Here is a 55,633-nt window from a genome sequence, read left to right as displayed (position 1 = left end):
CTTTGCGTGCATGCGCTCGTAGAGCGGATACGGGTCCTGGACGTATTGGTCGTCGAAGAGCGCGATGCCCAGAGCACCATCCCGGCCGGCCATGACTCCACGCTGATGGCCCGACCCGTCCGCGTCAATCGAAGGCGCGGAAGTCGAGATGGGGTGTCGCCGCCGTCGCGTATCGGCGTCTCACCGGCCATCGGCCACCAGCGCCATCGGTGAGAAGTTCGATGGGTTTCGTCTCAACTCTGAGAAACTGAGTTCCAGACGACACAGGGAGCGCACAGGTGGTTCGAGACGATTGGGTCGTCGGCGGAGATCGCCGGGCGGCAGCCGCGGAGCGCATCTACACCGCTGCGGTCGACCTGGTGCTTCGAGAGGGGCTGGACGCCTTGGACGTCGACGTGCTGGCCGAGCGCGTGCACTGCTCGAGGGCCACGATCTACCGATACGCCGGCGGCAAGGCGCAGATCCGCGATGCCGTGCTGGTCCGCGTCGCCGCCGCCGTCACCGATACCGTTCGTCGCGAGGTCGACGGACTCGATGGCAACGAGCGGGTCATCGGCGCCATCGCCGCTGCACTGCGACAGATCAGGTCGGATCCGGTCCGTCGACTGGTCTCGGATGCACGCACGACACCCCGGCTGAGCGACCTACGCGACTCGTCGGTCCTCGGCGCCCTTGCCGCAGAACTCACCGGGATCACCGACGACGACCCCATGGCTGCGGCGTGGATCGTCCACCTGGTGATGTCGTTGACCTACCTGCCGCTGGGTGATGAACGGACCGAGGCCGACATGCTGCGTCGATTCGTCCTCCCCGCGTTCGACCGATGACCGGCGCCGGGGTCGTCGACCATGCCACCGATCGGGAGGGGGACTTCACTCACACGTTGAAGCGGAACTCCACCACGTCGCGTCGCAACCGAAGCGCCCGGCGCGAGCGGACACGGTTCCTATCTCACGACGCCCACGATGAGAACGATGCTGGCTGCGATCATCGCGGGCGCAAGCGACACCAGGAGGAAGTTGACTAGTCGCTCCTTGATGGGAGATGCCACGTGGTCCCCCGCCGCGGCCGGCGCGAACTTTTGCCCGGCACCCCAGATCGCTGCGAGTTGCGTGGCCAACCAGTTTGCATACGTTCCGTACGCCAGAAGCGCCACTGTCACGATCTGCCAAACGTGTGGCAGAACGAGATGTGGCCACAGCAGGCCGACCACGATGAGAAACGGGCCGTTCGTCATGCCTTGCAGGTGACTGGCCAGTCCCATGCGTGGATTCTTGAGGGCCGGGATCACCACACCCGTCACGAGACCGAGGACGAAGAGTACTAGCCCCAGCGCGAAGAGGAGCGTCTGCATGGTCGGATGCTACGAGAGCGCGCCGCGACCTGCATCAACCCTTGCTTGTAGACGTTGATCCGAAGCGGAACTCCACCACGTCCCCGTCGGCCATGACGTAGTCCTTGCCCTCCATGCGCACCTTGCCCGCCGACTTGGCCGCCGCCATCGAACCCGCCGCGACCAGATCGTCGAAGGACACGATCTCGGCCTTGATGAAGCCCTTCTCGAAGTCGGTGTGGATGACGCCGGCCGCCTTGGGCGCGGTGTCCCCGCGGTGGATGGTCCAGGCCCGCGCCTCCTTGGGCCCGGCGGTCAGGTAGGTCTGCAGGTTTAGCGTGTGAAAACCCGCCCGCGCCAACGCATCCAAGCCCTTCTCGGTCTGGCCGATCGACTCGAGCAGCTCGGCGGCCGACTCGTCGTCCAGCTCCTGCAGCTCGGCCTCGATCTTGGCGTCGAGGAACACCGCGTCGGCGGGCGCGACCAGCTGGCGCAGCTCGGCCTTGCGCGCCGCGTCGGTCAGCACCGACTCGTCGGCGTTGAACACGTAGAGGAACGGCTTGGTGGTCATCAGGTTCAGCTCGCGCAGCAGCGAGACGTCCGCGCCGGCCGCGAACAGCGTGGTGCCGCCGTCGAGCGTGGCCTGCGCCGCCACCGCGGCCTCGTGGACCGGCTTGCGGTCCTTGTTGTTGCGCGCCTCCTTCTCCAGGCGCGGCACCGCCTTCTCCAGCGTCTGCATGTCGGCCAGGATCAGTTCGGTCTCGATGACCTCGATGTCGGACTTCGGGTCGACCCTTCCGTCGACGTGCACGACGTCGTCGTCGGCGAACACCCGGACCACCTGACAGATCGCGTCGCACTCGCGGATGTTGGCCAGGAACTTGTTGCCAAGGCCCGCCCCCTCCGACGCACCCTTGACGATCCCGGCGATGTCCACGAACGTCACCGGCGCCGGCACGGTCTTCTCCGAGCCGAAGATCTCGGCGAGCTTGTCGAGCCGCGGATCCGGCAGCGCGACCACGCCCTCGTTCGGCTCGATGGTCGCGAACGGGTAGTTGGCGGCGAGCACGTCATTGCGCGTCAACGCGTTGAACAACGTTGACTTGCCGACGTTGGGTAGTCCGACGATTCCGAGGTTGAGGCCCACGGATTGGACAGTCTAGGCGGCTGCCGGGCCCGACCCACCGGCACGCCAACGCGCGCTGTCAGCGCTGCACCCACCATTGCCGGTACGGTCGACGTGTGTCAGGACTGCGCGGACGGTCGGCGGTGGCCGCCGACCAACGATCGGCGCTGCCTCGCGTCCCCGGAATCCCCTGGTGGGCGGCTTCGATCGTGGCCATCACGCTCACCGCCATCGGCGTGGCCTTCGACGCGGGCAGCGGCAACGACGCACTCGGCGCGGTCTTCGCGGTGTGCTACGTCCTCGGCTGCCTCGGCGCCGTGCTCGCGGTGCGCCAATCCGGCTTGTTCACCGCGGTGATCCAGCCTCCGCTCATCCTCTTCGTCGCCGTCCCCTTCGCCTACTTCGTGTTCCACGGCAGCACCATCACCGGCATCAAGGACACCCTGATCAACTACGGGTATCCCCTGATCGAGCGCTTCCCGCTGATGTTCTTCACCTCGGCGACGGTGCTGGCGATCGGATTGGTCCGCTGGTACCTCGCCACGCTGACCGGACGCGCGATCCCGCGGGACGGCGCCGCGGACGCCTCCGACGAGTCGGGCGCCACCGACGAGGACGGGGCCGCACCGGCCGCCACCAGGGGGCGACGCAGCAGCCGCAGCTCGATCGCCCGCGCGGCGCGGGCGGCCGCCGCGGCGACGGCAGCAGCCGTCGCATCCTCCGATCCCGGGGACGACGACCCAGCGCCCCGGCCGCCCCGTCGGAGCACTCGCCCCGCCGCCGGTTCTTCGCGGGCGGCCGGCGCGGCACCGGGCACCGGCTCCCGGCGTTCGTCGCGGCACTCCCGGCCACCGGAGACCGAGATCATCGAACCCGTGGTGGACCGGCCGCGCCGGCGCAGCACGCCACCCGTCGACCCGACCGCCGAACCGCGGCGCCGCCCGCGCAGCGGCGAACCCCGCGACCGTGACCGGCCCGAGCGGACCTCACGCGAACCCCGCGACCGTGACCGGCCGGACCGGGCCTCACGCGAGCGCCGCGAACCGCGGGACCGACGTCCCCTGCCCCCGCTGGACCGCCGCAGCTCCGCGGACCGGCCGGAGCGGGATCGCTACGAACGCCCACAGCGCCGCGACCGCTCCGAGGCCTACGAGCGCACCGAACGCCCGGAACGGGTCGATCGCCCGGAACGGCCGAGGCGGCCCCGCGCTGCGGACTACGAGCCCTACGAACCGCCCGCGACGCGGGTCAACGGATCCGGCGGCACCCACCACCCGATCTCACGAGTGCGCTACCGGGGGACCGACGACGGGGAGTCCCGCACCGAGCACCGCACCCGGCCACGCCAACCGCGGCATTCCGCGCCGGACTCCTGGGACGCCTGAGGACTGAGGCGTCCGGTTACTCGGACGGGGCGCCGCGCTTTGGGCGGATGGCCCGAGGCAGCGCGAACACCAGCGTCTCGTTGGCCGTCGTCACGGGCTGAACTGTCCCGTAGCCGTACTCGGCCAGACGATCCAGCACACCGCGCACCAACACCTCGGGCACCGACGCGCCGGAGGTCACGCCGACGGTCGTCACCCCGTCGAGCCACCCGGGATCGATGTCCTCGGCGTAGTCGACCAGGTAGGACGCATCCGCCCCGGCGCCGAGGGCGACCTCGACCAACCGCACCGAGTTCGACGAGTTACGCGAACCGACGACGATCACCAGCTCGCACTCCGGTGCCATCACCTTGACCGCGACCTGGCGGTTCTGGGTGGCGTAGCAGATGTCGTCGCTCGGCGGATCCTGCAGCTTGGGGAAGCGCTCGCGCAGCCGCTGCACGGTCTCCATGGTCTCGTCGACGCTCAGCGTGGTCTGCGAAAGCCAGATGACCTTGTTCTCGTCGCGCACGGTGACCTTGTCGACCGAATCGGGACCGTCGACCAGTTGCACGTGGTCGGGCGCCTCACCGGCGGTGCCGACGACCTCTTCATGGCCCTCGTGCCCGACGAGGAGGATGTCGTAGTCGTCCCGGGCGAAGCGCTTGGCCTCGTTGTGCACCTTGGTCACCAGCGGGCAGGTGGCGTCGATCGTGGTCAGGTTCCGCTCGGCGGCCTCGACGTGCACCGTCGGCGCCACCCCGTGCGCGGAGAACACCACGATGGAACCCTCGGGCACCTCGCTGGTCTCCTCGACGAAGACCGCCCCGGCCTTGGCCAGCGTCTCCACCACGTGAACGTTGTGCACGATCTCGTGGCGCACGTAGACCGGAGCCCCGTGCTTCTCCAGCGCCCGCTCGACGGTCTCGACGGCGCGGTCGACGCCCGCGCAGTACCCCCGCGGCTCGGCCAGCAACACCCGCTTGCCTTCGAACGGCGCGGCGACCGACAGGGTCGCGCCGGGCATACCCATGTTGATCGTCTGCGACATGACTCCAAGGGTACTTACCGACGGGCACGAACGACCAGCCGTACTCTGGCACGCATGGCTACTGCCCCCTATGGAGTCCGTCTGCTGGTCGGCGCCGCCGTCACCGCGCTGGAGGAAACCCGCAGACTGCCGCAGACCATCGTGATGTATCCGATGACCGTCGCCAGCCAGCTCGCGCAACTGGTGATGAAGGTGCAGCAGGACGTCGCCGACCTGGTGATCAGGGGTGACGAGACGCTGGATTCGCTGTTCCCGCCCAAGGACGAGCAGCCCGAGTGGGCGACGTTCGACGAGGACTTCGAGAGCGCCGACGCCGTCGATTCCGACGACGTGGTCGACGAGGTCCCCCGCAACGGCGAGCGCCTCACCGAGGGCCGGTTCGCGCTGTACAGCACCGGGGAGCCCGAGACCCGCGACGAGAAGCCCACGCCGGCATCGCCGTCGGCGGCCGCGCCGGCGATCGTCGAAGAGCTCGGCTACGAGTCGCTGACGCTGGCCCAGCTGAGGGCCCGGCTGCCGCAGTTGAAGGTGGCCGACCTCGAGGCGCTGCTGGCCTACGAGGAGACCACCAGGGCGCGCGCCCCGTTCCAGACGCTGCTGGCCAACAGGATCACCCGCGCGACCGCGAAATGACCTACTCCGTCGCCGCTGGGCTCGACCGGCTGTGACCGAGCCCGCCCAGGGCAAGTCGCCCGACAACCCGTGGCCGGTCCGCTCCGTCGCGATGATGGTCAAGGACTGGATCGACCGGCTCGGCACGGTGTGGGTAGAGGGCCAGATCGCCCAGCTCAACGTCCGGCCCAACTCCAGCACCGCCTACATCACGCTGCGGGATCCCGCCGCGGACATGTCGCTTCAGATCACCTGCCCGCGGGACCTGGTGTACAACGCGCCGGTCAAGCTGACCGAGGGCACCCAGGTGATCATGCACGGCCGGCCGACCTTCTTCGTCGGCCGAGGGTCGTTCTCCCTGCGCGTCAACCAGATTCGCGCCGTCGGCATCGGCGAGCTGCTGGCCCGCATCGACCGGCTGCGCAAACTCCTCGATGCCGAGGGATTGTTCGATCCGCGACTGAAGCGTCCGATTCCATTCCTGCCCAACACCATCGGCCTGATCACCGGCCGCGCCTCGGCCGCCGAGCGCGACGTCCTGTCGGTGGCCGAGGCCCGCTGGCCGGCCGTTCGATTCGCCGTTCGCAACACCGTCGTCCAGGGTCCGAGCGCAGTCGCCCAGATCGTGACGGCCCTGCGGGAGCTCGACGACGAACCGCACGTCGACGTCATCGTGCTGGCCCGCGGCGGCGGAAGCGTCGAAGACCTGCTGCCGTTCTCCGACGAGACGCTGTGCCGGGAGATCGCCAAGTGCACGACGCCCGTCGTCAGCGCGATCGGCCACGAGCCCGACAACCCGCTGTGCGATCTGGTCGCCGATCTGCGGGCGGCCACCCCCACCGACGCGGCCAAGCGGGTGGTGCCCGACGCCGTCGCCGAGCAGGCGCTGGTGACCGAGCTGCGCGAGCGCTGCGCCCGCGCGCTGCGCAACTGGGTGCACCGCGAACAGCACACCCTGAGCCATCTGCGCACCCGGCCCGTGCTGGCCCAACCGCTGGCGGGGCTCACCGCTCGGGCCGAGGAGATCGATCGGGCAAGGGCGACGGCGCGACGCGACGTCACGCGGCTAGTCGACGCCGAGACCAGGAGCATCGGGCACCTGTCGGCCCGCCTTGCCACCCTGGGCCCCGCCGCCACCCTGGCACGCGGGTACGCCGTGGTCCAGATCGCGTCGGGAGCCGGCACGGTGTTGCGGTCGACGGCCGACGCGCCTGCGGGAACCCGACTGCGGATCCGCGTCACCGACGGCGCCATCATGACGACGAGCGAGGGGATCGATGAAGCCCACTAGTCAAATGGGATACGAAGAATCCCGCGACGAACTCATCGAGGTGGTACGCCGGCTCGAGCAGGGCGGGCTCGACTTGGAGGCTTCGCTAATGCTCTGGGAAAGGGGCGAAGAGCTGGCCAAACGGTGCGAAGAGCACCTGGCCGGCGCCCGCCAGCGGGTCGAGCAGGCACTCGCCTCCCGGGACGACGACGACGCCTGAGGCTGCCCCCGCCGTGCCGCCGGGGATTCGAAACTGGAACACGTTTCAGTTACGCTCGCGTCATGGGCGACTCGACACTGCGTACCGACCTCGGCCGCGTGCTGGTGACCGGCGGCTCCGGATTCGTCGGCACCAACCTCGTCACCGAGCTCCTCGACCGCGGCCACGCGGTGCGCTCGTTCGACCGGGCGCCGTCCCCACTGGCTGCGCGTGACGGACTCGAGACCGTGGTCGGGGACATCACCGACCCGGCCGACGTCGCCGCGGTCGTCGCCGGCATCGACACCGTGATCCACACCGCGGCCGTCATCGACCTGATGGGTGGCGGGTCGGCCCCCGCCCGCGAGCGCAGCTTCGCTGTCAACGTCGGCGGCACCGAGAACCTGGTGCACGCCGCGCAGGCTGCCGGCGTCGAGCGGTTCGTCTACACCGCGTCCAACAGCGTCGTGATGGGTGGCCAGCGGATTGCCGGCGGTGACGAGACGCTGCCCTACACCACCCGGTTCGCCGACCTCTACACCGAGACCAAGGTGATCGCCGAGAAGTTCGTGCTGTCCCAGAACGGCGTGGAGGGCATGCTCACCTGCAGCATCCGGCCCAGCGGCATCTGGGGTCGCGGCGACCAGACCATGTTCCGCAAGCTGTTCCAGAGCGTGCTGGCCGGACACGTCAAGGTCCTGGTCGGCGGCAAGGACGTCAGACTCGACAACTCCTACGTGCACAACCTCATTCACGGTTTCATCCTCGCCGGCGAGCACTTGGTGCCGGGCGGTTCGGCACCAGGTCAGGCGTACTTCGTCAACGATAGCGAGCCGATCAACATGTTCGAGTTCTCCCGGCCGGTCATCGAGGCGTGTGGCCACACCTGGCCCAGGCTCCGGGTGTCGGGCCGCCTGGTGCACGCGGTGATGTCGGCGTGGCAGTGGCTGCACTTCCGGCTCGGCATCCCCGAGCCGCCGCTGGAACCCCTTGCGGTGGAACGGGTCTACCTCGACAACTACTTCTCCACCGCAAAGGCCGAGCGCGACCTCGGCTATCGGCCGCTGTTCACCACCGCCCAGGCCATGGCCGACTGTTTGCCCTACTACACCGCGCTGTACGCCACGATGAAGGACGCTTCCTCGCCGGTCCCCGCCCCGGCCTGAACGATTGGCGTATTTTGCGATGAGAGTCGCGCGACGGGCCTAGCGTCGAACCCGCACGGTTCCACGCTACGAGGGAGGCCCCCATGCCCGACGGCACACCAAACATCCTCGTCATCTGGGGCGATGACATCGGCATCAGCAATCTGAGCTGTTACAGCGACGGACTGATGGGCTACCGCACCCCGAATGTCGACCGCATCGCCACCGAGGGCATGCGGTTCACCGACTCCTACGGTGAGCAGAGCTGTACCGCGGGCCGGTCGTCCTTCATCACCGGGCAGAGCGTGTACCGCACCGGACTGAGCAAGGTCGGCATGCCTGGAGTCGACATGGGCCTGTCCGCCGACGACCCGACGATCGCCGAACTCCTCAAGCCGCTCGGATACGCCACCGGACAGTTCGGCAAGAATCACCTCGGCGACCTGAACAAGCATCTGCCGACCGCACACGGATTCGACGAGTTCTTCGGCAATCTCTACCACCTCAACGCCGAGGAGGAGCCAGAGAACCCCGACTACCCGACCGAGGACGAGGCACCGCTGCTACGCAGACGGCTACTCCCCCGCGGCGTCATCCACTCCTGGGCCACCACCGACGTCTCCGACGAGGTCGACGAGCGGTTCGGGCCGGTGGGCCGGCAACGCATCGAGGACACCGGGCCGCTGACCAGCAAGCGGATGGAGACGATCGACGACGAGACCACCGGGGCCTGCGTCGACTTCATCAGGCGCCAGGTGGAATCGAACACCCCGTTCTTCGTGTGGATGAACATGACGCACATGCACTTTCGCACCCACACCAAGCCCGAGAGCATCGGACAGGCTGGGCGATGGCAGTCGCCGTATCACGACACCATGATCGACCACGACCGCAACGTCGGTCAGCTGCTGGACTGCCTCGACCAGCTCGGCATCACCGAGGACACCGTCGTCGTGTACTCCACGGACAACGGCCCGCACGCCAACAGCTGGCCCGACGGGGCCACCACCCCGTTCCGCAGCGAGAAGAACACCGGCTGGGAGGGTGCGTTCCGGGTGCCGGAGATGGTCCGCTGGCCGGGCCGCATCCCAGCCGGGGTGGTATCCAACGAGATCGTCCAGCACCATGATTGGCTGCCCACGCTGCTTGCCGCAGCCGGTGAGCCGGACATCGTCGCCAAGCTCCGACGGGGCCACACGATCGGCGAGAAGACCTACCGCGTGCACGTCGACGGTTACGACCTGCTGCCGTACCTCACCGGTGCGGTCGATGAGTGCCCGCGCCGCGGGCTGATCTACTTCTCCGACGACTGCGACGTGCTCGGCATCAGATTCGACAATTGGAAGGTCGTGTTCCTCGAGCAGCGCTGCCAGGGGACGCTGCAGATCTGGTTCGAACCCTTCACCGAACTGCGGGCACCGAAGATCTTCAACCTGCGCACCGATCCCTTCGAACGGGCAGACGTCACGTCGAACACCTACTGGGACTGGGTCCTGGAACGGGTCTTCATCGTGCTCTACGCCAACGCCCTCGTCCTGCAGTTCCTCGAGACGTTCAAGGAGTTCCCACCCCGCGCCGAACCCGCGTCGTTCACGATCACCGCGGCGGTCGAGAAGATGAAGAAGGCCCTCGAATCGGCGGCCGGTTGAACCCGGCCGACCTCGCCTCCTGGCGCGACGGTCCCGTGAAGTCGGCGATCGTAGACTTCGTCGCCCGTGTGAAGAGCGATGTGCCGCAGGAGGAACGGGTGGCGGTCTTCGACAACGACGGCACCCTCTGGTGCGAGAAGCCGGCGTACGTCCAGCTGGACTTCCTGGTCCGCCGGTTGGCCGAACGAGCCGCCGCCGATCCGTCCCTGACGAAGGGACAGCCGTATCTGGCGGCGGCGACCGGTGACCTCGCCTGGTTCGGCAATGCCGTCACCAAGCACTACCAAGGCGACGACGCCGACCTGAGAGTACTTGCGGCCGCGGTGCTCTCGGCGAACACGGCGATCACCACCGAAGAGCACGCGGCGCGCGTGCAGTCGTTCTTCGCCGACGCCCGCCACCCCACCCTGGACCGGCCCTACACCGCCTGCGGGTACGCGCCGATGGTGGAGTTGCTGCGCTACCTCGAATCAGCGGGCTTCACCAACTACGTCGTCTCCGGCGGTGGTCGTGACTTCATGCGTCCGGTGACCGCCGCGATGTACGGCATCCCGCCGGAACGGGTGATCGGTAGCTCGGTGGGGTTGACCTTCTCCGACGGCGACCTCAAGACGACGGCGCAGCCGGAGTTCCTCAACGACGGTCCCGTCAAGCCGGTCCGCATCTGGGGACGCACGGGTCGCCGACCGATCTTCGCGGCAGGCAACTCCAACGGCGACATCGAAATGCTGGAGTACACCCGCGGTCTGCAGCTGCTGGTCCACCACGACGATGCCGACCGCGAATTCGCCTACGCTGCGGGAGCGGAACGGGCCCTCGCCCTCGCCGCCGGCCGCGGCTGGACCGTCGCCAGCATGCAGGACGATTGGACCCGGATCTTTGGCTGAGGACACCGTTCAGGTAGCGCTCGACGTCGCGAACGGCCCCGGTTCGTGACCGCCGACGCCACCTCGACGACGATGGACCTCGTCTGGATCCCGCCGCAGACGGCCACGCTGGGATCCGACGCGCACTACCCGGAGGAGGGACCGCGGCGGGAGGTCACCGTCGACGGCTTCTGGATGCAGCGCCATCAGGTCACCAACGCCGAGTTCGGCGCCTTCGTCGAGGACACCGGCTACGTGACCGTCGCCGAGATGCCACCGAACCCGGACGACTACCCCGGTGCGCCGCCGGAGAACCTGCAACCGGGTTCACTGGTCTTTCACCGCACCCCCGGCCCGGTCGACCTGCGACACCTCAGCCAGTGGTGGACCTGGACTCCGGGCGCTTGCTGGAACCACCCACGCGGACCGCGTTCGTCGCTGCGCGGGCGCGAACGGCACCCCGTGGTGCACGTCGCCTTCGCCGACGCGATGGCCTACGCCGACTGGGCCGGGCTGACGCTGCCGACCGAGGCGCAATGGGAGGTCGCCGCCCGCGGCGGCCTCGCCGGCATGACCTACACCTGGGGTGACGATCCCGAAGGACCCGGCCAGCGATTGGCCAACTACTGGCACGGTGAATTTCCGTACCTACCCGACACCGGGTACGGCACCACCGCACCGGTGGGCAGCTTCCCGGCCAACGGGTATGGGCTGCACGACATGGCCGGCAACGTCTGGGAGTGGACGACGGACTGGTGGTCCGAGGATCGTTCCGTCGAATCCTGCTGTGCGGCAGACACATACGACCCACATCAGCCCCAGTTCGGGATCGGCCGCAGGGTCGTCAAGGGTGGATCGTTCCTGTGTGCGGACGCCTACTGCCTGCGCTACCGTCCCGCCGCGCGGCGCCCGCAGATGGTCGACACCGGAATGAGCCACGTCGGTTTCCGCTGCATCAGCGATCCCAACGCTGGTGCATCGTCGACGGCTGGGCGATGATGCCTGCAACACGTTCCAGTTTCGACGAAGGAGTTGGATGACCGACGCCGTGCTCGTGACGGGCGCCTTCGGGCTGGTGGGGTCCTCCACCGTCAAGCGGCTCGCCGCCGACGGCCGCCGGGTGGTGGCCACCGACCTCGACACGCCGGGCAACCGCCGCGCCGCCGAGACGCTGCCCACCGGCGTCGACGTGCGCTACGCCGACCTCACCGATCCCGCTGCTACCGTCGAGTTGGTCGGCGCCGTCGAACCGGCCGCCATCGTCCACCTCGCCGCGATCATCCCCCCGTTCATCTACACCAGCAAGGCCCTGGCCGAGAAGGTCAACGTCGGTGCGACGGGACACCTGCTGGCCGCTGCCGAGGGGCAACCCCGGCCGCCGCGGTTCGTCCAGGCGTCCAGCATCGCGGTGTACGGCTCGCGCAACCCTCACACCCACTCCGACGTGCTCACCGCCGACACCCCGCTGCACCCCGCCGACGTCTACGGCGCCCACAAGGTGGCGGCCGAGCAGCTGGTGCGGGCGTCGACGCTGGAGTGGGTGATCCTGCGCCTCGGCGGCGTGCTGACCGTCGACCCGACCGCCTACATGAAGCTCGACAACCTCTACTTCGAGGGGTTGCTGCCCGTGGACGGCCGCATCCAGACCGTCGACGTGCGCGACGTCGCGCGGGCCTTCGCGGCCGCGACCACCGCCGACGTGGTGGGCCAGACCCTGCTCGTCGCAGGCGACGACACCCACCGGTTGATCCAGGGTGACGTCGCCCCCGCCATGGCGGCCGCGATGGGCCTCGTCGGAGGCTTGCCGGCCGGGCTCAAGGGTGACCCCAACGACGATGACGCCTGGTTCGCCACCGACTGGATGGACACCGCGACGGCGCAGAGAGTTCTTCGCCACCAACGGCATTCGTGGCCAGAGATGCTGATCGAGACCGCCAACAAGGCCGGCGCGAGGCGCCACTTACTGCGCGTGCTGGCGCCACTGACCAAGGCGATCTTCACCCGCCGCGCGGCCTACCACGGGCGCCCCGAGCCGTACGCCGACCCGTGGGGTGCGATCGCCGCCAAGTGGGGCGATCCCCGACCCGAGAGCACGTCGGCATGAGCACCGCGATCGTCGTCGGCGGCGCCTCGGGCATCGGCTGGGCGTCGGCCAGGGCGCTCGCCGACGCCGGCTACCGGGTGGTCATCGGCGACGTCAACCTCGAAGGCGCCAGGAACCGGGCCGCCGAACTCGGCGACCCGCACCGCGGCGAGTTCGTCGACGTCGCCGACGAGGACTCCGTCGCAACGCTATTCGCCGGGGCCGGGCCGGTGCAGGCCGTGGTGAGTTGCGCGGGCTTCTCCACCATCGGGCTCATCGTCGACCTGGCCGTCGACCAGTTCCGCTCGGTACTCGACGTGTGCCTGACCGGTGCCTTCGTCGTCGCCAAGTACGCGGGTCGCCACCTCGTCGACGGCGGGTCGCTGGTCTCCATCTCGTCACTCAACGCCCGCCAGCCCGCCGTCGGGATGAGCGCCTACTGCTCGGCCAAGGCGGGCCTGTCGATGCTGACGCAGGTGGCCGCGCTGGAGCTGGCCCCGCGCGGCATCCGGGTCAACGCCGTCGCACCGGGCTTCGTGCACACCCCGCTCACCGAGGCCGCGGCGCTGGTGCCCGGCGTCGTCGAGGAGTACGTCGAGAACACCCCGCTGGGCCGCGCCGGCACACCCGAGGACGTCGCGGAGGCCGTGCTCTACCTCACCAAGGCGGCGTGGCTCACCGGCGAGGTGCTCGACCTCAACGGCGGCGCCCACCTGAAGCGCTACCCCGACATCATCGGCCACGTGGCGAAACTGGCTCAGCCCTAGGCGCGATCGCAATGCTGGGCAGTTCCTGACAGGATCACTGCGTGCCCATGCCGACGGAGTTCACCACCTCGCAGAAGCGGGCCCTGGCCATCGCCACCGTGCTCGCGCTCGCCTTCGGCGCCTACTTCCTGCGCGGCTACTTCATCTTGATCGTGGTGGCGGTCGTGTCCGCCTATCTATTCAATCCGCTGTTCGACTGGTTCCAGAAGCGGTTCGGCAAGGGCGTCTCGGTCACCCTGACGCTGTTGAGCGCGCTGGGGGCGGTGATCGTCCCGCTCGGATTGCTGGTGCTGCTGGCGACCGCGCAGATCTCGGCGATGGTCCGCAGCATCTCGGCGTGGGTGTCGCGCACCGATCTGAACTCCCTCGGCGACAAGACTCTCGAGCTGATCAACGCAACGCTCGACAAGGTGCCATTCCTGCACGACGTCGACGTCACCCAGGACATGCTGCGCGAGCGGATGGCCACCCTCGGGCAGCACGCAGGCGAATGGGGCCTGGGGCTCTTGCAGGGCGCGGCCGGCGGGCTGGCCGGCGGGCTGACGGCCGCGGTGCTGTTCATCTACGTGTTCATCTCGCTGCTGAGCAACCGTGAACGGGTCCAGCTGCTGATCCACGAGCTCAACCCGCTCGGCGACGAGGTCACCGACCTCTACCTGGAGAAGATGGGCGCCATGGTGCGCGGCACCGTCTTCGGCCAGTTCGTCATCGCCCTGGCCCAGGGCGTGGCCGGGGCGGTGTCGATCTACCTCGCCGGCTTCCACCAGGGCTTCTTCATCTTCGCCATCCTGCTCACGGTGCTGTCGGTCATCCCGCTCGGTGGCGGCGTCGTCAGCATCCCGTTCGGCATCGGAATGATCCTGTTCGGCAACGTCTTCGGTGGCATCTTCGTCATCGCCTGGCACCTGATCGTCGTCACCAACATCGACAACGTGCTCCGCCCGATCCTGGTCCCCCGCGCTGCGCGACTGGATTCCGCGCTGATGCTGCTGGCCGTGTTCGCGGGCATCACCATGTTCGGCTTCCTCGGCATCGTCATCGGCCCCGTGCTGATGATCGTCATCGTCACCACGGTCGGGGTGTACCTCTGGGTGTTCAAGGGGCTGCCGCTGGACGACCCCGACGAGCAGCCCAAGCAGCAAGGGCGCATCGGCGCACTGGTGGCCAAGGTGCGCGCGGACCGGCGCGCGGCCAAGCCCGAACGGCCGCAGGCAGCGTCGAAGGCCGGTTAGAACAGCCGCTCGGTGAGGAACGCGACGACCCGCTTGCGGGCCTCGTAGGACGGGTTGCCGTCGACCTCGCGCACCTGATCGGTGAGCACCGAGTGCGCCATCCGCCCGATCCCGTCGGGATTGCCCTTCGACGAATCGATCTCGATGACCTCGAAGGCATCGCCGAGCCGGGCCTTCAGCGTCTGGAAGCGCTCACCGGGGGCCATCGCGTCCTCGCTGAACCGCAACCCCATGGCGCACAGGCCCTCCTGCGCCGCGCGGCGCTCGATGACCTTCAGCTCACCCTCGGAGAGCCCGGGATCGCGGCGGTGCTTGGCGGTCAGCGGCAGCGGCACCGACGGCTGGCTCAGCACCGGTGCGAGCACGCTGTCGTCGACTGCCGCGGCGAGGGCGAACCCACCGGTGAAGCACTGCCCGATCACGCCGACGCCCTTGCCTGGCGTGGCGGCGTTCAGGTCGCGCGCCAGCGCGCGCAGGTACTTGGCGACGGGGCGGTCGGCGTTGGTCGTCAGTGCCGCGAACTCCTTGGTGACGCAGCCCTTCAGCAGGATGGGAACCGTCGCAGGGCGGATCGCCGGCGCCCCCGGCGTGCCGAACAGTGACGGCGCCGCCACGGTGAAGCCGTTGTCCACCAGGTGATTTCCCAGCGCCAGCACACCCGGGTGCAGGCCGGGCATCTCGGGGATCAGAACGACCCCCGGCCCCTCCCCCTTGCGATAGACGTCGTGGGTGAAGCCCGCCGCGGTGAACGGTGCTGCGGTCCAGCCCGTCAGATCGGCTTCCGGTGCGGACATGGACGCTCCTAGCTGACGGGCAGCGGCGGCTGCGACTGGGTGGCCGCCGCCAGAATACGGTACTCGTCGGTACCCGCGGGTCCCGTCACCGCGATCTGGGCGGGACCCGTTGGGCCGGGCAGCCGGGTGGTCCACACCGGGCGCACGTCCTCCCCCGCCTCGTAGACGATCCACTGCACGCCGTCGACACTCTGCGTGCCCGTCGGAACCAGGTTCGGGTCGATCCACCGGATGAGGCTCGACTCGTCGGCGTCGCTTTGGGTCAGGCTGACGAACATTCCCGTCGGCGCGAGGAAGCCGGTGCGGGAGATCACCGCACGCGCCGGCCGGCCGGCGGCATCGGTGCGCCCGCCGTCGATGCTGGCCCGGGATCCCGAGTTGGGATGCCAGCCCTCGGGCAACCGCGGCATGCGGATCGGGATCTTGAGCGTCTGCGCGTCGGCGTTCATCGCCGCAGGCAGGTCGTAGTTCGGGATGGGCCCCTGACCTGGGCCGTTGGGTGCAAACGAGCACATCCCCAGCACGCCGGCCAGCACGATGCACACCACCACCAGCGGCGCCATCGACCAGAACATGTCCCGGCCGTCCTGCAACAGCCGGTTCTTCTGCGGCTTGGGCGCCGGAGCCGGCTGCGGTGTGGTCACCTGGCCAGTATCCCAGCTCCCAAACCCGGAACCACTAATGGGAGAATCTGCAGCCATGACGTCCTCGCGCCGGGAAGCCCCAGATCGCAACCTCGCCCTCGAGTTGGTACGGGTCACCGAGGCCGGGGCGATGGCCGCCGGCCGCTGGGTGGGCCGCGGCGACAAGGAGGGTGGCGACGGCGCCGCCGTCGACGCCATGCGCGAACTCGTCAACTCGGTGTCCATGCGCGGCATCGTCGTGATCGGCGAGGGCGAGAAGGACAACGCCCCGATGCTCTACAACGGCGAAGAGGTCGGCAACGGCGACGGCCCGGACTGCGACTTCGCCGTCGACCCGGTCGACGGCACCACGCTGATGAGCAAGGGCATGCCGAACGCCATCTCCGTGCTGGCGGTCGCCGAACGCGGTGCGATGTTCGACCCGTCGGCAGTGTTCTACATGAACAAGATCGCCGTCGGCCCCGACGCCGTCGACGTCATCGACATCACCGCGCCCATCGGCGAGAACATCCGCCGCGTCGCCAAGGTCCGCAAGTCGACCGTCGCCGACATCACGGTATGCGTGCTGGACCGGCCCCGGCACGCCAAGCTGATCGAGGAGGTCCGCGAGGCGGGCGCGCGCATCCGGCTCATCTCCGACGGCGACGTCGCCGGCGCGATCTCGGCGTGCCGCCCCGAATCCGGCACCGACATCCTCGCCGGCATCGGCGGCACGCCCGAGGGCATCATCACCGCCGCGGCCATCCGCTGCATGGGCGGCGCGATCCAGGCCGTCCTCGCCCCGACCGACGACGCCGAACGCCAGAAGGCCATCGACGCGGGCCACGACCTGGACCGCGTGCTGCACACCGAGGATCTGGTGTCAGGCGAGAACGTCTTCTTCTCGGCCACCGGTGTCACCGACGGCGACCTGCTCAAGGGCGTGCGCTACTTCGGCGGCGGGTGCACCACGCAGTCGATCGTGATGCGGTCGAAGTCCGGCACGGTCCGCATGATCGAGGCCTACCACCGGCTCTCCAAGCTCAACGAGTACTCGGCGGTCGACTTCACCGGTGACGTCAGCGCCGCCTACCCACTGCCGTAAGACCCTCCTCCTTCCCACACACCAGAGAGACGAACAGGGAGCACAATGGCCGACAGCGTTGTCGAGAACGACACCGAATACCGCATCGAGCACGACACCATGGGCGAGGTCCGGGTGCCCAAGAGTGCCCTGTGGCGTGCTCAGACGCAGCGCGCGGTGGAGAACTTCCCGATCTCGTTCCGGCCGCTGGAGCGCACCCAGATCCGAGCGCTCGGCCTGCTCAAGGGTGCCTGCGCGCAGGTCAACAAGGACCTGGGCCTGCTCGCACCGGAGAAGGCCGACGCCATCATCGCCGCCGCCGGCGAGATCGCCGACGGCCTGCACGACGACCAGTTCCCGATCGACGTCTTCCAGACCGGCTCGGGCACCAGCTCGAACATGAACGCCAACGAGGTGATCGCGAGCATCGCCGCCGCCAACGGCGTCACCGTGCACCCCAACGACGACGTGAACATGTCGCAGAGCTCCAACGACACCTTCCCGACCGCCACCCACATCGCCGCCACCGAAGCCGCTGTGCGGCACCTCATTCCGGCGCTGGAGATCCTGCACGAGTCGCTTGGCAACAAGGCCAGGCAGTGGCGCAGCGTCGTCAAGTCCGGTCGCACCCACCTGATGGATGCGGTGCCGGTGACCCTCGGCCAGGAGTTCGGCGGCTATGCCCGTCAGATCGAGGCGGGCATCGAGCGGGTCAAGGCGACACTCCCCCGGCTCGGCGAGCTGGCGATCGGCGGCACGGCCGTCGGCACCGGACTCAACGCCCCGGACGGATTCGGCGCCAAGGTGGTCGAGGTCCTCGTCGACCAGACCGGGATCGCCGAATTGCGCACCGCAGCAGACTCGTTCGAGGCGCAGGCGGCGCGCGACGGCCTCGTCGAGGCGTCCGGCGCGCTGAAGACCATCGCCGCGTCGCTGACCAAGATCGCCAACGACGTGCGGTGGATGGGCTCCGGCCCGCTGACCGGCCTGGGCGAACTGCAGCTCCCCGACCTGCAGCCGGGCAGCTCGATCATGCCGGGCAAGGTCAATCCCGTTCTGCCGGAAGCAGTTACGCAGGTCGCCGCCCAGGTGATCGGCAACGACGCCGCCGTCACGGTCGGCGGGCTGTCCGGCGCCTTCGAGCTCAACGTCTACATCCCGATGATGGCGCGCAACGTGCTGGAGTCCTTCACGCTGCTGTCCAACGTGTCGAAGCTGTTCGCCGAGCGGTGCATCGACGGCCTGGTCGCCAACGAGGCGCACCTGCGTGAGATGGCCGAGTCCTCGCCGTCGATCGTCACCCCGCTGAACTCGGCGATCGGCTACGAGGAGGCCGCCAAGGTCGCCAAGGAAGCCCTCAAGGAGCGCAAGACGATTCGGCAGACCGTCATCGACCGCGGCCTGATCGGCGAGAAGCTGTCCGAGGAGGAGCTCGACAAGCGCCTCGACGTGCTGAAGATGGCCAAGGTCAAGGACGGCGACTAACCCCCTTCCCCACGAACAGACGTAGACGGCCCTTGAATCCCCGGATCGAGGGCCGTCTACGTCTGCTCGGCGGGGGTGGCGCGCAATGCCTTGATGCCGGGCCACGTCGCCGCGCTGTGCACCACCAGGCTCAGCGTCACGGTCACGGCGACCACCTGGACGATCAGCGTCTGCTGTTCGATCTGACCGCGCTCGACGACCAGCAGCCCCAGCACCAGCGTGCCGATGCCCCGTGGCCCGAACCATCCGACGAACATGCGGCTGCGGACCGGTAGGTCGCTGCGGATCAGGGCCAGGTTCACCGCCACCAGGCGGACCGCGAACACGGCCAGCACCGCGAACAGCACCACCTGCCAGCTCGCCTTGCTCCAGCCGTCGATCACCGCATAACCGCCGAACATCGCGAACACGACGAGTTCCAGGAGTTGACCCGCCGCATCCGACACCGCCGTGTCGGGCCGGTAGCCGGCCCGCTTGGCCATGAACGCGAACGCCAGACCGCCGGCGAACGCGGCGACGAAACCACTGCCGTGCAGGCCTTCACCCACCTGGAAGCACGCGATCGCGACGGCGAGCGTGGCCAGCTGCCCCCACGTCCCACTCATCCACTCGCGCTGACGCGACCACCCGATCAGCAGCCCGCCGAGCGCGCCGATCGCCAGCCCCACGCCCACCGACACCACCTCGGTGCGCAGCAGGAACATCGTCCAGCGCATCGAATCCGGATCGGTGCGCTCGGAGGCCAGGGCCAGCGCCGCGAGCAGGGCCGCCAGCGCGAAGCCGTCGTAGAAGCCACTCTCGGCGGACAGTGCGTGGCGAACGTCCTCCGGAATGCGCCGGTCCTCGAGCAGCGCGTCGATCAGCGCCACCTCCGTCGGGGCGACGATCGCCGCCAGGCAGACCGCCTCCCACACCGGCATCACGGGAAACAGCAGCAGCGCGGTCAACGTGCCGAGCCCCAAGGCCAGCGGGATGCCGATCACCAACAGCCGGAACGTGATTCCGCGGCGCCGGACCACTGCAACGAAGTCGAGTTCGGCGGCCTGGTTGAACAGAATGACGGTCAGCGCCAGCTGCGCGACGACGATGAAGCTGGTGGCGTCGGTGCCCACGTCGACCACGTCTAGGAGGTAGGGCCCCAGCACGATCCCGAACACGACGAACACCAGGGCCGGCGCCACGTACCAGCGCCGGATCAGCCCCGACACCACGGCATAGCAGAGCACCAGGACGGTCAGGACCAACGCGGTGCTGGAGTGCATGACGCCGTCAAGCGCCGTTGTTGACGCCGCCGGAGTTCGCCCCCGGAATGTCGGTGATCGGAATGTTCGGCATGGGCGCCGGCGATGGCGTGTTGGGCAGCGACGGAATCTCCGCGGGCGGGATGTCGGTCAGTTGGTTGGCGGGCGGGCCGTTGTCGCGGCTGCCGTAGCTGGAGCCCGGCGCCCGCGGCCCGAGCATCTGCGTGACCGTCACCATGTGATAGCCGTTGGCCTTGAGGACCGGGATGAACTGTTCGACCAGGTCGACCGTCGACGAATAGGTGTCGTGGAACAGCACCACCGAGTTCGGCTTGATCTGCGTCATCAGCATGTAGCGAGTGGCGGCGGTGTTGGCGTCGTTGGCCCAGTCGAACGGGATGACGTCCCAGTTGATGTCGGCCAGCCCCTGCTTGCCGGCCTCGGCGAGCACCTGGTCGTTGATCAGCCCGCCGGCCGTGCGCACCAGCTTGGGACGCTGGCCCGTCGCCGCCTCGATGGCGTCACTGGCCTTGCTGAACTGGGCGGGGACGTCCTCCGGCGGAATGGTCGTCATGTTGGGGTGTTCCCAGGTGTGCTGCCCCAGTTCCATGCCCGCCTCGACGACGTGCCTTGCCCCTTCGGGATTGGCCGCCACCTTGTTGCCGATTTCGAAGAAGGTCGCCTTGGCGTCGTTGTCCTGCAGGATCTTCAGCAACCGGTCGGTGTAAGGGCTCGGGCCGTCGTCGAACGTCAGCGCGATGCACTTGTACTCGGCGCAGTTCACTTCGTCGGCCTTGGCAACGTGGCCCGTCAGGCTGCCGATCACGACCACGGCGACGCCGACGCACACGCCGATCACCACACGCCAGTAAGTCCACGAGGACGTCTCGGGCCGCTTTCGCACGATGGCAGCCTACCGACCGAGCCTGACTCTGCGTTCACGGCGACGACGTTGGAGTGCCGCGCGCCGTGAACGCAGAGTCGAGGCCGTCACGGCAGGGCGCCGGGGCTGAACTCCTCGAGCATCTCGGTGACCAGCGCGGCGATCGGCGATCTTTCACTGCGCAACAGCGTGATGTGGGCGAACAGCGGATGCCCCTTGAGCTTCTCGATGACCGCGGCCACGCCGTCGTGCCGCCCGACCCGCAGGTTGTCGCGCTGGGCGACGTCGTGGGTCAGCACCACGCGCGACCCGGCGCCCAGCCGGGAGAGCACCGTCAGCAGGACGTTGCGCTCCAGCGACTGCGCCTCGTCGACGATCACGAACGAGTCGTGCAGCGAACGGCCGCGGATGTGGGTCAGCGGCAGCACCTCGAGCATGCCGCGAGCGTGCACCTCCTCGAGCACCGCCGGGCTGGCGAGTCCCTCGAGGGTGTCGAAGACGGCCTGCGCCCAGGGCCCCATCTTCTCGCTCTCGCTGCCGGGCAGATAGCCGAGATCCTGGCCGCCGACCGCATACAGCGGCCGGAAGACGACGACCTTGCGCTGCGTGCGGCGCTCCAGCACGGCTTCCAGACCCGCGCACAGGGCGAGGGCGGACTTGCCGGTGCCGGCCTTGCCGCCGAGCGAGACGATGCCGACGGACTCGTCGAGCAGCAGATCGAGGGCGACGCGCTGTTCGGCTGACCTTCCCCGGAGGCCGAACACTTCGCGATCACCGCGGACCAGCTGCACCCGCTTCTCGGCGTTCACCCGGCCCAGCGCCGACGACGTCCCGCTGAGCAGGCGAACGCCGGTGTGGCAGGGCAGGTTCCGCGCCTCCTCGAGGTCGACCTCGCCGTCGTTGAACAGCGTGTCGATGTCCTCGGCCGAGACGTCGACCTCGTCCATGCCGGTCCAGCCGGAGGTGACGACGTCCTGCGCGTGGTACTCGTCGGCGGCAAGGCCGACGGCGCCGGCCTTGACCCGCAGCGGGATGTCCTTGCTGACGAGCGTGACGTGCTTGCCCTCGGCGGCGAGGTTGGCCGCCACGGTCAGGATGCGCGCGTCGTTGCTGTCGTTGCGAAAGCCCGATGGCAGGACGTTCGGATCGCTGTGGTTGAGCTCGACCTGGAGCGTGCCGCCCTGCGTCCCAATGGGAATGGGCTGATCGAGGCGTCCGTGTTCGAGTCGCAGGTCGTCGAGCATCCGGAGCGCCTGGCGGGCGAACCACCCCAACTCGTGGTGATGCCTCTTGGCCTCCAATTCACTGATGACGACGAGTGGAACCACCACTTCGTGCTCGGCGAACCGGGTGCAGGCCCACGGGTCGGACAGCAGTACGGAGGTGTCGAGCACGTAGGTCCTCTTGGAAGACCCGTCCATGTCAGTCACGCGGCGCTCCTAGGCCCGTGCGGCACCGCACGAACTCCCTCGGTGGATACCGCGGTACCAGGACCGGGGCCGGTCCCCTCTTCGTCGAAACGACGGGTACCGCCCGGATAGCAGAGCATGTCGGCCATCGAAAACGACGCTACCCCCGCGGCGAGGAATGCGCCGGGCAGGCGCGCCGGGATCGGCTCGTGACCAATCGGTTAACTCACCGGCCGGCTACTTGGCGACGAATTCCGCCAGCTCGGGGGCGTCTGCGACACCCCAGTCGGCGATGCGGTCGGAGATGACCGCGCGCAGGGCGGCGTCGTCGAAGATGCCTGCCTCGGCAACCACTCGCACCTTGTCCTGGTAGGCGTCGATGTCGGCGCCGATGGCCTCGAAGGCGGCGGCCCTCGAGGCGATCGCGGCGATGGTCTCGTCGCGCTTGGTCGTCAGGCAGTGGGCGACGAGGTTGGCGAAGAACTCCTCGTGGCGCTCCTCGTCCTTGGCGATCCGGCCGACCATCCGCTGCAGCACCGGCTCGCCGATCTGCGCCTCGAGGTTGCGGCTGAACACGGCGTGGGCGCGCTCGAGCAGCGCCATGAACACCAGCGTCTCGATCTGGCTGTACGAGTCGGCGCGGTAGCCCTTCATCACGTGGGCGACGCGGACGTCCTCGTTTGCGCTGGGATCGATCTCCCGGGTGACGACGAGGTAGTTGCGCAACGCGACGGCGTGCAGGTGCTCCTCGGCGGTCCAGCGGCCCAGCCAGCGGCCCCACTTCTCGTCGAGGATGAAGTGCTCGACGAGCTCGCGGTGGTAGCCGGCGAGGTTGTCCTTGGTGATGAGCAGGATCTCCAGCGCGTCGGTGACCGGCTTGGGCAGGGTCACCGAGGACTCGTCCCAGTCCTTGCCGCCGAGGAAGGCGAAGTTCTCGCCCTGGTCGAACGGCACGTAATCGTGCGCGTACCAGAGTTCCTCGGTCGCGATGTGGCGCGACAGGTTTTCCTTGACGACGGGTTCGAGTTCCAGCGTCAGCGCGTTGGCTACGGGCTTCTGTGCCATGAAACTAACTGTAACCCCTGGACACAGATTCTTGGAAATCGGGGCGGCGTGTCTTGCACCCGGTCCGTTACAGGGTCAGCCCCGGGTACAGCGGGTTGGCCGTGAGCAGCTCGGCGGCCGCGGCGTGCACCCGGTCGGCGGTGCCGTCGGCCAGCGTGTACTTGGCCTTCGACGATCCATCGGGCTGGGTGTTGCTCAGGACGTCCACCACCAGCTCGGCGACCCGGTCGAAGTCGGCCGGACCGAACCCGCGGCTGGTCAGCGCCGGCGTGCCGAAGCGGATGCCGCTGGTGTACCAGGCGCCGTTGGGGTCGGCGGGGATCGAGTTGCGGTTGGTGACGACGCCGGAGTCCAGCAGCGCCGACTCGGCTTGTCGCCCGGTCAGCCCGAACGACGTCACGTCGAGCAGCACGATGTGGTTGTCCGTGCCGCCGGTGACCAGGCGCGCGCCACGACGGAGGAAGCCCTCGGCCAGCGCCTTGGCGTTGTCGGCGATGCGCTGCGCGTACTCCCGGAACGACGGCTGCCTGGCCTCGGCGAGCGCAACGGCCTTGGCGGCCATGACGTGCGACAGCGGGCCGCCGAGCACCATCGGGCAGCCCTTGTCGACCGCACCGGAGTACTCCTCGGTGGCCAGCACCAGACCGCCGCGCGGGCCACGCAGCGACTTGTGCGTCGTGGTCGTGGTGACGTGGGCGTGGGGCACCGGGTCCTCGTCGCCGGTGAACACCTTGCCCGCGACCAGCCCGGCGAAGTGCGCCATGTCCACCATGAAGGTGGCACCCACCTCGTCGGCGATCTCGCGCATCTTGGCGAAGTTGACCCGGCGCGGGTAGGCCGAGTAGCCGGCCACCAGGATCAGCGGCTTGAACTCGCGCGCGGCCGCCGCGATGGCGGCGTAGTCCAGCAGGCCGGTCTCCGGGTCGGTGCCGTAGCTGCGCTGGTGGAACATCTTGCCGGAGATGTTGGGCCGGAAGCCGTGGGTGAGGTGGCCACCGGTGTCCAGCGACATGCCCATCAGGCGCTGGTTGCCCATCTTGGCGCGCAGCGTCTCCCAGTCGGCCTCGGACAGGTCGTTGACGTTCTTGGCGCCGAGCTCGGCCAGCCCGGGGGTCTCGATCCGGGTCTGCAGGATGGCCCAGTAGGCGACCAGGTTGGCGTCGATGCCGGAGTGCGGCTGCGCGTAGGCGTAGGGCGCACCGAACAGCTCGCGGGCGTGCTCGGCGGCCAGCGACTCGACGGTGTCGACGTTCTGGCATGCGGCGTAGAAGCGGTGCCCGATGGTGCCCTCGGCGTACTTGTCGGAGAACCAGGTGCCCATGGTCAGCAGCACCGCCGGGGAGGCGTAGTTCTCACTGGCGATCAGCTTGAGCGAATCACGCTGATCGGCAAGCTCTTTGCGGGTGGCATCGGCGATGCGCGGCTCGACGGACTCGATGACCTTCAACGCCGCGACATACGCGGCGCTCGCGGTCTCGGCGTACTCGGCGCCCAACGCGGGAACGGGGCTTGTCACGGGCTCAGCGGTCATGGTGTCCAGCCTAAACCGCCGGGCCAGCCGGCTCGAAACGCCGCTCCCCGATCCCTCACGCAGCTCGCAACGCCGACGGGATCAACGGCTCGTCGAGCAGTCGGCGGAACCGGTCGGTCAGGGGCACCTCGGCGGGGCGGGCATCGAGCCAGGCCCGCAGCAGCCGGTACCCCTCGACGTAGGTGCTGGTGTAGGCCCGCCACAGCGGGGAGGACAGGAAGCGCAACGACTGCCGCGCCCGCGTGTCGCTGGTGAGCTGCCACTTCTGCAGGAAGGCCACCACGTCGTCGACGTCGCGGTGTTCGTCGTGCAGCATCAGCGCGGCGTCCTGGCGGACGTCGGCCAGCTCGGCCGCGGCCTGGGACACGGCCACCGCGCGGTCGCCGTCGAAGCGCAGGCCGAGGTCGGCGTAGATCTCCGCCGCCCAGGCGCCCCACCCGCCCTTGACCCCCGTCGCTTCGCTCGCCCCGTCGCCCACGGCCGCGTACAGCGCCAGGTCCGCCAATCCCTCTGCCATCAGGCACTGCGGGGTGTTGACCAGGAAGATGGTCTGCTCGGCGTGGCCGTCGCGGGCCACCAGGCCGGCCTCCTTGCGGCAGTGCTCGGTGTGGTGACCGGGGTAGGACTCGTGGGCGACCAGCCGGGGCAGATTCGACATCTGCTGCTTGAGGTCGGCATTGACCGCGACGGTCGACCGGTAGTCGCCCTCGTAGTAGTTGAACCCCGACCACGGTTTGTCGGTGACCACCTCGTAGACGATGGTCTCCGACTCCGGCAGCGGGAAGTCCACGCGCACCCGGTCGCGCAGCGCGCTGGAGAACGCGTGAATGCAGTCCTCGAGCCGCTCCGGCGGGATCTCCTCGCCGGCACGGTAGGCCTGCATTCGGTCGGCGAGCGGGCCGGTACCACCGAGCGCCTCGTCGAGCTTGCGATGCGCCTCGAGATACCGCTCGGGATCACCCTTGACGATGTCGACGTCGAAATAGTCGCGCACCTCCTCGACGAACCCGACGTCCTCTCCGGCGAACTTGCGTCCCGCGCAAGCCAGCGCCCTCAGGTGCGCGGCCAGGTAGTCCGCCCGCTGCGGTTCGAGCCCGTCGGCGCCGGGCAGCTCGGCCAGCAAGTGCTGCGCCCGACGGGCCAGGTCCGCTGGATCGGGAGGCGGTTCCGCGGCGACCGCGGCCCGCAGCGCGGGGTCACCGGTGAACGCGTCGACGTAGCCCTCTTCGATTCGGTCGAACCTCAGACCGAGGAGCAAGTACTCGCGGATGACGGTGGTGGCGTCCATGCCCTCAACCGTAGGTGCAAGACTGTCCGTGGCGAGCGAAGCGACGGGGAAGTGTGGAGGCCATGGCGCGGACGAGCGAGCCGAGTCCATACGTCGAGTTCGACCGGAGTCAATGGCGCTCGCTGCGCATGTCGACTCCATTGAAGCTGACCGAGAGTGAAGTTCTCGGCCTTCGCGGTCTCGGCGAACAACTGGACCTGCTGGAAGTCGAAGAGGTCTACCTCCCGTTGGCCCGGCTGATCCACCTACAGGTCGCCGCGCGGCAGCGGCTGTTCGCCACCACCGCCGAGTTCCTCGGCGAGCCGCACCAGAACCCCGACCGTCCGGTGCCCTTCGTCATCGGGGTGGCGGGCAGTGTCGCCGTCGGCAAGTCCACCACCGCCCGCGTGCTGCAGGCGCTGCTGGCGCGCTGGGAGCACCACCCGCGCGTCGACCTCGTCACCACCGACGGCTTCCTCTATCCGAATGCCGAGCTCCTGCGACGAAACCTGATGCACCGCAAGGGCTTTCCCGAGAGCTACGACCGCCGCGGGTTGATGCGATTCGTCACGGCGGTCAAGTCGGGATCCGATCAGGTCAGCGCACCGGTCTACTCGCATCTGCTCTACGACATCGTCCCCGGCGAGAAGCTGGAGATCAAGCATCCGGACATCCTCATCCTCGAGGGTCTCAACGTGCTGCAGACCGGCCCCGCGCTGATGGTGTCGGACCTGTTCGACTTCTCGGTCTACGTCGACGCCCGCATCGAGGACATCGAGAACTGGTACGTTTCGCGGTTCCTGGCGATGCGCGCCGGCGCGTTCGCCGACCCGCAGTCGCACTTTCACCACTACTCGACGCTGACCGACGAACAGGCCGAGTTCGCGGCCCGCGACATTTGGAACTCGATCAACCGCCCCAACCTGATCGAGAACATCCTGCCGACCCGGCCTCGCGCAACCCTGGTGTTGCGCAAGGACGCCGACCACGCCATCAACCGACTGCGCCTGCGCAAGCTCTGAGCGGCTCAGAGGCGGCGCAGCCCCAGGTACTGCAGGTCGGCCATCACCAGCGTGTAGACGCCGCTGCCGAGGGTGAGTACGACGCCGAAGGTCGTCAACGGCCACACCCCGGCGAGCACGACAGCAACGGCGCCGACGGTGTACAGCACGTTGCCGGCGACTACCGCGATGCCAGGCATCCGCAGGTGCCGCATCGACGAAAGGCCGTACACCACCACGCCGTAGGCGACGAGGAAGACCGCCAGCGAGTACTCGACGGTGGCCGTGGTGCCCGACAGCTCGGCCATGCGGGGGGCCAGCGCAAGGCCGGCGACGCCCATGACGCCGCTGAGTACGGCGTCCAGGCGCATCGCGAAGCGCAGCAGTCCGTCGTTGGCGACGGAGGTGGAGCGGTTGGTGGAAGTGGTGGCGGTCATGCGGATTCCTTTCCTGGTGGGGTGAAACTCCTGATGGGGTGAAACGGTGAGGCCGGTGCGGGCCGCACGCCGTGACCTCTCGCGGGGTGCGGCCACGCGCCGGTTCGAAGGGGGTCACGCCAGACGGCGCACCCCGAGGTACTGCAGATCGGCCAGCGCGAGGGTGACGACGACCGTGGCGAGCAGCATCGCGACGCCGGCTCCGGTGAGCGGCAGCAGACCGGCCAGCAGGACGCAGACGCCTGCGACGGCGAAGCCCACGTTGGCGACGACGACCCCGATGCCGACGCGACGCACGCGCGGCACCGCAGCGAGCACGTACAGCGCGACGCCGTAGCCGACGAGCGCGGCGCCCGCGATCCACTCCGAGATGGCCGACAATCCGGACAGCCGCGCCAGTGGGTCGGCGGCCATCGCGACCAGCAGGCCGAGGCCGGCACACAGGGTGGCGTCGGCCCGCAATGCGAAGCGCAGCAGGGAGTCCGAGCTGTCGGACAGTGGCCGGGGGGTGAAGGTGGCGGTCATGGCGTGCTCCTCGACGCTGAGGGATGGACACCTCCGACGATGCTCACCAACCGCTGCCAGATCGACGCAGAACGCTGCCAATCACTGCCAGTCGCAGGTCAGAACGGGTGATTCGCCGGTGCGGGCGCGCCCCTCAGGTCGGCTGCGATGACGCGCGCCGCCGCGTTCTGCCAGTTGTGCAGCGAGCGCTGCGGCACCTCGGTGACGAACCACTGCCACGCCCGTTTGGCGACGGGATCCAGACCGGCGGCCGTCGCGTTCTGGGCGTAGGCCCGCACCCCCGCGACGTAGGGGAAGTACAGCGAGTTGTAGTGCCGCCACTGCTCGGTGACGCCGAATTCCGCGCCGTCGCGGGGCTTGAGCGCGGCGATCCGATCGGCCAGTAGGGCCCGCAGTTCGTTGGCGCGCTCGAGCGGCTGATCGGGCGCGCCGCGGCGGGCCAGGCGCTCGTCGATGACGGGCAGCGCGGTCAACGGACTGGCGACGAGCTTCGACAGATCCCCGTAGTGCCCAAGTGCCCGCCGGGTGAGCCGCACGAACGTCTGTTCGTCGACGCCGTCGAGGGGGTTCTGCATCCGCAGCGGCAGCGCGGCCTCGGTGCGCCGCAACGTCTCCCGGTCGGCCCGCAGCGTTGGCGACGACGAGAAGGCCAACCGGTCGAGCACCCCCGCGAGCGGATCGGCCAGCACGTTTATCCCGATCGCCACCGCCAGGGTGGTGAACAGCAGCACCGACAGCGCCGCGTGCTCATCGGTGACGGCCATCCCGACGAGCACCTGCCCGCCGAACAGCGTCGCGACGACCACGCTGCCGGTGAACGACCTCAGCATGTCCGCGCGCAGCGCCTGCCCCTCGTCGAAGGCATCCCACAGCGCGACGGCGACCCCGAGCATCAGCACGTCACACCCCGTCGACGCCAACGCCAGCCAGCTGGGCACCAACCCCAGCGGGATCACCAGGATCGCGTTGCCCAGCGCGAAGAACAGCGTCGCGACGACGGCCACGCCTCGCACCTGACGCGGTCCACGCCCACCCGCCAGCGCCCTGGCCATGGCGCCGAGGGTCGCGAGCGAGATCACCGCGACCATCACCCAGTGCCCGGCGCGTAGCGGCCCGTCGACCGATCCCGCCATCGCGGCGCCGGTCAGCGCCATGGCGGCGACCACCCCGATCAGCGCCAGCTCGCCAACCCGGGACCGCCACGTGTCCCCCGGTCGCGCGAGCTCCAGCAGCACGGCGACCCACGCGATGCCCGGCACGACCACCAGGTAGACCTCGACGTGGCTGAGTACCGCCGAGGACGACGCGCTGAGGTGCCGGACGGCGTCGAGCGCCACCACGACGGCGAAGCTGGTCAGCCCGATCGCCGCGAGGACGAGGACGGGTTTGCGGACGTCGCGCGCCAGCAGGTACAGCCCGAGCCACCAGCTCAGGGCGAATACCACTGCGGACATCGCAGCCACGTGCTCAGTCTGGCATGGAGTCAGTGACCGTAGCGACGGTCGCGCAGGGTGTAGTCGCGCAGCGCGCGCAGGAAGTCGACGTGCCGGAACGCGGGCCAGTGCGCTTCGGTGAACCACATCTCCGAATACGCGCTCTGCCACAGCAGGAAGCCCGACAGCCGCTGCTCACCGGAGGTCCTGATGACCAGATCGGGATCGGGCTGGCCGGAGGTGTAGAGGTTCTCCGAGATGGCCTCCACCGTCACCGCCTCGACGAGCTGCTCGGCGGTCGCACCGTTGGCGAGTTGTTTGCTCAGCAACGCGCGCACGGCGTCGACGATCTCCTGACGGCCGCCGTATCCGACGGCGACGTTGACGTGGAACGCGCCCGCGGGTGTCGTGCCGACGGTGCTGTCCACTGCGTCGCGCAGTCGCCGAGCGGACTCCTGGCCCAGCAGTTCGAGGTCACCGACCGTGCGCACGCTCCAGCGGTTGACCGGTGCGCAGATCTCCTCGACGACGTCGGTGATGATGCCGATGAGCGAGGCCAACTCGGCAGGATCGCGCTGCAGGTTCTCGGTGGACAGCAGGTACACCGTTGCCATCTCGACGCCGGCCTCCTGGCACCACCGCAGCATCTCGGCGATCTTGGCGGCGCCCATCCGGTAGCCGTAGCTGACGTCGTCGTGGCCTTCGTCACGCGCCCAGCGCCGGTTGCCGTCGCACAGCACGGCGATGTGCCTGGGCAGTTGGGATTTCGATTGCGCCAGCTGATGACGCAGCCGCATCTCGTAGAGCCGGTAGGCCGGTTCCTTGAGACGCGGGGGAATGAGTTCCACGATGATCCAGACTACTGTGACCTCCAGTGAGACCCATGCCAGATAGCGGAGGCAACATGGCCACTTCGGTCGACGAAGCCGATTCCGATCCGGTGGACGTCGGACGTCGGGAGGCCGAGGATCTACCGGAGGCGTTCGCCGACGGCGTCGCCCAGATCCTGGGCAGACCCAGAGCACGCGGCTGGATCCACCTCTACTCGGCCATCGTCGCGGTCGTCGCCGGTGCGGCGCTGGTGTCGGTGTCGTGGGCGCTGGAGGGCACCCGCGCCGGGCTGGCCACGTTGCTCTACACGTTCACCATCGTGGCGATGTTCGCCGTCAGCGCGACCTATCACCGGGTCACCTGGGTGTCGCCGAACAAGCGCAAGTGGATGAAGCGGCTCGACCACTCGATGATCTTCGTCTTCATCGCGGGCAGCTACACGCCGTTCGCCCTTCTGGCCCTGCCGTCGGAGCAGGGCATGGTGCTGTTCTGGATCGTCTGGGCCGGTGCCATCGCGGGTGTGCTGCTCAAGATGTGCTGGCCGTCGGCGCCCGCGTGGGTGGGCGTGCCGCTGTATCTGCTGCTCGGCTGGGTGGCCGCGTTCTTCATCGTGCCGATCATGCACGGTGCTGGTGTCGCCGCGTTGGTGCTGCTGGTCGTGGGCGGTGCGCTCTACAGCGTCGGCGGGGTGCTCTACGGGCTGAAGTGGCCCAACCCGTGGCCGACGACGTTCGGGCACCACGAGTTCTTCCACGCGTGCACGGCCGTCGCGGCGATCTGCCACTACATCGCGATGTGGTTCGCCGTCTTCCACGGCTGACCGCGCGGCCGGCGGTCAGAGCTGGGTGATGTTCTCCGGGCCCCAGTAGGCCTTCATCGAGGCAATCTTCGCCTCGTCGTCGAACGTCATCACACTGACGATGTCGATGCGCATCTTGCCGCCCTCGCCGAGGTCGAGCGTCAGCTTCCAGACGAACGCCGCCTCGTGACCGAGGGCGCGCAGCGTCACCACCTCGGTCTCGGCCTTGGCGCCGAGCACGGCCGAGTAGAAACCCCGGACAGCCTGGCGGCCGATGTGCACCTCGCCGCCGACCGGATCCTCGACGGTCGCGTCGTCGGTGTAGAGCTCGGCGATCTCGTCGGCCTTGCCCTGGGCGACGAGGTCGAGGTAGGTGTGGACGGTCTTGGCGTTGGCCTCTGCGCTCGACATGCGCCGCACGCTACACGCCCGCCCGCAGCGCGGTGACGAGTTCCCCGGCGGTCGTGACGGGCAGGCCGCAGACGTGCCCGCGACACACGTACGCGGCGTCCCGGCCACCGACGCGATCACGGTTGCGCAGCAACTCCGAGGAGTCCATCGGTCCCCCGATCACGACGGCTCCGCCAGGGGCCAATCTCCGCGCGGCGCGCAACAATTCAGAGTCTGCGGGGTCGCACGACACCGCGATCTGAATGGGCCCGCGCACGGCTGCCTCCGCGACCGCCAGCCAGTGCCCACCGGAGCGCGGCAGGCCCTCCAGGATCGGCGTCGCCGCCGCCAGCGACGCCTCGGCCGCCCCCGCGTAGCGGGCCGCCCGGTCAGCCGGGGCCAGGTGCGCGGCCAACTGCAGAGCCTCGGTGATCGACGCGGCGCCCGATGGGGTGGCGCCGTCGATCGGGTCCGCGGGTCGCACCATCAACCGTTCGGCGTCGTCGGCGGTGTCGAACCAGCGCCCCGCCCGGTCGGTGTCGGCGAAGTGCGCGAGCGCGACGTCGAGCAGGTCCGTCGCGACGGTCAGCCACCGATCCTCGGCCGTCATCTGATGCAGCGTCAGCAGCCCGGTGGCCAGTGCGCCATGGTCCTCGAGCGTGGCCGCCCCGGCGCCGACCCGACCGCCGAGGCTCACCCGCCGCAACCGCCCGTCGACGACGTGCAGGTCGACGATGGAGCGCGCGCATCGCGTTGCGGCGTCGAGCAATTCGGGCCGATCGAGCGCGACGGCCGCCTCGGCGAGCGCGGTGACGGCAAGGCCGTTCCACGCCGTGACGGCCTTGTCGTCGCGTCCGGGCTGCGGTCGCGAGCCCCGGGCCGCCAGCAATGCCGCGCGCACCCGCGCGAAGCGGGCCGCCTCACCGGGATCGCGCGGCAGCCGCAGCACCGAGCTGCCGGCCTCGAACGTGCCGGCCGCGGTCACCCCGAAGACGTCCGCGGCCCAGTCCCCGTCGGCCGCGCCGAGCACCTCCCGCAGCTGCGCGGGGGTCCACGCGTAGGTCAGCCCCTCCACCCCGTCGGCGTCGGCGTCGAGCGAGGAGGCGAACACGTCACCGTCGCGAAGGTCGCGGAGCAGGAAGTCCGCGGTCCCGCCGGCCACCTCTTGCGCCAGCGGATTTCCGGTGCGGCGGGCCCAGTGCGCATAGGCCCGCAGCAGCAGGGCGTTGTCGTAGAGCATCTTCTCGAAGTGCGGCACGATCCACGACGCATCGACGGAGTAGCGCGCGAACCCGCCGGCGAGTTGGTCGTAGATGCCCCCGCGAGCCATCGCCGCGCACGTCCGCTCGACGGTCGCGAGCACCGCGTCCTCGCCGGTGCGTTCGTGGGTCCGCAGCAGCGCCTCCAACAGTGCCGACGGCGGGAACTTCGGCGCACCGCCGAACCCTCCCCCGGCCACGTCCTCGTCGGCCAGCACGCCCGCGACCGCGTGATCGCACACCGCGGCACTCGGGGCCGGCCCACCGTCGGGCAACCCAGAAGCCATCGACCGCAGCTCGCGGAGGATCTCGTCGGAGGCACTCTCCACCTCTGCGCGGCGATGCCGCCAGGTGTCGATAACCGCAGCCAGCAGCTGCAAGAAGTCGGCCTTCGGGTAGTAGGTGCCGCAGAAGAACGGCCGCCCGTCGGGAGTCAGGAAGCACGTCATCGGCCAGCCGCCCCGACCGGTCAACGCGACGGTGGCGTTCATGTAGACGGCATCCAGATCGGGGCGCTCCTCGCGGTCGACCTTGATGCAGACGAAGCCGTCGTTCATCACCGCGGCGACCTCGTCGTCGGCGAAGGACTCGTGGGCCATCACGTGGCACCAGTGACACGCCGCATATCCGATCGACAACAGGATCGGGACGTCGCGCGCCTGGGCCTCGGCCAGCGCCTCTGGCACCCACTGCTGCCAGTGCACCGGGTTGTCGGCGTGCTGGCGCAGATAGGGGCTGGTGGCCGAGGCGAGCGAGGCGACGGGGAATCCGGAAGCCCCGAGGGTGTTAGCCGCCACCGTCCGGACGTCCACCGCCAGCGGCGACGTCGGGGTCACTCGGCAGGCCGACCGTGCCCTCGTCGACGGCCTGGTCCGGCTCGGGGCTCTCGGGGTCGAATGACTCGGGGAGCTTCTTGAGCTGCTTGTTCATCGACCAGACCAGCAGGAACGTGGCGATCAGCAGAATCACGACGACGACCAGCCCGAACGGGCTCGCCTTGCCGAAGTCGGGCCCGGTGTCGCGGGGCGTCTCGTCGGCGAGCAGCCCGGCAATGACGACGACGGCGTCAGTCACTGCTCGATCCCCGCGAACAGGTCGTCCTCGGGCAGCTTCACGGGCACCCGGGAGCGGGCCAGCTCGTACTCCTCGGTGGGCCACAGCCGCTGCTGCCACTCCATCGGGGTGGTGAAGAAGAAGCTCTTCGGGTCGATCTGGGTGGCATGCGCGAGCAATGCCTGGTCGCGCACCGGGAAGTACTTCGCGCACTCGATGGCGGTGGTGATGCGGCCGGCCACCACGTCGAGTTCGGGGTCCCAGTCCTTGAGCCACTTCTCGAACGGACCCACCTCGCCGTGCTTGGCGAATTCGTCCTGGAACGACTGCATGCGCCTGCGCAGGAAACCGTGGTTGTAGTACAGCTTCGAGACGCTCCACGGCGTGCCCGCGTCGGGGAAGAGCCGGTAGTCGGCGGCGGCCTCGTAGGCAGCGACCGACACCTCGTGGCAGCGAATGTGGTCGGGATGCGGGTAGCCGCCGTTCTCGTCGTACGTCGTCATCACGTGCGGCTTGAACTCGCGGATCAGCCGGACCAGGCGCTCGGTGGGCTCGGCCATCGGCACCAGCGCGAAGCAGCCCTCGGGCAGCGGCGGCAGCGGGTCGCCCTCGGGAAGCCCGGAATCGACGAAGCCCAACCACGTGTGCTCCACGCCGAGGATCTCCGCGGCCTTGGCCATCTCGTCACGGCGGATCTCGGCGATGCGCCCGTGCACCTCCGGCAGGTCCATCGCCGGGTTGAGGATGTCGCCCCGCTCACCGCCGGTCAGCGAGACGACCATGACGCGGGCGCCCTCGTCCACGTACTTGGCCATGGTGGCGGCGCCCTTGCTCGACTCGTCGTCGGGGTGGGCGTGCACCGCCATCAAACGCAGTTCGCTCACGTGTGCCTAACTTCTTCGGTACCTGGTCGTCACGGTTCAACCTCTTTGGGTGCCCCTATAGTTCCAGTCCTAGTCCGAGCATTCGAACTCAGACCCACGCAGACCGTCGCACGGAGGGGTGAAGCATCCCGTGATCGATCGCCCCGCCGCCCGTTACGGCCGGCAACGGCTCACCCCCCGGTCCCGGCGCCGGCTGACGGTGATCCTGTCTGCGGTGATCGTCGCGGCGGCACTCGCCCTCGCATTGGTCGCCTACCAGCGACTCGGAACCAGCGACGTCAAGGGCGAGCTGGGCGGCTATCAGATCCTCGACGGAGAGACGGTGCAGGTGACCATCAGCGTCACCCGCAAGGACCCGTCGCAACCGGTGGTGTGCATCATCCGCGCCCGGTCGATCGACGGAGCCGAGACCGGCCGCCGCGAAGTCCTGGTTCCGCCGTCGTCGCGGGATACGGTGCAGGTCACCTCGGTGGTGAAGTCGACGCGGACCCCGGTCGTCGGCGACGTATACGGCTGCGGATCCGACGTTCCGAATTACCTCGTCGCGCCCTGACGGCAACCAGCTGGCGAACGCCGAACAGCCAATACGTGAAGGATGCTGGTCCTCGCGGTGGTACGGTGGACCACGTACACGGTTCCGGATGGAGCCGTGTATTGCTGCTTTAACGCGCTGCTCAGCGCCTGCGATCGCGGCAATGCACGCACATACTTTCCCAAGCCCGACAGCGCGAGACGAAGACAGGAGCGCGACGACATGACTGATACCCAGGTCACCTGGCTGACCGAAGAGGCATTCGACCGGCTCAAGGCCGAGCTCGACCAGCTCATCGCCAACCGGCCCATCATCGCCGCCGAGATCAACGACCGCCGCGAGGAGGGTGACCTCCGCGAGAACGGCGGCTACCACCAGGCGCGTGAGGACCAGGGCCAGCAGGAAGCCCGGATCCGCCAGCTGCAGGAGCTGCTGAACAACGCCAAGGTCGGCGAGGCCCCCAAGCAGTCCGGCGTGGCCCTGCCCGGTTCGGTCGTCAAGGTCAAGTTCGTCGACGGCGGAGACGTCGAAACGTTCCTGATCGGGACGCGCCAGGAGGGCGTGACGGACGGCAAGCTCGAGGTCTACTCGCCGAGGTCCCCGCTCGGTGGCGCGATCATCGACGCCAAGGTCGGCGAGAAGCGCAGCTACGTCGTGCCCAACGGCAGCACCGTCGAGGTCGAGCTGCTCAGCGCGGAGCCGTACCACTCCTAGCCTGACCCCGCTGCCAACAGCCGGGTGATCTACGGTCCGTTCATGGCGCGGATCGCCGAAGACCTCTTCATGCTGCTGCTCGACAACGCGTCGGCGCAGCCTGCCCTCGAGCGCGGCCGCCGCGCCAGGGTGTTGGCTGCCGGGGTGCTGCTCGATCTCGCGTACGCCTGCCGCGTACGTCCCGCCGTCCCCGGTGACGGCGTCGCCTCCGGTCGGTTGATCGCGCTGCAGGCGGGCGGGCCCACCGACCCCGTCGTGGAACCCGCCTTCCAGTTGCTGCGCAGGCAGGCGCTGGCACCGTCGCGCGCGATCGCGAAGGTCGGCAGGCACGTTCAGGCCAGTCTCGAACTGCACCTGGAACGCCTCGGGCAGATCCGCCGGGTGCGGGCCGACACCAAGGGCTTCAGGTCTTCCGACGCGCTGCCCCTGACCCAGCGCGACCGGGTCGTCGCGGCGCGTACCGACCTGCTGTCGGCGCTGTTCGATCACCGGCCGCCCACTCCCGCGACCGCAGCGATCGTCACGGTGCTGCATGCAGCCGATGGTCTCGGGGCGCTGCTGAGCCTCAACGACCGGGGCTGGCGCTGGGTGCACTCCAGGGCCACCGAGATCGCCAGCGGCAGCTGGGTCGACGAATATCCGACTGCGCTGCCCGAGGTGAACCTCGCCGTCACCGCCTCGGCGTTGCGGTCAGCCCTGGCGTAGCGCCTGCTCGAGGTCGCCGAGCAGATCCGCGGCATCCTCGATCCCGACGGACAATCGGACCAGGTCGGCGGGCACCTCGAGCTGGGAACCCGCCGTCGATGCGTGCGTCATCGCCCCGGGATGCTCGATGAGCGATTCCACGCCGCCAAGCGATTCGGCCAGGATGAAGATCTCGGTGCGCGCGCACAGGCGTTGCGCCGCCTCGACGCCGCCCTTCAGCCGGGCCGACACCATCCCGCCAAAGCCCGACATCTGCCGCGCCGCCACGTCGTGGTTGGGGTGGCTGGGCAGCCCGGGATAGAGCACGGTCTCGACGGCCGGGTGCTCGACGAGGAAGCCGGCCACCAGTGCGGCGTTCTCGCTGTGCCGCTGCATGCGCAGGGGCAGCGTCTTGAGGCCACGCATGGTCAGGTAGGCATCGAACGGCCCCGGCACCGCGCCGGCGCCGTTCTGCAGGAACGCGAAGGCGTCGTCGAGCTGCTCGTCGTTGGTCACCAGCGCGCCGCCGACGACGTCGGAGTGCCCGCCGATGTACTTCGTCGTGGAGTGCAGGACGATGTCGGCGCCCAGCGCCAAGGGCTGCTGCAGCGCCGGAGAGGCGAACGTGTTGTCGACCAGGACCCGCACACCCGCGGACGAGGCCAGCTCCGCGATCCCGGCGATGTCGGCGATCGACAGCAGCGGGTTGGTCGGCGTCTCCACCCACACCAGGCGGGTGCTCGGCGTGATCGCGGCCCGCACGGCGGCGAGGTCGGACAACGCGACCGGCGTGTGCGTCACACCCCACTGGGTGAACACCTTGTCGATCAGGCGGAACGTACCGCCGTAGGCGTCGTCGGGGATGACGACGTGGTCCCCGGGGCGCAGCAGGGCCCGCAGCGCGCAATCGGTGGCGGCCATGCCCGACGCGAACGCCCGGCCGAAGGTGCCCCCCTCCACCGCGGCCAGGCTCTGCTCCAGGGCCGCGCGGGTCGGGTTGCCGGTGCGCGCGTACTCGAAGCCGCCGCGCAGTCCGCCGACACCGTCCTGGGCGAACGTCGAACTCGCATAGATCGGTGCGTTGACCGCACCGGTGGCGGGGTCGGGCCGGTAACCGGCATGGATCGCCCTGGTGGCCGGGCCGTAGGCGCGGTATGCATCTGCCTTGGAACGCTGCTCGCTCATCGTCGATCAGGGTAACGGTGCCCGGCGCGGCCCGGTCCCGGTGTAGAACGAATGGCATGGCTGCTTCTGGATCCATGACGATCGAAAACCTCCTCGACCTCGATTCGCTGCTGACACCGGAGGACCTGGAGCTGCGCACCATGGTCCGCCAGTTCGGTGAGCAGCGGCTGCGGCCGCACATCGCCGAGTGGTTCGAGAGCGGTGAGGTGCCGGTTCGCGATCTCGCGGTCGAGATCGGCAAGCTGGGCCTGCTCGGCATGCACCTGGAGGGCTATGGCTGCAGTGGCTCGTCGGCCACCGCGTACGGCCTGGTGTGCCAGGAGCTCGAAGCCGTCGACAGCGGCCTGCGCAGCCTGGTGTCGGTGCAGGGCTCGCTGGCGATGTTCGCCATCCACCGCTGGGGCAGCGAGGAGCAGCGCGAGCAGTGGCTGCCGGGCATGGCCGCCGGTGAGACGATCGGCTGCTTCGGCCTGACCGAGCCGGACTTCGGGTCCAACCCCGGCGGCATGCGCACGACGGCCCGGCGCGACGGATCCGACTGGGTGCTCAACGGTTCCAAGATGTGGATCACCAACGCCTCGATCGCCGACGTCGCGATCGTGTGGGCGCGCGCCGACGAGGGCGTCATCGGCTTCGCGGTGCCGACGTCGACGCCGGGGTTAAGCGCCAGGGAGATGACGCACAAGATGTCGCTGCGCGCGTCCGTCACCGGCGAGTTCAGCCTGGACGACGTCCGGTTGCCCGACGAGGCGAAACTGCCTGGCGCACGCGGCCTGTCGGGCCCGCTGGCGTGCCTGTCCGAGGCGCGGTTCGGCATCGTGTTCGGCGCCGTCGGGGCGGCGCGCGATTGTCTTGAGACGACGCTGGACTACGTCGGGACCCGCGAAGTGTTCGACAAGCCGCTGTCCGGTTACCAGCTGACCCAGGCCAAGATCGCGGACATGGCAGTGGAGTTGAGCAAGGCTCAGCTGCTGGCCCTGCACCTGGGCCGGCTCAAGGACGACGGGAAGATCAAGCCGGAGCAGGTCAGCGTCGGAAAGCTGAACAACGTCCGCGAAGCCATCAAGATTGCCCGCGAGTGCCGAACCCTGTTGGGTGCCAACGGGATTACGCTGGAATATCCCGTCATCCGGCATGCCAACAACCTCGAGTCGGTGCTGACCTACGAAGGCACCTCGGAGGTCCACCAGCTGGTGATCGGCGAGGCACTGACCGGGGTCAGCGCGTTTCGCTGACGCATACCGTCGACGACAGCTTGTCGGCGAACGTCTGATTCCTGCGATCCCACAGCGGCCACAGGTAGCCCAGACCCAACGTGAACAGGTCCAGCACGTGGGCCAGTTGGCGAACCAGGGACCGCCAGAACCCAATTGGCTCGCCCGTGCGCACGCCGACGACTCGGATCTTCAGCACGCTCTTGCCGAGGCTCGATCCCGTCGTACCCTGGCGGCGGCCGAGGTTCCAGACCGCGTAGCCGATCGTCGCGAGCCAGCAGAGCAGGAAGAACAGCTGTCCGATGGTGGTGACGTTCGTCGCGCACTGCGCGCCGATGTCGCGGACGGCCGGGTCGCCATCGCAGGCACGGTTGCGGGTCAGCCACATCAGCGCCAGCGCCACCAGGGCCACCGCGACGACTGGCAGGGCGTCGATGACGGCAGCACCGACACGGCGCGGCCACGACGCGTAGCGCGCCACGTCGTCCTGGGTCGTCACACCGTCTACTGCCACGGCAGTTCCTGGACTTGGCGTCTCACGTCACGAAGCTACCGAACGAACGTGCCGTCCGCCCGCACGTGGCGGGCGGACGGCACGTCCTCGTGACTACGGCGTGAGCGGGGCGACCGCGCCGCCACTCACCCGGCGGTATGCGTGCACCAGGAACAGCGACGCCACCGGCGCGGCGACCAGGAGGCCAATGCCGCACAGGATGGCGCCGACGAAGAGGATCACGACACTGATCAGCCAGACGAGCAGAACCTGCACGAAGTTCGACTTGACCCATTCGAAGCTGGCCTTCAGCCCGTCGATCGGCCGGAGGTTGCGATCGACGATCGCCACCAGCGTGAAGATGGTGAACAGCGACACCAGCAGACCCGGGATGACGCACAGCGCCTGGCCGATCGAGGACAGCACGCCGATGATGAGGCTGGCGACCAACACACTGCCGACGTTGCGCGGCTTGAAGAACGACCCGATCGTCACCGGCTGCCCGTCGGCGATCTGCAGCAGTCCGGCGTAGTAGGCCGACGAGATCGCGCCAACGACGACGAATGTCACCAGGCTGCCCAGGAAGATCACGAACAGGCTGGCGCCGCCCAGACTCGTCGAGAACGAATAGCTCACGCCGTTGTCGGAGGAGTCATAGGAGCTGACCTGATCGGGGGCCATGCTCAGTGCGATGCCGTAGAAGATGCCGTACACCACGGCGACGAGCACGCCGTAGACGAGCGTCGGGACGATCAGCGCGACGGCGTTCTTGCTGAACTTGTTCCACGCCCAGGAGAAGGCCTGGCCGATGTCGATCCGCTGACCACCGAACCCGGGACCGTCGGCCGGTGGGTAGCCACCGTAGCCACCCGGCGCAGGGGGGTAGCCGCCCTGCGGGGGCGGCGGGTAGCCACCGGGCGGCGGGGGCGGCGGGTAACCACTCTGCGGGGGCGGGGGGTAACCGCCCTGCGGAGGGGGCGGGTAACCGCCCTGCGGGTAACCACCCTGCGGGTAACCACCCTGCGGGGGCGGCGGATAGCCACTCTGCGGCGGGGGCGGGTAACCACCCTGAGGCGGTGGGTAGCCACCCTGAGCCGGGGGCGGGTAACCACCCTGAGGCGGCTGATAACCACCCTGCGGCGGCGGAGCGTAGCCACCCTGCGGCGGCGTGGTGTCGCCCTCTTCGGGCGGCTGAGGCGGGTTGGTCACGGTGTTCTCACCCTTCGGTTGACTTCATGACGGGTCCACTGATCGGAATCCCGTTGATGGCTAGATGTATAACCCCGAGAATGGCGCGATCGGCAGGTTGCGGACGACGAACCACACCGACACTGCCACCAGCGCCACGGCGGCCGACCATCGGTGATGCTGCCAGGCGACGATCCGCCGATTCACGATGCGGCCGTAGGTCCAGGCACCAAAAGCCCAGAGCAGCAACAACACCGAGACGAGTCCGAGTGTGTTCCAGTGCAGCGCCCCGAGTAAGTCACCATGCAGGAGGCTGTAGATCATCCGCAGGCTGCCGCACCCGGGGCAATCGATGCCAAGCAGCGTCCTCGTCGGACACACCGGGAGTGGGCCGCCCGCCGACATCGGATTCCCCAGCCAGACGGCACCGCAGAACAATCCGGCCGCCACCGCCACCCCAAGGGGAGCGGCGAGCGGCGAGACGACCAACGATCGAGTCTGGAGCATGGGTGCTGCCTCAGGTCAGGAGTACGAGTTGGTACCTACGGCAAACGTGACGACGAGGTAGACGACACCGACGACGACACCGGCGATCGCTCCCCAGATGGCGTACTTCTTCGCGTCGGCAGACGCCTTCTGCGCCTCCTCGTAGCGCCCCTGGCCCCACAGCCCGGAAACCTGAGATGCCTTGACGATCGACACGATGCCCAGCGGGAGGCAACAGAGCACGGTGACGAGGATTCCCCAGACCAGATTGCTGTCGGGCTGATTGCCTGGTGCGCCGCCGTAGCCACCGGAACCGGGAGGCGGCGGCGGCGGGTAGTTCCCGGGAGGCGGCGGCGGGTAGTTGCCCGGCGGCGGATATTCGGTCATGGGCGCCTTCCAATGATCAACTCGCGGGGTCTGGGCGGTGCCACCCTACCTGAGAAGTTGCTCACAGAGACGTCCATAGGGCGAACTTCATCAGGCGGCTTCGAGCGCCCACGAACCGGGAATCCTTGCCTTTGCTAACGGATTTCGGCGGCGGGCCCCGCCGATTGGGCCGCTAGTGCCGCGCAGATCCCTCGGAGAGGAAGCCGAGCAAGTCGTGACGGGTGAGCACGCCGATCGGCTTGCCGTCCTCGACCACCATCACCGCATCGCATTCACGCAAGGTCTTGGCCGCCATGCTGACCAGTTCCCCCGCTCCGATGAGCGGAAGCGCCGGGCTCATGTGCTGGGACACTGCGTCGGCCAGCTTGGCCCGGCCCTCGAAGACCGCCGAGAGGAGTTCGCGTTCGGAGACGCTGCCGGCGACCTCGCCGGCCATCACCGGGGGTTCCGCTCCGACCACCGGCATCTGCGAGACGCCGTACTCGCGCAGGATTCCGATCGCGTCGCGCACGGTCTCGGCCGGATGGGTGTGCACCAGGTCCGGAAGCGCTCCGGACTTGCGCCGCAACACGTCTCCGACGGTGGACTGCTCGATCGAGCCGTCGAGCCGACTGCGCAGAAAGCCGTACGACGACATCCAGGCGTCGTTGAAGACCTTTGAGAGATAACCTCTTCCGCCGTCAGGAAGCAGCACCACGACGACCGCGTCCGGACCTTCGCGCTCGGCAACGCGCAGGGCGCCCACCGCCGCCATGCCGCACGAGCCACCGACCAGCAGCGCCTCTTCGCGGGCCAGACGCCGCGTCATCTCGAACGAATCGGCGTCGGAGACCGCGATGATCTCGTCGGGAATCGACGGGTCGTAGGCCGACGGCCAAAAGTCCTCGCCCACCCCCTCGACCAGATAGGGCCGGCCCGTGCCACCGGAGTACACCGAACCCTCGGGGTCGACGCCGATGATCTTCACCCGGCCGTCCGAGACCTCCTTGAGGTAGCGGCCCGTACCGGTGATGGTGCCGCCCGTGCCCACGCCGGCGACGAAGTGCGTGATCTTGCCGTCGGTGTCGGCCCAGATCTCCGGACCCGTGGTCTCGTAGTGACTTTCGGGGCCCATCGGGTTGGAGTACTGGTCGGGCTTCCACGCTCCGTCGATCTCGCCGACCAGGCGGTCAGAGACGCTGTAGTAGCTGTCCGGATCGTCGGGGGCGACCGCGGTGGGGCACACCACGACGTCGGCACCGTAGGCGCGCAACACGTTCCGCTTGTCCTCGCTCACCTTGTCGGGGCAGACGAAGATGCACTTGTACCCGCGCTGCTGAGCCACCAGAGCCAGGCCTACGCCGGTGTTGCCGGAGGTCGGCTCGACGATGGTGCCCCCGGGTTTGAGTTCACCACTGGCCTCGGCGGCGTCGATCATCTTGATGGCGATGCGGTCCTTGGAGCTGCCGCCGGGGTTGAGGTACTCCACCTTGGCGGCCACCAGGCCGGCGCCCTGGGGTACGACGGAGTTCAACCGGACGAGAGGCGTATTGCCTATGAGCTCACTGACATGACCCGCGATTCGCATGCGTCCATCGTGTCAGGCGCGACGACGGGTTACCAGGTGGCCTCTCGGATGTAGGCGCCGATCTGCTTCAGCGACCTCGTCGCCTCCTTCACCGCAGGCGCGGCCAGCTGGAAGACGTGCATCTGACCGGGCCAAACGTGCAGCTCGACGGGGACGCCCGCGGCGGCAAGCATGTGCGCAGCCTTGCGCGCGTCGTTGAGCAGAACCTCGGATCCGGACACGTGGATCAGGGTTCGCGGCAGTCCGTGCTCGATGTGGTCGAGTGGCTCGTAGACCCGCTCCGGCTCGCCGTCGACGACGTGCTTGCGGTTGGCGGCCTCTACCAACTCGATGAGCGCATCGAACGCCTTCGGCGGGAACATGGCATCGGTTTGGGTGTTCGGGTGCTGGGCCCGGCTGTCGTTGTCGATCTCGAACAGTGGTGACATCGTCACGACGGCGGCGGGCAGTTCGCCCTCGTCGTGCAGCCGCTCGGCCAGCGCCATCGACAGGTAGCCACCAGCCGAGTCGCCGGCTAGGACGATCTGCTCGGGTTCATATCCCTTGAGCCGCAACCACTTGTAGGCGTCGTAACAGTCGTCGATGGCCTGCCCGATCGAATGCTTCGGGATCATGCGGTAGTTGACCACCAGCGCCGGGCTGTCGGCGAACCGCGACAGCGCGGTCACCAAGCGGCCGTGGGTGTTCACCCCGCACGTCAGGAAGGCGCCGCCGTGCAGGTACAGGATCACGCTGCGGTTGCCGTCGGCCGGCAGCACCCCGGCAGCCCTGACGAGCTGGGCGGTGCAGTTGGGCAAGCCGATGGTGGCGCGGATGGTGCCGGGCGCCGGGCGCATCGCCCGGGCAACGAAGTCGACCACGCCGAACGGCCAGGGCATCCGCGGCACGTGACTACCGATGGCCAGTGTTGGCTTGATCGTCATCATCGCACCGAGAGCAAACAGCCGCCCGGCCAGGCTCGGGCCGTCCTCCATGACCTCGACCGGAGCTCCGTCGCTGACCGGGAATCTGCGCGGCTTACGCGCCCTAGCTGCACTGATGGCAGGCCCGGACGACCTGGATACGTTACTGGGTGCGGTCATCGTCACCACTTCCTACGCCGTTGTAGAGCCCGGAGCAGTCAACTGTCGAGCAACCCCAGGTAACTTAGCTTGACATCGCCGATTAGTTCAACGAACGAAGAACTCGATTTCGTACCGCACTTGATACCCCAACGTGACCGCGCACACCCGGATGCCACGCTGACCGACGCCGGATCGCCCTTAAACTGTTGGCGTGGTCATTCGCGCACCGCGTAGGTCGACCATTGCCCTGGCAGCGGCCGCCGCGCTCGCATCGACGGGTTCGGCGTACGTCGGGGCCCGCAACCTCCTGCAGCTTCAGGCCGACCAGGCACGCCAGGTGATTCCCAAGTCATGGGACATCCCGCCGCGTGCCGACGGTGTCTACGTCGCGGGCGGCGGGCCCGTCGAGAAGTGGCACCGCGGCGTGCCGTTCGATCTGCACCTGATGATCTTCGGGGACTCGACCGCGACCGGCTATGGCTGCGTCGTCGCCGACGAGGTGCCCGGGGTATTGATCGCCCGAGGGCTGGCCGAGCAGTCCGGCAAGCGCATCAGGCTGAGCACCAAGGCCATCGTCGGCGCCACCTCGAAGGGGCTCTCCGGGCAGATCGACGCGATGTTCGTGGCGGGGCCGCCGCCCGACGCCGCCGTCGTGATGATCGGCGCCAACGACGTCACCGCCGTCAACGGCATCGGCCCCTCGGCCCGCCGGGTCGGCGAAGCCGTTCGTCGCCTGCGGTCCAGTGGCGCGGTCGTGGTCGTGGGCACGTGTCCCGACTTCGGCGTCATCACCGCGATCCCCCAGCCGCTACGGCTCGTCGCCCGGACCATCGGGCTGCGATTGGCACGCGCCCAGGCGGCTGCGGTCCGGACCGCGGGCGGCGTCCCCGTCCCGTTCTCCGACCTGCTCTCGCCGGAGTTCCAGCGGGCGCCGGAGGTGCTGTTCTCCGACGACATGTTCCATCCGTCGGCCGCGGGTTACGCGCTGGCCGCCCAGCAGCTGCTGCCCGCGTTGTGCAAGGCGCTCGGGGTGTGGACGAGCGATTCCGAGGTCGAACCGGCGCTAGAGTCGCGGGCCTGGGGCCGCTCGTTGCTGTCCCGAGCCGGCCAGGTCACCCGGTTCTGGCGTCGCACGACTGGTGTACCCGCGCCAATCGTTCCTTCGGTCGCGGGTTAGGTTCGCTGTAGCTCTCACGCCATCGTCCTAGGAGGCCGCCATGCCCGAAGCCGTCATCGTCTCGACCGCCCGCTCACCGATCGGCCGCGCCAACAAGGGTTCACTGGTGGGGATGCGACCCGACGACCTGGCTGCCCAGATGGTGCGGGCGGCGCTGGACAAGGTGCCTGCGCTCGACCCCCGCGACATCGACGACCTGATGATGGGGTGCGGCCAGCCCGCGGGTGAGGCCGGCTTCAACATCGGGCGTGCCGTGGCCGTCGAACTCGGCTACGACTTCCTTCCCGGCACCACGGTCAACCGCTACTGCTCGTCGTCGTTGCAGACCACCAGGATGGCGTTCCACGCGATCAAGGCGGGCGAGGGTGACGCGTTCATCTCCGCGGGCGTGGAGACCGTGTCGCGATTCATGAACGGCAGCGCCGACGGCTGGCCCAACGGCAAGAACGCCACTTTCGCCGACGCCCAGGCGCGTTCGGATCAGGCAGCGCTCGGCGCCACCGAGTGGCACGACCCCCGCGAGGACGGCCTGCTGCCCGACGTGTACATCGCGATGGGCCAGACCGCCGAGAACGTCGCCCTGTTCACCGGCATCAGCCGCGAAGACCAGGACCACTGGGGCGTCCGGTCGCAGAACCGCGCGGAGGAGGCCATCGCCAACGGCTTCTTCGAGCGCGAGATCTCGCCGGTCACCCTGCCCGACGGCAGCGTGGTGTCCACGGACGACGGCCCGCGCGCCGGCACCACCTACGAGAAGATCAGCCAGCTCAAGCCGGTGTTCCGGCCGAACGGCACCATCACCGCGGGCAACGCGTGTCCGCTGAACGACGGCGCCGCCGCGGTGGTCATCACGAGCGACGCACGCGCCAAGGAGCTGGGGCTCACCCCGTTGGCGCGCATCGTGTCGACGGGTGTCTCGGGGCTGTCGCCGGAGATCATGGGCCTCGGCCCCATCGAGGCGTCGAAGAAGGCCCTCGCCAAGGCGGGCATGTCGATCGGCGACGTCGACCTCTACGAGATCAACGAGGCGTTCGCCGTTCAGGTCCTCGGCTCGGCGCGAGCGCTCGGCATGGACGAGGAGCGCCTCAACGTCTCGGGCGGTGCGATCGCGCTGGGTCACCCGTTCGGCATGACGGGTGCCCGCATCACGGCCACGCTGCTGAACAACCTCCAGACCCACGACAAGACGTTCGGCCTGGAGACCATGTGCGTTGGCGGCGGCCAGGGCATGGCGATGATCGTGGAGCGCCTCAGCTAGTCGGGGCTCCCGTCGACTCTGCGCTCACTGCGCGATCGTTCGAGTAACCGTCGCCGTCAGCGCAGAGTCGAGCGTCGATCCCATGCCCGACGCACCCGCTGCAGAACCTCGTCGCGACGACTGCGCGCGGCCACTCTCACCAGTTGCCATCCGAGCTCGTCGAGATCGGCCAATCGTCTGATGTCGCTGGCGAATTGGGCCGGGTCGGATCTGTGGTGGTCCCCGTCGTACTCGACCGCAAGCCGATGGTCCTCCCACCCCATGTCGAGGTAGTACCGGCGTCGCCCGTCGGGGCTGAGCACCGGGATCTGCGTGCGTGGCCGCGGGTAGTCGGCCTCGATCAGCAGTAGTCGCAACCACGTTTCGCGTGGCGACTCGGCACCTGCATCGACTAGGTCGAGCACGCTTTCGAGCTGCCGCAGTCCGCGGGCGCCGCGATGCTCGCGGGCCAGTGCGATGACATCGTCAACCGTGACCCGCGTCGCGGCCAGCAGGGAGTCCAATCGTGCGACGGCCTCACCGATGCGTCCACGCCTGCCGATGTCGAAGGCGGTACGTGCCGGTGTCGTCACGGGCATGCCGGCGACCGAACGCGTCTCCCCGGCCGCGAGCCGATCGGCGCGCGTGATCACTCGGCAAGGGGATCGTGCGTTGCGCCAGATCAATTCGACGGACACGCCGTCGTCGATCCACTTCGCCCCATGCATCGCCGACGCCGAGAGCCCCGCCACCACGGCCTCGCGGCCCGACCACAGCCACGCCGCCTCCGTCCGCTGCACCAGCGACGGTTGGACCTGTTTCCTCAGGTACACGTTCGGCATGACCGCGCGGTAGTACCGACGAAGTTCGTGTGACGTCACGGCGCCGGACGCCAATGCCTCCGAACCGATGAACGGTCTCTCCATGGCGGCAGACTGCCGAGCCGCACCGACGACGATCGTCGAGCCGCAGCCCGGCGCAGCCCGACCTGTGGACGAATTGGTCTCTTGGGATCACCAGACACCGCCCACTCTGCGCCCACCGCGACGAAGTGCGAGTGCTGATCACTCTGGGCGCAGAGTCGAACGGGCGTACCCCGGGCAAGGAGAAAGCCCGGCACCGTGGTGCCGGGCTCTCGGGGTAGGGCTGCTAGTCGTTCTGGAAGTAACTCAGCAGCCGCAGGATTTCGAGGTACAGCCACACCAGCGTCACGGTCAGGCCGAGCGCGATGCCCCAGCCTGCCTTCGACGGAACGCCCGCCCGGACCATCTGGTCGGCCGCGTCGAAGTCGATGAGGAAGCTGAACGCGGCCAGCGCGATGCACAGCAGCGAGAAGCCGATCGCGAGCGGGCCACCGCTGCGCAGGCCGAAGCCCTCGCCGCCGCCAACGCCGAAGATGGCGAGGAGGCCGTTGAGCAACATCAGCGCCAAGACGCCGAACATGCCGGCGATGATCATGCGGGTGAACTTCGGCGTGACGCGGATGGCGCCCGTCTTGTACACGACCAGCATGCCGAAGAACACGCCGAGCGTGCCGACGATCGCCTGCGCGATCATGCCGGGGCCACCCGTGGAGACCAGGTTGGCGAACAGGAACGACGCGGCACCGAGGAACAGGCCCTCGAGCGCGGCGTAGGTCAGCACGATCGCCGGATTGTCCTGCTTGCGACCGAATGTCGCGATCATCACCAGGACGAAGCCACCGAGGCCGCCGACGAGCGTGAACGGCATCATCAGGCCCAGGTTCTGCGACACCAGGAAGTACGAAACGACGGCGACGGCGGACAGCACCGCGAGGGTGATGCCGGTCTTGGTGACGACGTCGTCGATGGTCAGCGGCCGAGAAACCGCGCTCGACTGATCGACGTACGGCTGTGCCGCATAGGGGTCGGCTTGTACCGCTGCCGCGCCGTATCCGGCGGCTCCGGTACCGAATTGGGCATATCCGCCCTGCTGCTTCGGCAGGGAACGGAATACCGGGTTGCTGCTCTCGCGCACCGTCGGTTCCTCTCGTGTGCATATGGCTCGTCAAGTGACGAACAGTGGGTCAACGTGCGGCGACTCGGACCGGTTCCCGGCCTCGTCCCTGAAACTGTGAACTCGTTGAGAAAGGTTACCCGTGTCGCTCGGAGCTGGGGCGACGATCTAGATTGCAAACCGTGGCAGAAAACGAGGACATCCTAGTAAATGTCGAGAATGGCGTTGGGGTCGTCACGCTGAACAGGCCAAAGGCCATCAATTCCCTGACCCACGGCATGGTCACCGACCTTGAGAAGGCTCTCAGGAACTGGGCGGACGACGACTCCGTGCACGCCGTCCTGCTGCGCGGCGCCGGTGAGCGTGGCTTGTGCGCCGGCGGCGACGTCGTCGCGATCCATCACAGCGCCAAGGCCGGCGGCGCCGAAGCCAGGGCGTTCTGGCACGACGAGTACCTCCTCAACGCCTACATCGCCGACTACCCCAAGCCCTACGTCGCACTGATGGACGGCATCGTGATGGGCGGCGGAGTCGGGGTCGGCGCGCATGGCAGCGTCCGCGTCGTCACCGAGAAGACCAAGATGGGCATGCCCGAGGTCGGCATCGGCTTCATCCCCGACGTCGGCGGCACCTACCTGCTCTCGCGGGCGCCGGGCCGGCTCGGGCTGCACGCCGCACTGACGGGCGCTCCGTTCAGCGGGGCCGACGCGATCGCCATGGGCTTCGCAGACGTCTTCGTGCCGCACGACCAGCTCGACGACTTCGCCTCGGCCGTCGTCGCCGAGGGCGTCGAGGCGGCAGTGTCCAGGTACGTCGTCGAACCGCCCGCGAGCCCCCTTCTGGCGCAGCAGCACTGGATCGACGAATGCTATGCCGGTGACACGGTCGCCGACGTCGTCGCCGAGCTGCGGGCCAACGACACCGGCCCGGCCGGCGACGCCGCGGACACCATCGAGGGCCGGTCGCCCATCGCTCTGGCGGTGACGCTCGAGGCAGTCCGACGGGCCGCCGGGCTCGACACGTTGAAAGACGTTCTGCGCCAGGAGTTCCGCACGTCGTGCGCGGCATTGAAGTCGCATGACCTGGTCGAGGGCATTCGCGCGCTGCTCGTCGACAAGGATCGCAACCCGCAGTGGTCGCCGTCCGAACTGGCATCGTGTTCGAGGGATCTCGTCGACGCCTACTTCGTGCCGGCCGAGCCCGACCTGACGTTCCCCGAGGAGGACTAGTGAGCTACGAGACCATCCTGGTGACGCGCGAAGGCCGCGTCGGCACCATCACCCTGAACCGACCGAAGGCGCTCAACGCGCTCAACAGTCAGGTGATGACCGAACTCACCACCGCCTCAGCCGAATTCGACGCCGACGCGGGCATCGGCGCCATCATCGTTACCGGCAACGAGAAGGCCTTCGCCGCGGGTGCGGACATCAAGGAGATGGCCGACCTGTCCTTCGCCGACGTGTTCGCCGCCGACTTCTTCGCCACGTGGGCCAAGTTCGCCGCCACCCGCACCCCGACCATCGCCGCGGTCGCGGGCTACGCCCTTGGCGGCGGGTGCGAGCTGGCGATGATGTGCGATCTCCTGATCGCCGCCGACACCGCCAAGTTCGGCCAGCCCGAGATCAAGCTTGGCGTGCTGCCGGGCATGGGCGGGTCCCAACGGCTCACGCGCGCCATCGGCAAGGCCAAGGCGATGGATCTCATCCTCACCGGCCGCACCATCGACGCCGCCGAGGCGGACCGCAGCGGGCTGGTGTCCCGGGTCGTCCCCGCCGACTCCCTGCTCGAGGAGGCCAACGCCGCCGCGGCCACCATCGCAGGCATGTCGCTCTCGGCGGCCCGGATGGCCAAGGAGGCAGTCAACCGCGCGTTCGAATCCTCACTGGCCGAAGGGCTTCTCTACGAGCGGCGACTGTTCCACTCGGCCTTCGCCACCGAGGACCAGACCGAGGGCATGGCGGCGTTCACCGAGAAGCGCGCACCGAGGTTCACGCACCGATAAAGTGCGTTCGTGCCAGATGTCGACACCAGGGCGGACGACCCAGGATCAGCCGCCGAACCGGTCACCGAGACCGAGCCGGGCGCCGAACCGGTCGCGCCCAAGCCCGACTGGTGGATCCGCCACTACACGTTCTTCGGCACCGCCGGCGGGCTGGTCTTCATCTGGCTGTCGCTGACCCCCTCGCTGCTCCCCCGCGGACCCCTGTTCCAGGCGCTGGTGAGCGGGGCAGCCGGTGCGATCGGCTACGGCCTCGGCGTCTTCGGCGTCTGGCTGGTGCGCTACATGCGGTCGGCGAACACCAGCCCGGCCGCACCCCGCTGGGCGTGGATCACACTGGTCGCGGTGGGCCTCGTCGGTCAGGTGCTCGCGGTGGTGAGTTTCCACGGCTGGCAGGACGAGGTGCGCGACTTCATGGGCGTGCCACGGCTGACGTTCTGGGACTACCCGCTCACCGCGGTACTGGGAATCCTCTTCCTCTTCCTCTTCGTCGAGGCCGGCCAACTCGTCGGCAAGTTGGTCCGCTACCTGGTCGGGTTGCTGGATCACGTTGCACCGCCCCGGGTCTCGGCCGTGGTGGTGGTGACCCTGCTCCTCGTCCTTAGCATCGCGCTGCTCAACGGCGTCGTGGTGCGCGAGCTGATGCGGACGTTGAACGACAGCTTCGAGTCGGCCAACAACGAGGAGAGCCCGGACGTCGCGGCACCCACGACGACGCTCCGCTCGGGCGGACCCGGATCGCTCGTCAGCTGGTCCTCCCTGGGGCACCAGGGCCGGGTGTTCATGTCCAACGGACCGACGGTGGCCGACCTCGAGAAGTTCAACGGCGGCAACGCCACCGAACCCATCCGCGCCTATGCCGGGCTGAACTCGGCCGACGGCATCAAGGCCACCGCCGCGCTCGCCGCCCGCGAGCTGCAGCGCACCGGCGGGCTGAACCGTGCCGTGGTCGCGGTCGCCACCACGACGGGCACCGGCTGGATCAACGAGGCCGAGGCCACGGCCCTGGAGTACATGTACAACGGCAACACCGCCATCGTCTCGATGCAGTATTCGTTCCTGCCCAGCTGGCTGTCGTTCCTCGTCGACAAGGAGAACGCGCGGCAGGCGGGCCAGGCCCTCTTCGAGGCCGTCGACGCACTGGTGCGCGCCATGCCCGAGAACCAGCGGCCCAAGTTGGTCGTGTTCGGCGAGAGCCTGGGTTCGTTCGGCGGCGAGGCGCCGTTCCTGTCGCTGAACAACCTCATCGCCCGCACCGACGGGGCACTGTTCTCGGGGCCGACGTTCAACAACACCGTCTGGACCGATCTCACCCGCAACCGCGACGCGGGATCACCCGAGTGGCTGCCGATCTACGACCGCGGCGAGAACGTGCGGTTCGCCGCGGAGTCGGCCAATCTGAACCGCCCGGCCGACGCCTGGGGACGCCCGCGAGTGGTCTACCTGCAGCACGCCTCGGATCCGATCGCCTGGTGGAACCCCGACCTGCTGTTCCACAAGCCGGACTGGCTCAGCGAGCCGCGGGGGTACGACGTCTCCCCGGACATGGAGTGGATCCCGGTCGTGACGTTCCTCCAGGTGTCCGCCGACATGGCGGTGGCCGTCGACGTCCCGGACGGGCACGGCCACGTCTACGTGCGCGACGTGGCGAACGCCTGGGCGGCCATCCTGCAACCCCCGGGGTGGACGCAGGCCAAGACCGACGAGCTACGGCCGCTGCTGCGCTCCGACGAATGACTCGCCGAGCCGGCCGAGCGCACCGGAGGAGACCAGCGCGTGATAGCCGCCGACGACGTCGGTGGCGCGCAGCCCCAGATCCTGCAGCGACGCCGCGGCCAGGCTCGATGTGTAGCCCTCCGAGCACAGGATGATCCACTCGACGTCGTCGCCCACCGCCTGCGGCAACCGGGCGTCACTCGTCGGGTCGCAGCGCCACTCGAGCACGTTGCGCTCGATCACCAGCGCGGCGGGCACGTCACCCTCGGCGGCGCGCTGCGCGGCGGGGCGGATGTCCACGAGCAGCGCACCCCGCTGCAGCGCGGTGGGCACGTCGGCCGCTTCGATCCGCGTCAACCGGGCGCGCGCCGATTGCAGGACGGCATCGATGCGACTCACGTGATCAGTCCCCTTCGGGCTTGTCGGTCAGCTCGGTGCGCTGGCGGCGCAGCGTGTTCCTGGCGGTGACCTCGTAGTACGACATCGCCGTCAACGGCGGTGAATACGCGTGCACGCTAAGCGTAGGCGCCGCGACGGTGATGGGACGCGACGGCGCCCACACGACGTCGTGCACCCAGCCCAGCGGGAAGCCCGCCTGATCCCCGGCATCGAGACGCCGCTTGCGCAAGGCGTCGCCGTCCCAACGGGTTTCGGTGAGCGCACCGGAGACCACGGTAAGGGCGCCCAGGGAACCGCCATGGTCGTGCAGTTCGGTCGACCGCTCGGGCACCCAGCTGATGAGCCAGACGTCGAGTTCGTCGTCACCGTGCAATCGGGTGAACCAGCGCTCGTCGGCGGGTGGGCCGCCCGCGGGCAACACGTGGTCGTAGCGGCCGGAGAGCACGTGGTCGGCGGCGACGTCGGTCGCCTGAAGCAGATCGGGGACGCGCAGCCGGGTCGGCGCGACGACGGACGGGTACGACGGAAGGGCGACGGTCATGATGAACGGAGCTCCAGAAGGGCTGTGAGGGATCGGTCGGGGGGCGGGCGTCAGGCCCGACAACACTCCCGGCAGATGGTCCGTTCCAGCACGTTCGCCACTGTTGCATAGATTGGCGGGATGCGCAGCTACCCGATCCTCGCCGTGGCCGCCGCGGCAGCCCTCCTCACCGGGTGTTCGTCCGGATCAGGGGGTGGCACTTCGTCGTCCTCACCGACTCCCGCCTCCGCGGCGCCGACCACCGCGACGACCACGCTGCAGACCCACACCGCCGCACCGGGGGCGCTGGGGGTGTCGCCGAACGGGGTGACGACGGCAGTCGGCACGCCCGCGGAGTCGACCGAGGACGAGTACTTCCAGGCCTGCCACGCTGCGAAGACGTGGATGCTCGCCAAGGGCGGCGATCAGAAGACGCAATTCGAGCCCTACCTCGCCGAGGTCCAGAAGACCGACGCGGCGGGTCCGGGGACGTTCGGGTCGCCGTGGTCGAAGTTGACCCCCGCCCGGCAGTCCGCGGTCATCGTCGCGGCCGAGGCAGCCGCCGACGATCTGTGCGGCTGACGTAGTTCCAATCACGCGTAGCCGAAGTCGAGACCAATCCCCAAAGGCGCGTAGGAATTTAGCGCGTCTACGTTTAGTGGTTTCCATCACAATATTCGGTATTATGTGTCCCTCATCACTTTTGGAGGGCCCATGATCGAACCGAACGACGGCAAGCTGAGTCGCCCTCGGACTGCGCCACCCGCCGCCGGTGGCTCGATCAATGGAATGCGGATCCTGATGGGCCTGCTGCTGTTCGCCATCCTGGTGGGCTCCATCATGGGCGTCGTCGTGGCCCTGTCCAGCGGCCAGCCCACGGTCGCGCTGATCATCGGCTTGATCGCCGCTGCCTTCTTCGCCAGGGTCGGCTGTTAGCCAGTCACACTCCACACCAGGCAGAACGGGTGTCGAACGAAGCCCTTCCGATCATGTGACACGGGTTGCCGTCTTGGCTCGGATGTAACGCGACGACAATGGACCCATGCGGGTTGCGCTTTGTCTCGGTAGCGGTGGCGCTCGCGGCTATGCCCACATCGGCGTCATCAACGAGCTTCGCGAGCGCGGGCACGAGATCGTCGGCATCTCCGGATCGTCGATGGGGGCCCTGGTCGGCGGGCTGGAGGCCGCAGGCAAGCTCGACGACTACACCGCCTGGGCCACGTCCCTGACCCAGCGTGCGGTGCTGCGCCTCCTGGATCCGTCCCTTACCTCGGCCGGGGTGCTCCGGGCCGACAAGGTCCTCGATGCGGTACGCGAGATCCTCGGTGAGGCCGTCATCGAGGAGCTCCCGATTCCTTACACGGGGGTGGCGACGGACCTCATCTCCGGCAGATCGGTGTGGCTGCAGCGCGGTCCCGTCGACGCGGCCATCCGGGCGTCGATCTCGATTCCCGGTGTGATCAAACCGCACCTGCTCGACGGCCGACTGCTTGCCGACGGCGGCATCCTCGACCCCCTTCCAATGGCGCCGCTGGCCGCCGTCAATGCCGACCTCACCATCGCCGTCAGCCTCGGCGGCGACGATCCCCAGCGGCCCAAGCCGCTCGGCGGCGTCGAGCCGGGACCCACCGCCGAGTTGCTGAACCGGATGTGGCGCAGCACGACGGCCTTGCTCGACACCAGCACCGCGAGGACGTTGCTGGACACTCCCGCGGCGCGGACGGTGCTCAGCCGGTTCGCCAACGACGGCGTGGAGACCGACGACCACGATGACCACACCGAGTCCTCGGTGCCCAAGCTGGGCGCCTTCGAGGTGATGAACCGCGCCATCGACATCGCGCAGGGCGCGCTGATGCGCCACACGCTGGCCGCCTACCCGCCGGATCTGCTCGTCGAGGTGCCGCGCACCACCGCCAGGAGCCTGGAGTTCCACCGCGCCGAGGAGGTCATCGAGATCGGCCAGGAGCTCGCCGCTGCGGCACTCGACACGTTGGTCAAGCGCTCGTCACCTGCGTAGGAACCGCGCGACCCGCGCCGCCTCGCGGCGGCCCTGCTCCCGACCGGCGGTGGCCGACGGAGCCCGGCACGCCGGGTCGAGGGGATTGGGCCCGAACGCCTCGATCGAGGCCTCGTCGGCGAACACCGCCAGTGCGGCGTCGCCGACTGCGGCGATCTCGGCCGCCGCGCCGCTCCCGAAGGGCGACGGCGCGGTCTCGCTGGAGGGCACCAGCACCACGACTTCGTCGCAGTCCGAAGCCACCGGCATGTTCACCAGGCTGCCGGCCCCGCCGTCCATCAGCCGTCGAACACCAACCGTCACCGGCGGCCACACCCCTGGAACCGCGCAGCTGGCCGCGACCGCGTCGACCAGCGAGATGCCAGACTCCCGGTCGATCACCAGCA

Annotated in this window: 60 protein-coding genes (2 of these 60 only partly in view); 28 read left to right on the top strand and 32 right to left on the bottom strand. The window is 68.8% G+C overall.

Annotation, left to right across the window (positions count from 1 at the left end; translation table 11 throughout):
- A protein-coding gene (locus SBI80_RS13135) for a cytochrome P450 (RefSeq protein ID WP_318975160.1) crosses the window boundary here: on the bottom strand, positions 1–93 show its start. The gene continues 1,128 nt to the left of window position 1, outside the view; the window shows 93 of its 1,221 coding nt (coding positions 1–93); it begins with the start codon at positions 91–93; its stop codon lies off the left edge, out of view.
- A 185-nt stretch (positions 94–278) separates the two neighbouring features.
- Between SBI80_RS13135 and SBI80_RS13130 the strand changes: the two genes are divergently transcribed.
- Positions 279–827: a TetR/AcrR family transcriptional regulator gene (locus SBI80_RS13130; RefSeq protein ID WP_318975158.1), complete on the top strand. Its 549-nt coding sequence runs from the start codon at positions 279–281 to the stop codon at positions 825–827.
- Between the two features lie 119 nt (positions 828–946).
- Here SBI80_RS13130 and SBI80_RS13125 read toward each other — a convergent pair whose 3' ends face one another.
- Both SBI80_RS13125 and ychF read right to left on the bottom strand, forming a co-directional pair.
- Complete coding sequence (locus SBI80_RS13125; RefSeq protein WP_318975156.1) at positions 947–1,354, bottom strand: styrene oxide isomerase; 408 nt, start codon at positions 1,352–1,354, stop codon at positions 947–949.
- 34 nt (positions 1,355–1,388) lie between these two features.
- The gene (ychF, locus tag SBI80_RS13120; RefSeq protein ID WP_318975154.1) at positions 1,389–2,480 is read right to left on the bottom strand and encodes a redox-regulated ATPase YchF; all 1,092 of its coding nucleotides are present in this window, start codon (positions 2,478–2,480) and stop codon (positions 1,389–1,391) included.
- A gap of 95 nt (positions 2,481–2,575) precedes the next feature.
- On the opposite strand from ychF, the gene SBI80_RS13115 reads away from it, so the two are divergent.
- Positions 2,576–3,844 carry a DUF6542 domain-containing protein gene (locus SBI80_RS13115; RefSeq protein WP_318975152.1) on the top strand — a complete coding sequence of 423 codons (1,269 nt, stop codon included), beginning with the start codon at positions 2,576–2,578 and terminating at the stop codon, positions 3,842–3,844.
- 16 nt (positions 3,845–3,860) lie between these two features.
- On the opposite strand, the gene SBI80_RS13110 is transcribed toward SBI80_RS13115, so the two are convergent.
- Positions 3,861–4,874 (bottom strand): 4-hydroxy-3-methylbut-2-enyl diphosphate reductase, encoded by a 1,014-nt coding sequence (locus SBI80_RS13110; protein ID WP_318975150.1) that lies wholly within the window; start codon positions 4,872–4,874, stop codon positions 3,861–3,863.
- Between the two features lie 54 nt (positions 4,875–4,928).
- Between SBI80_RS13110 and SBI80_RS13105 the strand changes: the two genes are divergently transcribed.
- The 10 genes from SBI80_RS13105 to SBI80_RS13060 all read left to right on the top strand — a co-directional run bounded on the left by SBI80_RS13105 (position 4,929) and on the right by SBI80_RS13060 (position 14,697).
- A complete protein-coding gene (locus tag SBI80_RS13105; RefSeq protein WP_318975149.1) occupies positions 4,929–5,507 on the top strand; it encodes a lipid droplet-associated protein in 579 nt (192 codons plus the stop codon).
- A 31-nt stretch (positions 5,508–5,538) separates the two neighbouring features.
- The gene (gene xseA / locus SBI80_RS13100; protein WP_318975148.1) at positions 5,539–6,777 is read left to right on the top strand and encodes an exodeoxyribonuclease VII large subunit; all 1,239 of its coding nucleotides are present in this window, start codon (positions 5,539–5,541) and stop codon (positions 6,775–6,777) included.
- The gene (locus tag SBI80_RS13095; protein WP_318975147.1) at positions 6,764–6,976 is read left to right on the top strand and encodes an exodeoxyribonuclease VII small subunit; all 213 of its coding nucleotides are present in this window, start codon (positions 6,764–6,766) and stop codon (positions 6,974–6,976) included. Before xseA ends, SBI80_RS13095 begins: the two co-directional genes overlap by 14 nt.
- Positions 6,977–7,038: 62 nt before the next feature.
- Positions 7,039–8,121 (top strand): 3-beta-hydroxysteroid dehydrogenase, encoded by a 1,083-nt coding sequence (locus SBI80_RS13090; protein ID WP_318975146.1) that lies wholly within the window; start codon positions 7,039–7,041, stop codon positions 8,119–8,121.
- Positions 8,122–8,204: 83 nt separating this feature from the next.
- Positions 8,205–9,749, top strand: coding sequence for an arylsulfatase (locus SBI80_RS13085; protein WP_318975145.1), 1,545 nt, complete (start codon positions 8,205–8,207; stop codon positions 9,747–9,749).
- On the top strand, positions 9,746–10,636 hold the full coding sequence (locus SBI80_RS13080) for an HAD family hydrolase (protein WP_318975144.1): 891 nt from the start codon (positions 9,746–9,748) through the stop codon (positions 10,634–10,636). The genes SBI80_RS13085 and SBI80_RS13080 overlap by 4 nt, the downstream gene beginning before the upstream one ends.
- A gap of 45 nt (positions 10,637–10,681) precedes the next feature.
- Complete coding sequence (locus SBI80_RS13075) at positions 10,682–11,614, top strand: formylglycine-generating enzyme family protein (protein WP_489685604.1); 933 nt, start codon at positions 10,682–10,684, stop codon at positions 11,612–11,614.
- Between the two features lie 37 nt (positions 11,615–11,651).
- On the top strand, positions 11,652–12,719 hold the full coding sequence (locus SBI80_RS13070) for an NAD-dependent epimerase/dehydratase family protein (protein ID WP_318975143.1): 1,068 nt from the start codon (positions 11,652–11,654) through the stop codon (positions 12,717–12,719).
- Positions 12,716–13,465 carry an SDR family NAD(P)-dependent oxidoreductase gene (locus SBI80_RS13065; RefSeq protein WP_318975141.1) on the top strand — a complete coding sequence of 250 codons (750 nt, stop codon included), beginning with the start codon at positions 12,716–12,718 and terminating at the stop codon, positions 13,463–13,465. The genes SBI80_RS13070 and SBI80_RS13065 overlap by 4 nt, the downstream gene beginning before the upstream one ends.
- A 47-nt stretch (positions 13,466–13,512) precedes the next feature.
- Complete coding sequence (locus SBI80_RS13060; RefSeq protein ID WP_318975261.1) at positions 13,513–14,697, top strand: AI-2E family transporter; 1,185 nt, start codon at positions 13,513–13,515, stop codon at positions 14,695–14,697.
- On the opposite strand, the gene SBI80_RS13055 is transcribed toward SBI80_RS13060, so the two are convergent.
- Complete coding sequence (locus tag SBI80_RS13055; RefSeq protein ID WP_318975139.1) at positions 14,694–15,491, bottom strand: dienelactone hydrolase family protein; 798 nt, start codon at positions 15,489–15,491, stop codon at positions 14,694–14,696. The two genes, SBI80_RS13060 and SBI80_RS13055, sit on opposite strands and share 4 nt — an antisense overlap.
- Before the next feature lie 8 nt (positions 15,492–15,499).
- A complete protein-coding gene (locus SBI80_RS13050) occupies positions 15,500–16,192 on the bottom strand; it encodes a DUF4245 domain-containing protein (RefSeq protein WP_413232707.1) in 693 nt (230 codons plus the stop codon).
- Between SBI80_RS13050 and glpX the strand changes: the two genes are divergently transcribed.
- Positions 16,191–17,219 carry a class II fructose-bisphosphatase gene (glpX, locus tag SBI80_RS13045; RefSeq protein WP_318975136.1) on the top strand — a complete coding sequence of 343 codons (1,029 nt, stop codon included), beginning with the start codon at positions 16,191–16,193 and terminating at the stop codon, positions 17,217–17,219. The two genes, SBI80_RS13050 and glpX, sit on opposite strands and share 2 nt — an antisense overlap.
- A gap of 45 nt (positions 17,220–17,264) precedes the next feature.
- A complete protein-coding gene (locus tag SBI80_RS13040; RefSeq protein WP_318975134.1) occupies positions 17,265–18,683 on the top strand; it encodes a class II fumarate hydratase in 1,419 nt (472 codons plus the stop codon).
- Positions 18,684–18,739: 56 nt separating this feature from the next.
- On the opposite strand, the gene SBI80_RS13035 is transcribed toward SBI80_RS13040, so the two are convergent.
- From SBI80_RS13035 to SBI80_RS13010, 6 genes are all read right to left on the bottom strand, one after another.
- Positions 18,740–19,945, bottom strand: a complete 1,206-nt coding sequence (locus tag SBI80_RS13035) for a cation:proton antiporter domain-containing protein (protein ID WP_318975132.1) — start codon at positions 19,943–19,945, stop codon at positions 18,740–18,742.
- A 7-nt stretch (positions 19,946–19,952) separates the two neighbouring features.
- Complete coding sequence (locus SBI80_RS13030) at positions 19,953–20,828, bottom strand: polysaccharide deacetylase family protein (protein ID WP_318975131.1); 876 nt, start codon at positions 20,826–20,828, stop codon at positions 19,953–19,955.
- 86 nt (positions 20,829–20,914) lie between these two features.
- Complete coding sequence (gene phoH2 / locus SBI80_RS13025; protein WP_318975260.1) at positions 20,915–22,228, bottom strand: RNA 5'-3' helicase PhoH2; 1,314 nt, start codon at positions 22,226–22,228, stop codon at positions 20,915–20,917.
- A gap of 225 nt (positions 22,229–22,453) precedes the next feature.
- On the bottom strand, positions 22,454–23,281 hold the full coding sequence (locus tag SBI80_RS13020; protein ID WP_318975129.1) for an acyl-ACP desaturase: 828 nt from the start codon (positions 23,279–23,281) through the stop codon (positions 22,454–22,456).
- Positions 23,282–23,348: 67 nt separating this feature from the next.
- Positions 23,349–24,812: a glycine hydroxymethyltransferase gene (locus SBI80_RS13015; RefSeq protein ID WP_318975127.1), complete on the bottom strand. Its 1,464-nt coding sequence runs from the start codon at positions 24,810–24,812 to the stop codon at positions 23,349–23,351.
- 55 nt (positions 24,813–24,867) lie between these two features.
- A complete protein-coding gene (locus SBI80_RS13010; RefSeq protein ID WP_318975125.1) occupies positions 24,868–26,100 on the bottom strand; it encodes a DUF885 domain-containing protein in 1,233 nt (410 codons plus the stop codon).
- Positions 26,101–26,162: 62 nt separating this feature from the next.
- Between SBI80_RS13010 and coaA the strand changes: the two genes are divergently transcribed.
- Positions 26,163–27,101 (top strand): type I pantothenate kinase, encoded by a 939-nt coding sequence (coaA, locus tag SBI80_RS13005; RefSeq protein ID WP_318975123.1) that lies wholly within the window; start codon positions 26,163–26,165, stop codon positions 27,099–27,101.
- 5 nt (positions 27,102–27,106) lie between these two features.
- On the opposite strand, the gene SBI80_RS13000 is transcribed toward coaA, so the two are convergent.
- From SBI80_RS13000 to SBI80_RS12985, 4 genes are all read right to left on the bottom strand, one after another.
- Positions 27,107–27,517, bottom strand: coding sequence for a hypothetical protein (locus tag SBI80_RS13000; RefSeq protein WP_318975121.1), 411 nt, complete (start codon positions 27,515–27,517; stop codon positions 27,107–27,109).
- 114 nt (positions 27,518–27,631) lie between these two features.
- The gene (locus SBI80_RS12995) at positions 27,632–28,042 is read right to left on the bottom strand and encodes a hypothetical protein (protein WP_318975120.1); all 411 of its coding nucleotides are present in this window, start codon (positions 28,040–28,042) and stop codon (positions 27,632–27,634) included.
- A gap of 98 nt (positions 28,043–28,140) precedes the next feature.
- Positions 28,141–29,505, bottom strand: coding sequence for a hypothetical protein (locus SBI80_RS12990; RefSeq protein WP_318975119.1), 1,365 nt, complete (start codon positions 29,503–29,505; stop codon positions 28,141–28,143).
- Between the two features lie 20 nt (positions 29,506–29,525).
- A complete protein-coding gene (locus SBI80_RS12985; protein ID WP_318975117.1) occupies positions 29,526–30,323 on the bottom strand; it encodes a (2Z,6E)-farnesyl diphosphate synthase in 798 nt (265 codons plus the stop codon).
- A gap of 56 nt (positions 30,324–30,379) precedes the next feature.
- Between SBI80_RS12985 and trhA the strand changes: the two genes are divergently transcribed.
- Entirely contained in the window at positions 30,380–31,126 is a 747-nt protein-coding gene (trhA, locus tag SBI80_RS12980; protein WP_318975115.1) for a PAQR family membrane homeostasis protein TrhA, read from the top strand.
- A 15-nt stretch (positions 31,127–31,141) separates the two neighbouring features.
- Here the strand turns inward: trhA and SBI80_RS12975 are convergent, their stop codons facing one another.
- Genes SBI80_RS12975 through mca form a run of 4 tightly spaced genes read right to left on the bottom strand, consistent with a single transcriptional unit; the run spans position 31,142 to position 34,691 of the window.
- Positions 31,142–31,516 carry a nuclear transport factor 2 family protein gene (locus tag SBI80_RS12975; protein WP_318975113.1) on the bottom strand — a complete coding sequence of 125 codons (375 nt, stop codon included), beginning with the start codon at positions 31,514–31,516 and terminating at the stop codon, positions 31,142–31,144.
- A 10-nt stretch (positions 31,517–31,526) separates the two neighbouring features.
- The gene (locus SBI80_RS12970) at positions 31,527–33,551 is read right to left on the bottom strand and encodes a thioredoxin domain-containing protein (RefSeq protein WP_318975259.1); all 2,025 of its coding nucleotides are present in this window, start codon (positions 33,549–33,551) and stop codon (positions 31,527–31,529) included.
- Complete coding sequence (locus SBI80_RS12965) at positions 33,541–33,828, bottom strand: hypothetical protein (RefSeq protein WP_318975111.1); 288 nt, start codon at positions 33,826–33,828, stop codon at positions 33,541–33,543. The genes SBI80_RS12970 and SBI80_RS12965 overlap by 11 nt, the downstream gene beginning before the upstream one ends.
- Entirely contained in the window at positions 33,825–34,691 is an 867-nt protein-coding gene (gene mca, locus SBI80_RS12960; RefSeq protein WP_318975108.1) for a mycothiol conjugate amidase Mca, read from the bottom strand. Before mca ends, SBI80_RS12965 begins: the two co-directional genes overlap by 4 nt.
- A gap of 130 nt (positions 34,692–34,821) precedes the next feature.
- On the opposite strand from mca, the gene SBI80_RS12955 reads away from it, so the two are divergent.
- From SBI80_RS12955 to SBI80_RS12945, 3 genes are all read left to right on the top strand, one after another.
- Positions 34,822–35,244 (top strand): DUF4307 domain-containing protein, encoded by a 423-nt coding sequence (locus SBI80_RS12955; protein WP_318975106.1) that lies wholly within the window; start codon positions 34,822–34,824, stop codon positions 35,242–35,244.
- Positions 35,245–35,445: 201 nt separating this feature from the next.
- Positions 35,446–35,937, top strand: coding sequence for a transcription elongation factor GreA (greA, locus tag SBI80_RS12950; RefSeq protein WP_318975105.1), 492 nt, complete (start codon positions 35,446–35,448; stop codon positions 35,935–35,937).
- Between the two features lie 42 nt (positions 35,938–35,979).
- A complete protein-coding gene (locus SBI80_RS12945; RefSeq protein WP_318975104.1) occupies positions 35,980–36,642 on the top strand; it encodes a GOLPH3/VPS74 family protein in 663 nt (220 codons plus the stop codon).
- On the opposite strand, the gene SBI80_RS12940 is transcribed toward SBI80_RS12945, so the two are convergent.
- On the bottom strand, positions 36,628–37,806 hold the full coding sequence (locus tag SBI80_RS12940; protein WP_318975102.1) for a cystathionine gamma-synthase: 1,179 nt from the start codon (positions 37,804–37,806) through the stop codon (positions 36,628–36,630). The two genes, SBI80_RS12945 and SBI80_RS12940, sit on opposite strands and share 15 nt — an antisense overlap.
- Positions 37,807–37,862: 56 nt before the next feature.
- Here SBI80_RS12940 and SBI80_RS12935 point away from each other — a divergent pair, with 56 nt between their 5' ends.
- Entirely contained in the window at positions 37,863–39,041 is a 1,179-nt protein-coding gene (locus SBI80_RS12935; protein ID WP_318975100.1) for an acyl-CoA dehydrogenase family protein, read from the top strand.
- Here the strand turns inward: SBI80_RS12935 and SBI80_RS12930 are convergent.
- From SBI80_RS12930 to SBI80_RS12905, 6 genes are all read right to left on the bottom strand, one after another.
- Positions 39,025–39,534, bottom strand: a complete 510-nt coding sequence (locus tag SBI80_RS12930) for an Rv1078 family RDD domain-containing protein (protein ID WP_318975098.1) — start codon at positions 39,532–39,534, stop codon at positions 39,025–39,027. The two genes, SBI80_RS12935 and SBI80_RS12930, sit on opposite strands and share 17 nt — an antisense overlap.
- Before the next feature lie 93 nt (positions 39,535–39,627).
- Complete coding sequence (locus SBI80_RS12925; RefSeq protein WP_318975097.1) at positions 39,628–40,722, bottom strand: DUF7847 domain-containing protein; 1,095 nt, start codon at positions 40,720–40,722, stop codon at positions 39,628–39,630.
- A 60-nt stretch (positions 40,723–40,782) separates the two neighbouring features.
- Positions 40,783–41,208 carry a DUF2752 domain-containing protein gene (locus SBI80_RS12920; protein ID WP_318975095.1) on the bottom strand — a complete coding sequence of 142 codons (426 nt, stop codon included), beginning with the start codon at positions 41,206–41,208 and terminating at the stop codon, positions 40,783–40,785.
- 15 nt (positions 41,209–41,223) lie between these two features.
- Entirely contained in the window at positions 41,224–41,574 is a 351-nt protein-coding gene (locus tag SBI80_RS12915) for a CD225/dispanin family protein (protein ID WP_318975094.1), read from the bottom strand.
- A 172-nt stretch (positions 41,575–41,746) separates the two neighbouring features.
- Positions 41,747–43,141, bottom strand: a complete 1,395-nt coding sequence (locus SBI80_RS12910) for a cystathionine beta-synthase (RefSeq protein WP_318975092.1) — start codon at positions 43,139–43,141, stop codon at positions 41,747–41,749.
- Between the two features lie 29 nt (positions 43,142–43,170).
- On the bottom strand, positions 43,171–44,223 hold the full coding sequence (locus SBI80_RS12905) for an alpha/beta hydrolase (protein ID WP_318975090.1): 1,053 nt from the start codon (positions 44,221–44,223) through the stop codon (positions 43,171–43,173).
- Between the two features lie 193 nt (positions 44,224–44,416).
- On the opposite strand from SBI80_RS12905, the gene SBI80_RS12900 reads away from it, so the two are divergent.
- On the top strand, positions 44,417–45,382 hold the full coding sequence (locus tag SBI80_RS12900; protein WP_318975088.1) for an SGNH/GDSL hydrolase family protein: 966 nt from the start codon (positions 44,417–44,419) through the stop codon (positions 45,380–45,382).
- Between the two features lie 40 nt (positions 45,383–45,422).
- Entirely contained in the window at positions 45,423–46,640 is a 1,218-nt protein-coding gene (locus tag SBI80_RS12895) for an acetyl-CoA C-acetyltransferase (protein WP_318975086.1), read from the top strand.
- 56 nt (positions 46,641–46,696) lie between these two features.
- Here the strand turns inward: SBI80_RS12895 and SBI80_RS12890 are convergent, their stop codons facing one another.
- On the bottom strand, positions 46,697–47,545 hold the full coding sequence (locus SBI80_RS12890) for a type IV toxin-antitoxin system AbiEi family antitoxin (RefSeq protein WP_318975085.1): 849 nt from the start codon (positions 47,543–47,545) through the stop codon (positions 46,697–46,699).
- 223 nt (positions 47,546–47,768) lie between these two features.
- Complete coding sequence (locus SBI80_RS12885; protein ID WP_318975083.1) at positions 47,769–48,617, bottom strand: Bax inhibitor-1/YccA family protein; 849 nt, start codon at positions 48,615–48,617, stop codon at positions 47,769–47,771.
- A gap of 161 nt (positions 48,618–48,778) precedes the next feature.
- Here SBI80_RS12885 and SBI80_RS12880 point away from each other — a divergent pair, with 161 nt between their 5' ends.
- Genes SBI80_RS12880 through SBI80_RS12870 form a run of 3 tightly spaced genes read left to right on the top strand, consistent with a single transcriptional unit; the run spans position 48,779 to position 52,332 of the window.
- The gene (locus SBI80_RS12880) at positions 48,779–49,825 is read left to right on the top strand and encodes an enoyl-CoA hydratase/isomerase family protein (protein WP_318975081.1); all 1,047 of its coding nucleotides are present in this window, start codon (positions 48,779–48,781) and stop codon (positions 49,823–49,825) included.
- The gene (locus SBI80_RS12875; protein WP_318975079.1) at positions 49,825–50,598 is read left to right on the top strand and encodes an enoyl-CoA hydratase; all 774 of its coding nucleotides are present in this window, start codon (positions 49,825–49,827) and stop codon (positions 50,596–50,598) included. Before SBI80_RS12880 ends, SBI80_RS12875 begins: the two co-directional genes overlap by 1 nt.
- A gap of 9 nt (positions 50,599–50,607) precedes the next feature.
- Positions 50,608–52,332, top strand: a complete 1,725-nt coding sequence (locus SBI80_RS12870) for an alpha/beta hydrolase (protein ID WP_413232706.1) — start codon at positions 50,608–50,610, stop codon at positions 52,330–52,332.
- On the opposite strand, the gene SBI80_RS12865 is transcribed toward SBI80_RS12870, so the two are convergent.
- On the bottom strand, positions 52,303–52,710 hold the full coding sequence (locus tag SBI80_RS12865; RefSeq protein ID WP_318975078.1) for a rhodanese-like domain-containing protein: 408 nt from the start codon (positions 52,708–52,710) through the stop codon (positions 52,303–52,305). The genes SBI80_RS12870 and SBI80_RS12865 overlap by 30 nt on opposite strands.
- Positions 52,711–52,714: 4 nt before the next feature.
- Positions 52,715–53,251 (bottom strand): cysteine dioxygenase, encoded by a 537-nt coding sequence (locus SBI80_RS12860; protein ID WP_318975077.1) that lies wholly within the window; start codon positions 53,249–53,251, stop codon positions 52,715–52,717.
- Positions 53,252–53,371: 120 nt separating this feature from the next.
- Here SBI80_RS12860 and SBI80_RS12855 point away from each other — a divergent pair, with 120 nt between their 5' ends.
- The 3 genes from SBI80_RS12855 (at position 53,372) to SBI80_RS12845 (ending at position 55,247) form a co-directional block, all read left to right on the top strand.
- Entirely contained in the window at positions 53,372–53,812 is a 441-nt protein-coding gene (locus SBI80_RS12855) for a lipoprotein LpqV (RefSeq protein WP_318975075.1), read from the top strand.
- 132 nt (positions 53,813–53,944) lie between these two features.
- Positions 53,945–54,166: a hypothetical protein gene (locus tag SBI80_RS12850; RefSeq protein ID WP_318975073.1), complete on the top strand. Its 222-nt coding sequence runs from the start codon at positions 53,945–53,947 to the stop codon at positions 54,164–54,166.
- Between the two features lie 106 nt (positions 54,167–54,272).
- The gene (locus tag SBI80_RS12845) at positions 54,273–55,247 is read left to right on the top strand and encodes a patatin-like phospholipase family protein (RefSeq protein WP_318975071.1); all 975 of its coding nucleotides are present in this window, start codon (positions 54,273–54,275) and stop codon (positions 55,245–55,247) included.
- On the opposite strand, the gene SBI80_RS12840 is transcribed toward SBI80_RS12845, so the two are convergent.
- A protein-coding gene (locus SBI80_RS12840) for a patatin-like phospholipase family protein (RefSeq protein ID WP_318975069.1) crosses the window boundary here: on the bottom strand, positions 55,236–55,633 show its 3' portion. The gene runs 457 nt beyond the window's last position; the window shows 398 of its 855 coding nt (coding positions 458–855); its start codon lies off the right edge, out of view; it ends in the stop codon at positions 55,236–55,238. The two genes, SBI80_RS12845 and SBI80_RS12840, sit on opposite strands and share 12 nt — an antisense overlap.

This window comes from Mycolicibacterium sichuanense, from assembly GCF_033741125.1.
Taxonomy (GTDB): domain Bacteria; phylum Actinomycetota; class Actinomycetes; order Mycobacteriales; family Mycobacteriaceae; genus Mycobacterium.
The sequence above is the reverse complement of the archived record's forward strand: the minus strand, read 5'-3'. Positions and strand labels throughout refer to the sequence as shown.

Excerpts from the sequence above, each read along its gene's own strand:
- SBI80_RS13125 (WP_318975156.1), bottom strand. The coding sequence starts at position 1,354 with ATGCAGACGCTCCTCTTCGCGCTGGGGCTAGTACTCTTCGTCCTCGGT.
- SBI80_RS13110 (WP_318975150.1), bottom strand. The coding sequence starts at position 4,874 with ATGTCGCAGACGATCAACATGGGTATGCCCGGCGCGACCCTGTCGGTC.
- SBI80_RS13105 (WP_318975149.1), top strand. The coding sequence starts at position 4,929 with ATGGCTACTGCCCCCTATGGAGTCCGTCTGCTGGTCGGCGCCGCCGTC.
- SBI80_RS13095 (WP_318975147.1), top strand. The coding sequence starts at position 6,764 with ATGAAGCCCACTAGTCAAATGGGATACGAAGAATCCCGCGACGAACTC.
- SBI80_RS13090 (WP_318975146.1), top strand. The coding sequence starts at position 7,039 with ATGGGCGACTCGACACTGCGTACCGACCTCGGCCGCGTGCTGGTGACC.
- SBI80_RS13085 (WP_318975145.1), top strand. The coding sequence starts at position 8,205 with ATGCCCGACGGCACACCAAACATCCTCGTCATCTGGGGCGATGACATC.
- SBI80_RS13070 (WP_318975143.1), top strand. The coding sequence starts at position 11,652 with ATGACCGACGCCGTGCTCGTGACGGGCGCCTTCGGGCTGGTGGGGTCC.
- SBI80_RS13065 (WP_318975141.1), top strand. The coding sequence starts at position 12,716 with ATGAGCACCGCGATCGTCGTCGGCGGCGCCTCGGGCATCGGCTGGGCG.
- SBI80_RS13060 (WP_318975261.1), top strand. The coding sequence starts at position 13,513 with ATGCCGACGGAGTTCACCACCTCGCAGAAGCGGGCCCTGGCCATCGCC.
- SBI80_RS13055 (WP_318975139.1), bottom strand. The coding sequence starts at position 15,491 with ATGTCCGCACCGGAAGCCGATCTGACGGGCTGGACCGCAGCACCGTTC.
- glpX (WP_318975136.1), top strand. The coding sequence starts at position 16,191 with ATGACGTCCTCGCGCCGGGAAGCCCCAGATCGCAACCTCGCCCTCGAG.
- SBI80_RS13050 (WP_413232707.1), bottom strand. The coding sequence starts at position 16,192 with ATGGCTGCAGATTCTCCCATTAGTGGTTCCGGGTTTGGGAGCTGGGAT.
- SBI80_RS13040 (WP_318975134.1), top strand. The coding sequence starts at position 17,265 with ATGGCCGACAGCGTTGTCGAGAACGACACCGAATACCGCATCGAGCAC.
- SBI80_RS13035 (WP_318975132.1), bottom strand. The coding sequence starts at position 19,945 with ATGCACTCCAGCACCGCGTTGGTCCTGACCGTCCTGGTGCTCTGCTAT.
- phoH2 (WP_318975260.1), bottom strand. The coding sequence starts at position 22,228 with ATGGACGGGTCTTCCAAGAGGACCTACGTGCTCGACACCTCCGTACTG.
- SBI80_RS13020 (WP_318975129.1), bottom strand. The coding sequence starts at position 23,281 with ATGGCACAGAAGCCCGTAGCCAACGCGCTGACGCTGGAACTCGAACCC.
- SBI80_RS13015 (WP_318975127.1), bottom strand. The coding sequence starts at position 24,812 with ATGACCGCTGAGCCCGTGACAAGCCCCGTTCCCGCGTTGGGCGCCGAG.
- SBI80_RS13010 (WP_318975125.1), bottom strand. The coding sequence starts at position 26,100 with ATGGACGCCACCACCGTCATCCGCGAGTACTTGCTCCTCGGTCTGAGG.
- coaA (WP_318975123.1), top strand. The coding sequence starts at position 26,163 with ATGGCGCGGACGAGCGAGCCGAGTCCATACGTCGAGTTCGACCGGAGT.
- SBI80_RS13000 (WP_318975121.1), bottom strand. The coding sequence starts at position 27,517 with ATGACCGCCACCACTTCCACCAACCGCTCCACCTCCGTCGCCAACGAC.
- SBI80_RS12995 (WP_318975120.1), bottom strand. The coding sequence starts at position 28,042 with ATGACCGCCACCTTCACCCCCCGGCCACTGTCCGACAGCTCGGACTCC.
- trhA (WP_318975115.1), top strand. The coding sequence starts at position 30,380 with ATGGCCACTTCGGTCGACGAAGCCGATTCCGATCCGGTGGACGTCGGA.
- SBI80_RS12975 (WP_318975113.1), bottom strand. The coding sequence starts at position 31,516 with ATGTCGAGCGCAGAGGCCAACGCCAAGACCGTCCACACCTACCTCGAC.
- greA (WP_318975105.1), top strand. The coding sequence starts at position 35,446 with ATGACTGATACCCAGGTCACCTGGCTGACCGAAGAGGCATTCGACCGG.
- SBI80_RS12945 (WP_318975104.1), top strand. The coding sequence starts at position 35,980 with ATGGCGCGGATCGCCGAAGACCTCTTCATGCTGCTGCTCGACAACGCG.
- SBI80_RS12940 (WP_318975102.1), bottom strand. The coding sequence starts at position 37,806 with ATGAGCGAGCAGCGTTCCAAGGCAGATGCATACCGCGCCTACGGCCCG.
- SBI80_RS12935 (WP_318975100.1), top strand. The coding sequence starts at position 37,863 with ATGGCTGCTTCTGGATCCATGACGATCGAAAACCTCCTCGACCTCGAT.
- SBI80_RS12920 (WP_318975095.1), bottom strand. The coding sequence starts at position 41,208 with ATGCTCCAGACTCGATCGTTGGTCGTCTCGCCGCTCGCCGCTCCCCTT.
- SBI80_RS12915 (WP_318975094.1), bottom strand. The coding sequence starts at position 41,574 with ATGACCGAATATCCGCCGCCGGGCAACTACCCGCCGCCGCCTCCCGGG.
- SBI80_RS12910 (WP_318975092.1), bottom strand. The coding sequence starts at position 43,141 with ATGCGAATCGCGGGTCATGTCAGTGAGCTCATAGGCAATACGCCTCTC.
- SBI80_RS12905 (WP_318975090.1), bottom strand. The coding sequence starts at position 44,223 with ATGACCGCACCCAGTAACGTATCCAGGTCGTCCGGGCCTGCCATCAGT.
- SBI80_RS12895 (WP_318975086.1), top strand. The coding sequence starts at position 45,423 with ATGCCCGAAGCCGTCATCGTCTCGACCGCCCGCTCACCGATCGGCCGC.
- SBI80_RS12890 (WP_318975085.1), bottom strand. The coding sequence starts at position 47,545 with ATGGAGAGACCGTTCATCGGTTCGGAGGCATTGGCGTCCGGCGCCGTG.
- SBI80_RS12860 (WP_318975077.1), bottom strand. The coding sequence starts at position 53,251 with ATGACCGTCGCCCTTCCGTCGTACCCGTCCGTCGTCGCGCCGACCCGG.
- SBI80_RS12855 (WP_318975075.1), top strand. The coding sequence starts at position 53,372 with ATGCGCAGCTACCCGATCCTCGCCGTGGCCGCCGCGGCAGCCCTCCTC.
- SBI80_RS12850 (WP_318975073.1), top strand. The coding sequence starts at position 53,945 with ATGATCGAACCGAACGACGGCAAGCTGAGTCGCCCTCGGACTGCGCCA.
- SBI80_RS12845 (WP_318975071.1), top strand. The coding sequence starts at position 54,273 with ATGCGGGTTGCGCTTTGTCTCGGTAGCGGTGGCGCTCGCGGCTATGCC.